This is a genomic window from Flammeovirga pacifica (assembly GCF_000807855.2).
GTDB lineage: Bacteria > Bacteroidota > Bacteroidia > Cytophagales > Flammeovirgaceae > Flammeovirga > Flammeovirga pacifica.
Genome location: NZ_JRYR02000002.1, coordinates 173,014 through 230,684, shown reverse-complemented (window position 1 = coordinate 230,684; position 57,671 = coordinate 173,014). Strand labels below are relative to the sequence as shown.

The 57,671-nt window shown below is 33.6% G+C and carries 40 protein-coding genes (2 of these 40 only partly in view); 21 read left to right on the top strand and 19 right to left on the bottom strand.

Annotated features, from left to right (window positions below; genetic code table 11):
- Positions 1-479 carry the 5' end (the start) of an MG2 domain-containing protein gene (locus NH26_RS20230; protein ID WP_139263210.1) on the bottom strand. The gene continues 2,017 nt to the left of window position 1, outside the view, so 479 of the gene's 2,496 nt are visible here — the first part of the coding sequence; the start codon lies at positions 477-479; its stop codon lies beyond the left edge, outside the window.
- Positions 480-697: 218 nt separating this feature from the next.
- On the opposite strand from NH26_RS20230, the gene NH26_RS20225 reads away from it, so the two are divergent.
- Entirely contained in the window at positions 698-1,189 is a 492-nt protein-coding gene (locus tag NH26_RS20225) for a hypothetical protein (RefSeq protein ID WP_044217884.1), read from the top strand.
- Here the strand turns inward: NH26_RS20225 and NH26_RS20220 are convergent.
- Both NH26_RS20220 and NH26_RS20215 read right to left on the bottom strand, forming a co-directional pair.
- Complete coding sequence (locus NH26_RS20220; RefSeq protein WP_044217883.1) at positions 1,175-1,828, bottom strand: HAD family hydrolase; 654 nt, start codon at positions 1,826-1,828, stop codon at positions 1,175-1,177. The two genes, NH26_RS20225 and NH26_RS20220, sit on opposite strands and share 15 nt — an antisense overlap.
- Positions 1,829-1,997: 169 nt before the next feature.
- Positions 1,998-2,957 (bottom strand): calcium/sodium antiporter, encoded by a 960-nt coding sequence (locus NH26_RS20215; RefSeq protein ID WP_044217879.1) that lies wholly within the window; start codon positions 2,955-2,957, stop codon positions 1,998-2,000.
- Between the two features lie 118 nt (positions 2,958-3,075).
- Between NH26_RS20215 and NH26_RS20210 the strand changes: the two genes are divergently transcribed.
- Positions 3,076-4,785, top strand: coding sequence for a sulfatase family protein (locus NH26_RS20210; protein ID WP_242427361.1), 1,710 nt, complete (start codon positions 3,076-3,078; stop codon positions 4,783-4,785).
- 74 nt (positions 4,786-4,859) lie between these two features.
- Here NH26_RS20210 and NH26_RS20205 read toward each other — a convergent pair whose 3' ends face one another.
- Positions 4,860-5,078, bottom strand: a complete 219-nt coding sequence (locus NH26_RS20205; RefSeq protein WP_044217876.1) for a T9SS type A sorting domain-containing protein — start codon at positions 5,076-5,078, stop codon at positions 4,860-4,862.
- Between the two features lie 85 nt (positions 5,079-5,163).
- On the opposite strand from NH26_RS20205, the gene NH26_RS20200 reads away from it, so the two are divergent.
- From NH26_RS20200 to NH26_RS20175, 6 genes are all read left to right on the top strand, one after another.
- Positions 5,164-6,234 (top strand): alkene reductase, encoded by a 1,071-nt coding sequence (locus tag NH26_RS20200; protein WP_044217874.1) that lies wholly within the window; start codon positions 5,164-5,166, stop codon positions 6,232-6,234.
- Between the two features lie 709 nt (positions 6,235-6,943).
- Entirely contained in the window at positions 6,944-7,981 is a 1,038-nt protein-coding gene (locus NH26_RS20195; RefSeq protein ID WP_044217871.1) for a hypothetical protein, read from the top strand.
- Positions 7,982-8,581: 600 nt separating this feature from the next.
- Positions 8,582-9,673: an efflux RND transporter periplasmic adaptor subunit gene (locus NH26_RS20190; protein ID WP_044217870.1), complete on the top strand. Its 1,092-nt coding sequence runs from the start codon at positions 8,582-8,584 to the stop codon at positions 9,671-9,673.
- Positions 9,674-9,677: 4 nt separating this feature from the next.
- Positions 9,678-12,713 carry an efflux RND transporter permease subunit gene (locus NH26_RS20185; protein ID WP_044217868.1) on the top strand — a complete coding sequence of 1,012 codons (3,036 nt, stop codon included), beginning with the start codon at positions 9,678-9,680 and terminating at the stop codon, positions 12,711-12,713.
- Positions 12,710-14,017 carry a TolC family protein gene (locus NH26_RS20180; protein WP_044217865.1) on the top strand — a complete coding sequence of 436 codons (1,308 nt, stop codon included), beginning with the start codon at positions 12,710-12,712 and terminating at the stop codon, positions 14,015-14,017. Before NH26_RS20185 ends, NH26_RS20180 begins: the two co-directional genes overlap by 4 nt.
- Positions 14,018-14,165: 148 nt before the next feature.
- Positions 14,166-14,903: a hypothetical protein gene (locus NH26_RS20175; protein WP_052431757.1), complete on the top strand. Its 738-nt coding sequence runs from the start codon at positions 14,166-14,168 to the stop codon at positions 14,901-14,903.
- A gap of 87 nt (positions 14,904-14,990) precedes the next feature.
- On the opposite strand, the gene NH26_RS25505 is transcribed toward NH26_RS20175, so the two are convergent.
- From NH26_RS25505 to aqpZ, 4 genes are all read right to left on the bottom strand, one after another.
- Positions 14,991-15,161: a hypothetical protein gene (locus NH26_RS25505; protein WP_158021984.1), complete on the bottom strand. Its 171-nt coding sequence runs from the start codon at positions 15,159-15,161 to the stop codon at positions 14,991-14,993.
- Positions 15,162-15,253: 92 nt separating this feature from the next.
- Positions 15,254-17,737, bottom strand: a complete 2,484-nt coding sequence (locus tag NH26_RS20170) for a TonB-dependent receptor (RefSeq protein ID WP_071397243.1) — start codon at positions 17,735-17,737, stop codon at positions 15,254-15,256.
- 68 nt (positions 17,738-17,805) lie between these two features.
- Positions 17,806-18,327, bottom strand: coding sequence for a hypothetical protein (locus NH26_RS20165; RefSeq protein ID WP_044217860.1), 522 nt, complete (start codon positions 18,325-18,327; stop codon positions 17,806-17,808).
- A 315-nt stretch (positions 18,328-18,642) separates the two neighbouring features.
- Positions 18,643-19,329 carry an aquaporin Z gene (aqpZ, locus tag NH26_RS20160; RefSeq protein ID WP_044217858.1) on the bottom strand — a complete coding sequence of 229 codons (687 nt, stop codon included), beginning with the start codon at positions 19,327-19,329 and terminating at the stop codon, positions 18,643-18,645.
- A 582-nt stretch (positions 19,330-19,911) separates the two neighbouring features.
- On the opposite strand from aqpZ, the gene NH26_RS20155 reads away from it, so the two are divergent.
- From NH26_RS20155 to NH26_RS20130, 6 genes are all read left to right on the top strand, one after another.
- The gene (locus NH26_RS20155; protein WP_071397242.1) at positions 19,912-20,778 is read left to right on the top strand and encodes an endonuclease/exonuclease/phosphatase family protein; all 867 of its coding nucleotides are present in this window, start codon (positions 19,912-19,914) and stop codon (positions 20,776-20,778) included.
- A gap of 19 nt (positions 20,779-20,797) precedes the next feature.
- Positions 20,798-21,844, top strand: coding sequence for an endonuclease/exonuclease/phosphatase family protein (locus tag NH26_RS20150; protein WP_044217854.1), 1,047 nt, complete (start codon positions 20,798-20,800; stop codon positions 21,842-21,844).
- Between the two features lie 2 nt (positions 21,845-21,846).
- Complete coding sequence (locus tag NH26_RS20145; protein WP_052431755.1) at positions 21,847-24,561, top strand: peptidase associated domain and porin domain-containing protein; 2,715 nt, start codon at positions 21,847-21,849, stop codon at positions 24,559-24,561.
- 92 nt (positions 24,562-24,653) lie between these two features.
- Positions 24,654-26,870, top strand: coding sequence for a DUF5689 domain-containing protein (locus NH26_RS20140; protein WP_139263209.1), 2,217 nt, complete (start codon positions 24,654-24,656; stop codon positions 26,868-26,870).
- 130 nt (positions 26,871-27,000) lie between these two features.
- Entirely contained in the window at positions 27,001-28,356 is a 1,356-nt protein-coding gene (locus NH26_RS20135; protein ID WP_139263208.1) for a DUF5689 domain-containing protein, read from the top strand.
- An 85-nt stretch (positions 28,357-28,441) separates the two neighbouring features.
- Positions 28,442-29,899, top strand: a complete 1,458-nt coding sequence (locus tag NH26_RS20130) for an endonuclease (protein ID WP_084812297.1) — start codon at positions 28,442-28,444, stop codon at positions 29,897-29,899.
- 147 nt (positions 29,900-30,046) lie between these two features.
- Here the strand turns inward: NH26_RS20130 and NH26_RS20125 are convergent, their stop codons facing one another.
- The 3 genes from NH26_RS20125 to NH26_RS20115 form a co-directional block, all read right to left on the bottom strand.
- A complete protein-coding gene (locus NH26_RS20125) occupies positions 30,047-33,151 on the bottom strand; it encodes a T9SS type A sorting domain-containing protein (protein WP_199880272.1) in 3,105 nt (1,034 codons plus the stop codon).
- A 186-nt stretch (positions 33,152-33,337) separates the two neighbouring features.
- Positions 33,338-35,068 carry a sulfatase family protein gene (locus tag NH26_RS20120; protein ID WP_044217844.1) on the bottom strand — a complete coding sequence of 577 codons (1,731 nt, stop codon included), beginning with the start codon at positions 35,066-35,068 and terminating at the stop codon, positions 33,338-33,340.
- A 100-nt stretch (positions 35,069-35,168) separates the two neighbouring features.
- Positions 35,169-36,602: a glycoside hydrolase family 30 protein gene (locus NH26_RS20115; protein ID WP_044217842.1), complete on the bottom strand. Its 1,434-nt coding sequence runs from the start codon at positions 36,600-36,602 to the stop codon at positions 35,169-35,171.
- A 385-nt stretch (positions 36,603-36,987) separates the two neighbouring features.
- Here NH26_RS20115 and NH26_RS20110 point away from each other — a divergent pair, with 385 nt between their 5' ends.
- On the top strand, positions 36,988-38,100 hold the full coding sequence (locus NH26_RS20110) for a porin family protein (RefSeq protein ID WP_139263207.1): 1,113 nt from the start codon (positions 36,988-36,990) through the stop codon (positions 38,098-38,100).
- Positions 38,101-38,124: 24 nt separating this feature from the next.
- On the opposite strand, the gene NH26_RS20105 is transcribed toward NH26_RS20110, so the two are convergent.
- From NH26_RS20105 to NH26_RS20085, 5 genes are read right to left on the bottom strand one after another with little or no spacing between them, the layout of a single operon-like run.
- Complete coding sequence (locus NH26_RS20105) at positions 38,125-39,651, bottom strand: sulfatase family protein (RefSeq protein WP_044217837.1); 1,527 nt, start codon at positions 39,649-39,651, stop codon at positions 38,125-38,127.
- Between the two features lie 17 nt (positions 39,652-39,668).
- Entirely contained in the window at positions 39,669-41,936 is a 2,268-nt protein-coding gene (locus tag NH26_RS20100; protein WP_052431752.1) for a GH92 family glycosyl hydrolase, read from the bottom strand.
- Between the two features lie 3 nt (positions 41,937-41,939).
- Positions 41,940-42,875: a DUF4380 domain-containing protein gene (locus NH26_RS20095; RefSeq protein ID WP_084812295.1), complete on the bottom strand. Its 936-nt coding sequence runs from the start codon at positions 42,873-42,875 to the stop codon at positions 41,940-41,942.
- Positions 42,853-44,289, bottom strand: coding sequence for a sulfatase (locus NH26_RS20090; RefSeq protein WP_044217831.1), 1,437 nt, complete (start codon positions 44,287-44,289; stop codon positions 42,853-42,855). The genes NH26_RS20095 and NH26_RS20090 overlap by 23 nt, the downstream gene beginning before the upstream one ends.
- Positions 44,290-44,315: 26 nt before the next feature.
- Positions 44,316-47,540, bottom strand: a complete 3,225-nt coding sequence (locus NH26_RS20085) for a choice-of-anchor D domain-containing protein (protein WP_084812294.1) — start codon at positions 47,538-47,540, stop codon at positions 44,316-44,318.
- A 575-nt stretch (positions 47,541-48,115) separates the two neighbouring features.
- On the opposite strand from NH26_RS20085, the gene NH26_RS20080 reads away from it, so the two are divergent.
- Positions 48,116-49,222, top strand: a complete 1,107-nt coding sequence (locus NH26_RS20080) for a helix-turn-helix domain-containing protein (protein WP_044217827.1) — start codon at positions 48,116-48,118, stop codon at positions 49,220-49,222.
- Between the two features lie 318 nt (positions 49,223-49,540).
- Here the strand turns inward: NH26_RS20080 and NH26_RS20075 are convergent, their stop codons facing one another.
- The gene (locus NH26_RS20075; protein WP_044217824.1) at positions 49,541-50,932 is read right to left on the bottom strand and encodes an FGGY-family carbohydrate kinase; all 1,392 of its coding nucleotides are present in this window, start codon (positions 50,930-50,932) and stop codon (positions 49,541-49,543) included.
- Positions 50,933-50,947: 15 nt separating this feature from the next.
- Positions 50,948-52,225 carry an L-rhamnose isomerase gene (locus tag NH26_RS20070; RefSeq protein WP_044218149.1) on the bottom strand — a complete coding sequence of 426 codons (1,278 nt, stop codon included), beginning with the start codon at positions 52,223-52,225 and terminating at the stop codon, positions 50,948-50,950.
- Between the two features lie 124 nt (positions 52,226-52,349).
- On the opposite strand from NH26_RS20070, the gene NH26_RS20065 reads away from it, so the two are divergent.
- Positions 52,350-53,213 (top strand): AraC family transcriptional regulator, encoded by an 864-nt coding sequence (locus NH26_RS20065; protein ID WP_044217821.1) that lies wholly within the window; start codon positions 52,350-52,352, stop codon positions 53,211-53,213.
- 2 nt (positions 53,214-53,215) lie between these two features.
- On the opposite strand, the gene NH26_RS20060 is transcribed toward NH26_RS20065, so the two are convergent.
- Positions 53,216-54,268 (bottom strand): GntR family transcriptional regulator, encoded by a 1,053-nt coding sequence (locus NH26_RS20060; RefSeq protein WP_044217819.1) that lies wholly within the window; start codon positions 54,266-54,268, stop codon positions 53,216-53,218.
- Positions 54,269-54,808: 540 nt separating this feature from the next.
- Here NH26_RS20060 and NH26_RS20055 point away from each other — a divergent pair.
- The 4 genes in view from NH26_RS20055 to NH26_RS20040 are tightly spaced (at most 12 nt apart) and all read left to right on the top strand, a layout consistent with a single transcriptional unit that may run on beyond the window.
- The gene (locus NH26_RS20055) at positions 54,809-55,585 is read left to right on the top strand and encodes a (Fe-S)-binding protein (RefSeq protein WP_044217816.1); all 777 of its coding nucleotides are present in this window, start codon (positions 54,809-54,811) and stop codon (positions 55,583-55,585) included.
- Positions 55,586-55,597: 12 nt separating this feature from the next.
- Complete coding sequence (locus NH26_RS20050) at positions 55,598-56,974, top strand: LutB/LldF family L-lactate oxidation iron-sulfur protein (RefSeq protein WP_044217812.1); 1,377 nt, start codon at positions 55,598-55,600, stop codon at positions 56,972-56,974.
- Positions 56,967-57,536, top strand: a complete 570-nt coding sequence (locus tag NH26_RS20045; protein ID WP_044217810.1) for a LutC/YkgG family protein — start codon at positions 56,967-56,969, stop codon at positions 57,534-57,536. The genes NH26_RS20050 and NH26_RS20045 overlap by 8 nt, the downstream gene beginning before the upstream one ends.
- Positions 57,529-57,671 carry the beginning of an alpha-L-rhamnosidase-related protein gene (locus NH26_RS20040; RefSeq protein ID WP_044217807.1) on the top strand. Its footprint extends 2,518 nt past the window's final position, so 143 of the gene's 2,661 nt are visible here — the first part of the coding sequence; the start codon lies at positions 57,529-57,531; the stop codon falls past the right edge of the window. Before NH26_RS20045 ends, NH26_RS20040 begins: the two co-directional genes overlap by 8 nt.

The following is a 57,671-nucleotide window of genomic DNA, read 5'->3' as shown; positions in this document are numbered from 1 at the left end:
GTTTTTGATGCCAACTCCTCTCTTCTATTCTCCATATCTATCTGAAATATTTTTATGTCTTGTTCGTAAAAATACTTCATCCCGAAATTTCTCATCCAATTGGTATAAGCCCTTAGTTGGTAAGTACCCTGTTCCAACTCAGTACTCAGTTTAAAATCACCATGATTGTGTTCACCATCCACTCTGATAAGCTTTTTAGAGATGATTTCATTTTTGGGATCTATCAACTCTACATAAACTGTTTTACTTATTTGACGGAGAAAGAAAGTAGAAGCTTCTCTTAAATAAGCTTTATAATATATATTTTCTCCCGCCATATAGTAAGGCTTGTCCGTATGAACGTAAATTAACTCTTTTGAGAAGCTAATTTTTTGATCTTTCATTTTTTGAATCAGTTGGTCGATTGGTTTAACTTCAGAGAAGTTAGTCATCAATAGCGTTCCAACTGAGAAAAAAAGGAGCAGTAATACTTTTTTCATTGAAGTAAGTTAAATTCGAATAGTTGTAATCAACTGGTAGTCACACCAATAAATTTATTTATGTCTTTGTCCGACAATTTACAATTTATCGCAAAATAATTTATCTATTCTAAGAATTTATAGGAATATATTATAGGATTTTAGCACTAATGTAACTTGGTACTTTATTTGTCTAGTCAAAAACAATGAAAGGTCAGATAACTACTAATCGATAATCAATGAAATTAAAACTATTACTTATTATTAGTTGTATTTTAATCGCTTTCTTCTCTTGTGATAATTCATTTCTGATCTCAAATAAGGAAATTGAAAAAGTGAAGGTATTCTCTTATGAGAATCATTTAGGCAGCTTCCAATACACACTATACAACGACGCTTCATTTACACAAGAATTTCTAACGCATACTATTAGTAAAATAGATGGGGTATCTTCCACCTCTTATCAAATATATAAAGGGAATTATTCTGAGGCGGACCAACTGTATACTTTTAATGTTTCTTCTTTAGATTATCATTCATTTCAATTGTTTTCTAACGATTCTAAACCAATTCTTAACCAAGGTTTTTTTGATTTAAAAAATACCTATCAAGAAACATTTAATGAAGATTCTCCTTATCAAAAAAATAATGATTTAGCTTTAGAACAACGTTATAAAACAATTCAAAAATCAAAATCATACCATGAACATCTAACTTTAAATAGTGATTGAGTTGATGATTTGTAACACCTCTTTCATCTGTGAAAAAGTAGGAATTCCTTTTTGCTGAAACTTACTTGCATCATGTCCTTTATCAACATAAGCTAAAACCTGAAAACCACCATTTATAGCTGCTTCAACCCCAGATAAGCTATCTTCAATAACCAAACAATCTTGAGGAGTGAAACCCAATTGTTCAGCTGCATGAATAAATAATTTAGGATTTGGCTTCCATGCTTTTAAGTCATAAGCACTAAACATCCTTCCATCAAAATATTGTATTAAACCTGTTGTTGTAAGGTTTAATTTCATCTTTGTCATTGGTCCGTTAGAGGCAACCGCAAAGGGTACATCTAATTGAGCAAGTACCTCTTTAATACCTTCAATAGGTTGTATTTCTGATTGGAAAGCTGCAAAAGTTCTCTCTCTAAACTGCGTTTCAAAATCTGAAGGTAATGCTACTTTGTATTCGTTTTCTATAGCTTCTAATATCTGATTAAATGCTTTTCCTACAAATTTATCCAATGCTTCCTTATAGGTCATTGTAGCTCCATATTTTTCAAAAAGCTCTATAAATACTTTCATAGTGATAGATTCACTATCTACTAAAACACCATCGCAGTCAAAAATTATAGCTTTCACCCTCTTCATAATAGTAAGTTTGTTTTGTTGATGTAAAGATATACTTTTTTTAAACTAGGCATTATTGATAGCAGAAAGTTTTCGATTTTATCAATTGATATAATTCATGGATATTTGTCAAATTTTAAAATTGATAGTGCTTTTAAAGATGATTCTACTCTAATAAACATAGAATAAATTAAACTTCTTTCATCACCAAGTACACAGTATAAGTGAAGTAAAAACCAAACAAGATAGCCGCTTCCCACCTGTCAATTTTTTTACGTTGACCTGTTAGCATAGAGGTAAATAAAAAGAGGGTTCCTCCAATCAAAATATACATATCTATATTGAATTTTGGATTGTATTCTATAGGATGAATAAAACTACTGATCGATAAGATCAATAAGATGTTGAAGATATTAGAGCCTATTACGTTACCAATAGCAATATCACTGTTCTTTTTTGATGCAGCGACAATTGAAGTAACCAACTCTGGTAATGAAGTTCCTGCAGCGACAATTGTTAATCCAATTACCTTTTTACTTACTCCTAGCATATTGGCCACTTCCACACTATAGGATACCACTAATTGTCCTCCTATTACTAAACCACTTAAACCTAAAGTGATCAAGAAGAATATCTTTTTAAAAGACATCTGATCTTCAATGACAATATCAATTGATTGAGGATCTTGTTTGACTTGATTGAATACGTAAACTAAGAAACAAACAAAAAGGGTAATCAAAATTAAGGCATCCCACCTACTTGAATATGTTGTTCCTTCAAAAACAAAATCGTTAAATAGGAACAATAATAAAATTGTAATACCTAAAGAAATTGGTATTTCTTTCCAAGCAGTTGATGACTGTACCTTTATCGGAAAAATGAAGGCCGATAAACCTAATATAATGAACAAATTGAAGTTATTACTTCCAATAATATTCCCTAAGACAATATCAGAATAGCCATCAGAAGATGCTATACTGTTCACTACTAATTCTGGTGCCGAAGTACCAAAAGCCACAATCGTTAAACCAATCATAAGGTCTGACACATTGTATTTTTTAGCTAGAGCCGACGCTCCATCTACTAAGAAATTTGCTCCAAAAATTAAAGAAACAAACCCCACTATAATTAAAAATATAGGTAGTAACATTGCATTATTATTTAAACTAAAAGGATAAACGAGTACCTATATATTTAGTTTCCTTTTTCTTCTTAATTTAACAGGGATATTGATTATTTCTTTTATTGCTAAGTATTGATCAATAAAAATGCTGTCCTATCATTTCAAAAAATGGATGAATTTCTTCGATTTTGATTGTTTTAGGGGGTATTCTAGATCAATTGAACGCAAGAATACATTTATTGGATTTTTAGCAATGCATTTTAATGGGACATCTAATTTATTTGTGATATATATGTTGAATATCATAAATAATGAAATGAAAAATAACTTAATCTTTTTAAACCTACTTTTATTGATAACTCTTTGGAGTTGTTCTACTCCCAAAAAAGTCGGGCAAGAAACCCCTCAAAAAAAACCTAACATTTTATGGATTTTTGTGGAAGACCTTTCTCCTTATATAGGCAGTTATGGAGATTCTATCAACAAAGACCATACACCCACCATTGATCAAATGGCGTCAAATGGTGTCTTATTTGAAAAAGCTTATGCCACTGCTCCTGTATGTTCAGCCTCAAGATCTGCTATGATCACAGGTAAAATGCAAACAACTATTGGAGCACATCAACATAGAAGTAGTCGAACTACAGACGGAGAAGTTGTACCAGAAGAATTAAGAATCAATTTACCTCAATATATTCAACAAAGTGTTCCTGAAATGATGAGATCAGCAGGCTACTTTACTTTTAATAGTGGTAAAGATGATTACAATTTTCATTACGATAGAAGATCATTTTATAGTGTAGGTAATAAAGCAGATTACCAAACAGGAATGAACGGGTGGCAAGGTAATGCTGCTGAACATCGTTTGTCTTTTACAGAAGATACATGGAATGCTAGAAAAGATAAAGATCAACCTTGGTTTGGACAAATTGAATTAAAAGGTGGCAAAGAGCAAAAAACGAAATTACTGAAGAAAGAAGATATTCTAGGTATAAACGATGTACCTCTACCTCCTTATTTCCCTGAAGTGGAAAGTCAAAAAAAGGCGTGGGTAAAACATTATAATAACATCAGAACAACAGACATTAAAGTGCAACAAATCTTAGATTTATTGGCTAAAGATGGTGAATTAGAAAATACTATTGTCTTTTTCTTTTCTGATCATGGAAGTAATACCTCTTTAAGACATAAGCAATTCTGCTACGAAGAAGGTGTTCATGTACCATTGGTTATTCAAGGAAATCATCCTTATTTAAAAGCAGGTGTTAGAAGAAAAGATTTAGTTTCTTTAATGGATGTTTCGGCGACTACTTTAGCTATGAGTGGCATTGAAATACCTTCTTATTTTGATGGTCAAAACTTATTTGCCAAAGATCATAAAGAAAGAGAATATGTTATTGGAGCAAGAGATCGTTGTGATTTTACGATTGATAGAATTAGAACTGTAAGAACTGACAAATACAGATACATCAAAAACTTTTTCCCTGAACGTACTTTAATGCAGGCTAGTTATAGAGATCGTCAAAAAGTGGTAAAAGACATGCACAAGTTGCATGAACAAGGGAAATTAACTGAGTATCAAGATCAATTTTGGTTTGGAAAAAGACCTCAAGAAGAATTGTATGACTTAGAGAAAGATCCTTTCCAAATTAACAACTTGGCACTTCAAGCTGATTACCAAAAAGAATTAAAAAGACATAGAAACATTCTTAATGATTGGATAAAAGAAACAGATGATCAAGGGCAATATCCAGAAAAGCCAGCGATTTTAAAAGCAACTTATGACCTTTGGAAAGTGAAACCTCAGTTTAAAGATGCAGATGAGGTCAATCCAGAATATAAGCAATTCATGTAATCGAAGATGAATTAAAATATTAGGCTGTTTCAAAGATTTGATATTGTATCAAATTATTTGAAACAGCCTTTTTTTTACTCAATTATTACCTTTTGATTATGTGTCATCAAAGCTCCTTCTTGAATCTCTAATAGATACATTCCTTTAGCATCATTATTTACATCAATGGTGATTAACCCCTCCTGATCATTAGTATCTAGATTGATCACTTTTCCATTTTCAACATTTATCATTTTAAAATGATGATGAAGTTGATAGATATTAGTTAATAAATCTTTAATGGTAAATAACATAGATTTATTAGGTGTTTTTAAAGTAATTAATTAGATTCGTGTCACAATATTTGTTTAAACAATAAAAATACTCTGAATCAAAAAAATGAAACTATTCGAAAATTACTCTCTAGGTAATATCCCTTTAAACAATAAAGTCGTGATGGCACCATTGACACGTTCACGGGCCATCAACAATATTCCTGATGAGCTTATTGCTGAATATTATGAACAAAGAGCATCAGCAGGACTAATTATTACAGAAGGCACCGCCCCCTCTGCCAACGGATGTGGATACCCTCGTATTCCGGGAATCTACAATCAAGCACAAATAGACGGTTGGAAAAAAGTAACAGATGCTGTACATGAAAAAGGAGGTAAAATCTTTATGCAACTAATGCATACCGGAAGAGCTTCTCACCCTGCAAATATGGAAAAAGAAGCAAGAGTTTTAGCCCCTTCAGCAATTCAACTAAGCGGAGAAATGTGGACAGATTCTGAAGGAATGCAACCCTATCCTGTTCCAGAAGTAATGACAACAGAAGATATACAATCTACCATTCAAGAATATGTTGATGCTGCAAAAAATGCCATTAAAAGTGGTATGGATGGTGTAGAACTACACAGCGCAAATGGTTATTTAATGGAACAATTTTTAACACCACATTCGAATCATAGAACAGATGAATATGGTGGATCAATTGAAAATAGAAATAGATTTATTATTGAAATATCTCAAAAAGTTGCAGATGCTATCGGCCCTGAAAAAGTAGGTATTAGGGTATCTCCTTACGGAGTCTTTAACGATCAAGGTCCTTTTGATGAGTTGAATGAACAATACAAAGAGTTAATTAAAGCTTTGAACTCTATCGGACTTACTTACATACATGTTGTAGATCATGAAGGAATGGGCGCTCCTAAGGTTCCTGATAGTATAAAAGAGGATATCCGTTTAGGTTTTAAAAATACTTATATCGCCAGTGGCAATATGACAAAAAGAAAAGGAGAAGTAACTCTAGAAGCTAACGAAGGTGATCTAATTGCCTTTGGTAGACCTTATATTTCCAATCCTGATTTAGTTCATAGATTAAAAAATGACATTGAATTAGCTGCTCCAGACTTCGATACTTTCTACACTCCAGGAGAAAAAGGTTACACTGATTACCCTACAGCTTAAAATGAAACATACATAGGCCATTTTTTCTCTTCTGGGTGAAAAAATGACCCACACTTTTCTAAGTGTTAAGCGACAGCGTCACTTCAAACTTATTTATTGAATAAGTTTACAATTTTTACTAAAGGCAATAAGCAAATACGTAATCCAGAATTTGATGGAGTTTTTACTACTAATTCTATGAAGGAAAAAAACTTAATACTTCTAACAGTGGAGGGACCCATCTTCAATATTCATAAAAAACCCTTACTACAGTTTTAAAATGCAGTAAGGGTTCATTTTTTCGGAATTTATGATTGACTGGCTTGACCTTGTTCTTATTATATGAGTTACATACTCATTCAAATGTAAGTTTGGGGTGACGCTAGCGCTTAATACCCTGAACAGTAGTGGGTAAGTATTAGTAAACACAATACAGATTGTTTCCTACTTGTGGGGTAGATTGGCTTGTTTTGTTGTTATAAGTTACAAACTTATACAATTGGACAGTTCTAAGTAACGCCTACGGCTTAATACTTAAAACAGTGGGGAAAAAATAGATGATCAGCCAATTAATAAAATTGAGGAATTACTGCCAGTGAAGTAGTATTTAGCGGGATGGGCGACTGCTTAAAAATAAAATCAAATATGAACAAAAGTTTGAATAATAAGAATGTAGTTTTTTATTTTTACATTTCAAGATGATAAAAAAGCAACTCTAATCAATCTAACTATGTTAAAACGAACAATACAAATTATTTTAATCTTATCAATAGCGTATTTTTTACAGTCCTTTGTTACGATTAACACAAATGAAATAATTGAAAATAAAGGCAATGATTTGGCAAAAGATCTTTTGAAAGGAAGGGTGAAATCAATGAATAATTATTGTTATGTAGCTGTATATTTAGATGGTAAAATTATAAAAGGAGGAAGATACCGTTATCCTCACTTAGGTTCTGATTATATTACAAAATATAATATAGATGGTAATACAGAAGAATATACATACTATGCTTCCAATGATACTTTAAAGGGGCAGACATGTTGTGAATACAACATTAATGGGAAACTTGTGCAGGTTTTAGATTATGATTCTGAATACCAACTTTTTTCTAAAAAAATATATAAGTACGATGCTCAATCAAACCTGATAGAAGAGAGTTATCTACAGGGTAAGAAATTACTCAAACAAATAAAATACAAATACTCAAAGAGAGGGAAACTAATAGAAGAAGTTTTTAAAGATCAATTTTCTAATGGAAAAACAAAATATGTATATGATGCTAAAACTGATTTGAAAATTGAAGAACATTACTACAATAGAAAAGACAGTTTATATAGTAAAGCAAAATTCACCTATAATGATAATAACATCTTATTAGAAAAAGCAGTCTATCAATATGGCAAACATTATAAAGGAGATGTGTATACATATGATGAAAACGAAAATCTGATAAAACACTTCGATTTTTCTAAAAACTCTACCATCGGATATGAACATACAAACACCTATAAGTATAATGAAAAGAATCAAAAGATAGAAAAAAAGTTAGTGTCTGCTAATGAGCTACGGAATCATATTATTTACGAATATGATGATGCTGGAAATGTAATTAAAGAAGAAATAATTGTTGATAGAGGTTCAAAAGATATTACTAGGAAGACATTAATTTCCTATGATAATCATGGTAATTGGTTAACTAAAACATACTTCGAAAATCAATTACCATATTACATCCTTGAAAGAGAGATTGAATATTACAAGTAGCAAAATTATGAGTAATCTTATTTCAAAAATATCGAATATTTAAACACCAAAATATGAAAACTAAACTTCTATTTCTCTTATTATTCTTTATTTATGTAAAGATATGAGTATTAAGCGACAGCGTCACTTCGAACTTATTTATTGAATAAGTTTACAACCTATAACAACATTTCAACTTTTACAAAAGGCAATAAGCAAATACGTAATCCAGAATTTGATGGAGTTTTTACTACTAATTCAATGAAGGAAAAAACCTGTCTTTGAAATTGTACTATTTTCATTGGTTTTTTCTGATTTTTTGTAATTCCCAATATTTATCAGACAGCCCTAAGCTTTCATCGGTTAAAAAGAAAAACTCGTTTAACAACTTCATTTTTTGAAAAATATACTTGTTAAGCAATTGTTCTTTTAAACTATCTTTTATTTCATTCAATACCTTCTACTTCACATAAATGAATAAGAAGTGATCTAATGCCCTTTTTTTGTGCAAAATAAAATTAATTCAATCGTTCGATTTTATTAACCAATCAAGTACAACCATATAATTATTCAATCGTTCAAATAATTATTAAAAATAACATCATTTATTCTGAATTAATCATGAAAAAGAATTTTATCACCATCTTATTTTCCTCAATGCTGCTCTCTTTCTTTACCCAATGTTCAGCGCCGGAAACTTCAAAAGAAGAAATAGTCCGTCCTGTAAAGTTGATGACAGTAGCCCACGAGGGTTTATTTAATGCAAAAGTATTTCCTGCTAAAACCAAAGAAACCAAAGAATCTACTCTAGCATTTAGAGTTGGAGGACCTTTAGTAAAATTAAATGCAGAAGTTGGCCAAAGAATAAAAAAAGGGCAACTCATCGCAGAAATTGATGATCGTGACTTTTTAGTAGATCTTGAAGCTAAAAAAGCAAAGTTTATTCAGGCAAGAGCTGAAGAACAACGTTTTAAGGGTTTGCTTAAAAAAGAATCTATACCACAGAACGAATACGACCAGAAGTTGGCGGCATTCTTAGTTGCAAAAGCGAGTTATAATGATGCTCAAAATGCTTTGAAAGATACAAAAGTGTTTGCTCCTTTTAGTGCAGTTGTTTCAGAAAAATTAGTCGAAAACTATCAAGAAGTACGTGCAAAACAAGGAATTGTTAGTCTACTAGATTTCTCTAATACAGAGGTGAAATTTAATATTCCAGAGTCGTTTGTAAAATTTATCGACAAAGTAGACTCGTACTCTGTGAGTATCAATGCTTACCCAGGTAAAGTTTTTAAAGCTTCACTAAAAGAAGTAGGAGCACATTCAGAAGATGCTTCTGGATTTCCTATCTACTTGTTTCTTGATGATGCCAAAAAATATAAAAATACCTACCCTATTGGTTCTGGAATGACTTGTAAAGTAGAATTAAAATTAAAGTCTACTATTAATCAAGATGATTTTTATTTAATTCCAATTCATTCAATCGTTCAATCAAAAGGAAGTGATGCAGTCATGATTTATGATGAGGAATCTCATACTGTAAAAAGTCGTCGAATAGTATTAGGAGATCTAAAAGGTCACGATCAAGTACAAGTTCTTTCAGGTATTCAAACAGGAGATCAGATTGTAGAAGTAGGTGGTCATCTATTAACAGATGGACAAGAAGTAAGAGTACTTGATTTCAATCCAACGACATCTGAAATAGCAAAACAATAAGACCATGAGTATATCACAATATGCAATTGAAAATAAAAAAGTAATACACTTTTTTCTAGTGGTATTACTTGTAGCTGGAATTAGCTCTTTCTTCAGCTTAGGTAAACAAGAAGATGCTCCTTTTACTATCAAACAAGTAATTATTACCACTGAATACCCAGGTGCTTCTCAATGGGAAGTGGAGGAATTAGTGACAGAAGTAATTGAAAAAGAACTTCAAAAAGTAGGGCATTTAAAACAAATCAAATCAGAATCAAGAAGAGGTATTTCTCAAATTGATGTAGAGATTGTTCCCAACTATAATCCCAATGAATTACAACAAAAATGGGATGAAATCAGAAGAAGAGTTAGAGATGCTGAAATTAATCTTCCCGAAGGCGTAGGTCCTGTTAACATCAACGACAATTTTGGTGATGTAATGGGCATGTATTATGCATTAACTGCTGAAAAAGGAATTGATGCAACAACGCTAAGAGATTATGCTATCTATATTCAGAAATCGCTAAAACCTATAAAAGGGGTTTCAAAAATAGAGCTGTATGGTGAACAACAACCTGTTATTAATGTTGAGATTGACCAAAGTAAATTAGCCAACCTAGGAATTAGTCCAGAATTGGTATTTGAAACCATCCGTAAGCACAACAAAATTGTAGACGGTGGTACATTTAATATGGGTAGAAGCAATTTAAAAGTAGATGCTACCAATGCTTTTAAATCGTTAGACGATATTAAGAATTTGATTATTGATAGTAATCATCGTCAATTTAAACTAATGGATATTGCGGAAGTTTCTAAAGGCTTTCAAGATCCTGCAGACGTTTTGATGAGAGTAAACGGGAAACCTGCGATTGGTATTGCTATTGCTAACGAGTCTGGACAAAACATTGTCTATACGGGAGAGAGTGTCAACGAAAAATTAGAAAGTTTACAATCTACAATTCCAGTGGGATTAGAACTTGTAGGGTTGTACCATGAAGATGAGGTAGCACAAAATGCCAATATGGACTTTATCGACAACTTAATTATGTCGGTAGTTATAGTCGTGCTTATCCTTGTGTTTGCGATGGGTGTTCGCCCTAGTTTACTAATTGGTAGTAGCTTGGTTTTTGCCATTGTCACCACTCTTGTTTTTATGGAACAAATTGGGTTGACATTAAATCGTACCACTTTAGCGGCAATTATTATTGCTATGGGTATGCTCGTAGATAATGCTATTGTTGTTGCTGACAACGCTATCAATGCCATGAAAAAAGGCATGAGTAAAAAAGAAGCGTTGGTAAAAGGGGCTTCTATCCCACAATGGGGTTTATTTGGAGCCACATTTATTGCCATATTCTCTTTCCTTCCGTTGGCATTAGCTACCGATGATACAGCAGAGACTATCCAACCTTTATTTTATGTTCTTTCTATTTCATTACTATTAAGTTGGGTATTTGCCCTTACTCAAACAGTAGTTTATGGTGATTTCATGTTGAAAAAACCAAAAGAAACATCTGATCCATATAGTAGTAAATTCTTTAAAGCATATAAAGCTTTTATCGAAAAACTAATTGAAAGAAGATGGTGGAGTATGACGGGTGTGATCGGTATTTTTATTGTATTTGTGCTATGGGGAAACAGTGTTAAACAATCGTTTTTCCCATTTGTAGAAAAACCGTTATTCAAAATAGATTATTGGTTACCAAATGATGCTCCTATCAACTTCACATATGAAGATACTAAGCTTTTAGAAGATTGGTTATTGGAACAAGAAGAAGTTAAAACAGTATCCATTACAATAGGAAGTACTCCTCCAAGGTATTATCTGGCATCAGTGTCATGGTCTAATACTCAAAATTTAGCGTCATTCTTAGTTGAAACTCATGAACCTGGACAGGTTGAAGCGGTATTAAATCGAGCTAGAGAATATGCTGCTAATAATTTACCTCAAGCCATGACGGTGTTCCAATTCTTTAAGGCTGCTCCTACTCCAAGAGCAGAATTAGAAGCTTGTTTTATGGGACCTGATCCTAAGGTTTTAAGAGAATTGGCAGAAGAGGCTAAAAGAAGAATGAGAACAGTAGCCACTGCACAAAATGTAAGAGATAACTGGAGAGAAAAAACACCTTATTTACGTCCTGTATACTCGGAAGAAAAATCAAGAAGAGCGGGAGTAGATAAAGCAGATATTGCCACAGCCACTCGTATGATGCGTGAAGGTGTAAATGTGGGAGAGTATCGACAAAGAGATAAAAGAATGCCCATTTTAGTCAAAGATATTGACCGAGCATCTTATGATAATAATAATTTAGGAACTATTCCTGTCATCAATAAAGATGGAAAAACCATTTTGATGGATCAATTAATTGATACCTATGATGTAGGTTTTGAAGAGGCTTGGTTATGGAGATTCAATAGACAAAGAATGATTGCAGCGCAATGTGATGTTGAATTTAGTTTTGAATCACCGGAGGTAGAAGAACAAATAGTGCCTTTAATTGAAGCGATGGAGTTACCAGAAGGATATACTTTATTCTGGGATGGTTTAAAAAGATATCAAACACAATCTAACGAAGCCATTTCTGCTCCTCTACCTATTGCTGGTATATTGATGTTAGCAGTCTTGTTGATTCTTTTCAAAGGATTCAGAAAGCCATTAGTCATCTTAGGAATTCTTCCATTAATCTGGGTAGGAATTATTCTAGGCATGAAAGTCTTTGGACAAACCATTGGATTTATGGCCATCCTAGGTTTACTAGGATTGATAGGTATGGTCATTAAAAATGCGATTGTGCTGGTAGAACAAATAGAAATTGAAATCAATAATGGATTGAGCGAATATGATGCACTCATTATGTCGGCTCTATCAAGAACAATACCTGTTGCCATGGCTGCTGCTACCACTATTTTAGGTATGGCCCCTATCATTACTGATCCATTATTTGGTGGTATGGCTGCAGCAATTATGGGTGGATTATTTGCCGCAACATTAGCCACGCTAATCGTTCTTCCAATTTTATATGCCATTTTCTTCAATTTAAAAAAGCCTCAACTATCATGAAAAAATTAATAATTTCCATGTTGATATTCTTGGGTATTGGTCTTTCGGCCAATGCTCAGGACATCATGAACCTAGACCAGTATAGAGAGAAAGTGTTGAATTATAACCAAGACATTCGATCGGCCAAAATGGGTATTAATGCTGCAGATGAAATGATCAAATCTGCAAAGGCAGATAAGGGTCCTAAAATAGATGCTGGGATTAAATACAATTACACCGGACGTCCATTTGACCCAAGTAATTTAAAGCCAGCAGGTGCCCCTGCCGATGAATGGTTACCGGTTCGACATAATTATAATGCGAATGTGACGATACGCCAGGATATTTTTAATGGTGGTCGTGTAAAATCTCAAATCAAGTATGCTGAGTCTCAAAAAGAAGCACAAATAGCTTTGACAACGCTAACAGGAAATGAATTGGTATTTTATGCAGATCAACAATATTGGGCGGCTGTAGGTCAGAAAGAATATTTAGAACTGACCAAGCAATACAAAACATCTGTTGAAAAATTAGTGAACGTAGCTTCTAATAAATATGAGGCTCAAGTGGTAAGTAAAAACGATGTTTTGATGGCTCAAGTGAAGTTGAATAATGCAGATTTAGAAGTCTTAAAAGCTGAAAATAGATTACAGGTTTCCATTATGTCCCTCAATAGATTAATGGGTATTGAAGTAAAATCCCCAACTATGGTGATGGATTCGATTACTTATTCTGAATTTATTTTTGAAGAAAATGGCATAGTGGATTTAGGTTTGACACAAAGAGCGGAACTTCAACAAGCTGAAGCTGATATCCGTGCTCAAAGTGCCTTAAAAAGTATTACTGCATCTAAATATAAAGGCCGTATGCATGTGTATGCAAAAGGTTTGTACGGAGCCCCTTCTCCTCAATTAGGTCAAAATATGGAGGGCAACTATTATGCTGGTGCCGGTTTTGCCATGCCTATCTATCATGGTGGTAAGAAAAAACGTGAGCTTGCCGCAAGACAAATCGCTACTGAACAAGCCATTCTTCAAAAAGAAAAAATGACTGATCAAGTAGTTTTAGAGGTCAATCAAGCTAAATATTTACTAGAAGAAGCTGCTAAAAGAGTGGAGTTAACTCGTAATTCTTTAGCCAATGCTGATGAAAACCTTCGTTTAATTACAGATCGTTACGAAGATGGACTTTCCCCAATTATTGAAGTAATCAATGCGCAAATAAGTTGGCAACAAGCTTATGCCGATTTCATTGATTCTAAGGTTCAATACAACATCAATCAATCTAATATGTTGAAAGCTGTTGGAGAACTTTACAAAAACTAAAGTAAACACATCCAATTACTCTTAGCCGTTATCTATGTATTTAGATAACGGCATTTTTATTTTCAAATTTTATTTTTCTTACATGCTTTTCCGACAGATTAATATACTCTGTACTCCATTCTACGTGTACACATAAAAAAATATTATTATGAAACATTTATACATTTACTCCTTTCTATTACTCTGCTTATCAGCCTGTAATGAAGAAATATTAGAAAACCCTACTACCGATGTCACTACAATTAGCCAAGTTGGCGATGCGGTAGCCTTTGAGGTAATTATGGATGAAAGAAATTTATTAGATCAAGGGATAACTAGCATTAGACATGGAGGCACCTCCTATTATATTGGATATCAACAAGTAAGTAGTAATAATCAAAACCCTATACTCTCTAGGTATGATAACGGAATTTTAACTTGGTCGAGAACTGATTATGAAACATCTGATGATGATAATAAAGGATATGCCTTAGTCTGGGATACTGAAAATAATTTATATGCAGTATTTAGTTGTACAGGAACACAAGGTGATGCAACTGATGATTTTCGTAGGTTTGCCTCTAATGGATGGCTAAGCAGTTATGGGCAAGGCGGTGGAAAAAAAATTGCAATTGTAGCTAAAATCAACACAATGACAGGAGATATAGAATATGCTACATTTTTACATGCAGAATTAAGCAATGGCGATAGCAATAGTATGAATGTAACTTCTTTAGATTTTGATACAGAAGATAATGTGATTGTGGGGGCAAACTCTTGGTTTTCGCCTAGAAGAATTGATAAGGTAAAAATGGATTGTACCGGCGATTCTGCCTTTGAATATTCAATAACTTTTACATCGAATTTATCTAGCGCTTTATCAGCTACAGCCAATGGGTGCCAATAGTTTGATAAAATTGATTGCGAGGGGGAAACTTTCCCCTCGTTTCAAAAAAATGAATTTTATAATATGAATCGTTGTATACAATAGGGCTTAACCTAATAAATATTTATATCCTTCACTAAATAGCATATATAATGGATTTTGCTCATCTAAAGGAAGAAATACACCACTTCCATAAAGCATAGCAAAAGCTAAGACAAAACTAAAACTAACAAAGGCAATCATTTTTTTAAATGTTCGGAGTAAAATAAAGTCTTTCATGATTAAGTTGATATTTAAATACAGATTATTCTCTATCTAATATCAGATTCATTCAAATGTCACTATACCTCTAACCTCAATTTCTATAAAGTTTAAAAATAAGCTTTTAGCTGTAATTTATAATTTCGACCAGCAGCGTTAATACCTGAGCTATAAGTTCTATAATTCAGATTCAAAATATTATCAATACCACCAAAAACCTGTAAGTAGTTATTGATTCTATAACTACTATTAAAATCTAATGTCCACCAAGATAAACTCCCCTCTTTAGCATATAAGTAACTTTTATTCTGTTCAGAAGGTGCTAGATCGGCAAGTTCAATACTTCCACTAAATGCACTACTTAGGTTTAGCATCAATTTATTTTTTTGATATCCAATTTCTGCTTTACCGAATAATGGTGGTACATGTCGCATAGATGTAGAATTAATCAAATCTCTACCATAAGTGTAGGTAATTGTTGAGCGTACAAATAGTTGTTGATTTATATCCCAATTTAACTTACCTGATACTCCTGCTATTTCTGCTTTCCCCGTATTCTGTAAAGATAAAACGGCATACTTCTCTTGATTGATGATAATAGAGTCTTGGCCATTAAAAGTTCCTTCTTGCCTTACCATTGCATTTTTTAACCTTGAATAAAAACCGACAGCAGACAAGGTTATTCTATTAAAGTACCTTTCAATAGACAGGTCTACAGAATACACATCTGTTGGTTTAAGATCAGGGTTTGGTAACACTAAATCGTCTTTTGATGGGTTGTAAACTTTTGCCACATCATCAATATTGGGTGCTTTAAAACCTTTTGCAAACTGAGTTCTTAACTGCCATTTATCTGTATGATAAGCTAACCCCATACTACCTGTTATACTACCTACATTTTGTGATAATGAGCTATATGGTAAGTTCAAACTTTTTGATACAGAATCAGTGTAATTGGCATGTAAAAAGGTGTGAGAATATCTTACTCCTGCAGTCATTGTTAGATGTTCAGACCATTGTTTTTTGGTTGTAATATAAGCCGCAAGCGTGTGCATTTCACTTCCCCCGCCAGCATACCTTGGTACATCTGCTTCTGTTGTTCCATTTTCGATGTTGGTGGATTGAGCTTTAGAGGCTACAAAGTTCATAGTACCTTCCCCTCCATAGAAAACAGACCAATCATTCTTCATCTTTTTATTGGCATCAATATTCAAATGCAATAGATCTAAGTTTACTTTATCTTCCTGCTTATTGATATTACCAAACTTACGTTGATAACGGTTTTCTTTTATCTTTTGATGTCCTGTTATAATAGATAATCCATCTGCAAACTTCCCTACTTTATTCCATTTCATTCTGACATTGTTCATCATCCAATATTGTGGGCCATAGTACCATTCTGCAAATTTTGGAGTGGTTGATCCAGAAGAAGTAAGAAGTTCATTATTTTGAATGGATAGAATATCTTGCATCGTCACATTAACTTCATTTCCATTTTGGTCTTGAATACTATTGAGTTCGGTTAAACGATCATACATAGGAATATTAGAAGAATTAGAAAATGAAAAAGTATACATTAATTCTAAATGCTTTTTAGGTCGGTAAGCTATTTTTTGTAAAGTATTTACTTGATGATATCCCGAAGGAGATTGTATATGTACATCAGGATTTTCTAGAATGATATCGGTATTGTTTACCCTATCAATTTTAAAAGGTTTCCATCCAAATTCATAAGATGTATTCGGAGCAAACTGACCTGATTTCAAATCATCGAAACTACTTACAGAGAAACTCCCCCAATATGCCCACTTATTTTTGGCGACATTAAGTTGTACATGTGCAGTTTTTTCCGAAGCTGCTGAATTAATTCCCAATTTCGCTTCACCAAAAATTAAAGCATTAGAATCTTCCGCATATTGAGGTGCTATAGTATGAAAATCCATCACCCCACCTAAAGCATCACTACCATACATTACAGATGCAGGACCAAATAAAACTTCTGCATCTTTTATTGTATGAGGATCTATTGTAATAATATTTTGAAGGTTTCCATTTCTATAAATGGCATTATTCATTCTGACTCCATCAATTACTAATAATACTTGATTGGCTGCAAATCCACGAATCATTGGGCTTCCCCCTCCCATCTGACTTTTCTGTACAAACACTTCTCCTGAGGAAGATATGATATCTGCCGTAGTCATTGGTTGCTGTAATTCGATGTCTTTTTTTTCGAACTCCACAATTTGTTGAGGGACTTCCTTTTTATTTTCTTCCCATTTATTCGCACCTATCACTACCTCTTCCAAGGCATTAACTTTTTCTTCTAGAATTATTTTAGACGGCAGATCTTTACGTGCAATTTTTTTTGTTTCATAGTTGATATGAGACAATGTGTAATAAGGAGACTCATCTTGTAAGTTGACAACTCCTAACGCATTTGATAAATAATTATGTCCTTGGTTACTCGATACATAAACACCAAAAATACCTTCACCTTGCGAATTTAAAAACGTTATTTTTTGAGCAGATAAGACGAGAGGGCATAATAGTAAAAGTAAAAATAGGATTGATAGTAAGGGTAGGTCTTTCATGTGATTTAAAAAAAGCATTAAACGATATTTCGCTTAATGCTTATAAATATACAATTTTTGATTCTTTTTTAAAAGGAATAACCTGCACCTATATTAATGCCAGATACAGAAGATCCTCCTAATTGTATTGTAAAACCACTATGGTCTACATACATTAAATCTACTGCTCCACCCCATTCACCGACTACATCTCCTTTGTATTTATTTGTTCCATCATCTAGAATATTAAACTTTCTAGAATAGGTACCTTGAGGGACAATATAAATCCCATAAAATTCTTTGTTAAATAAAGGGATTGCAGGACCTAAGTTGTACTGAGTAATTCCATATTTCCCTTTATCTTGAATAGATGCTCCACCTGTGAGATCAGCATTAGTATAATTCCCATCCGTTGAAGCAAAATTCGAACTAAAAGAAAAATAGACATAATGAGAGAAAACTCCTACTTTAAACTGAGATTCATCTCCCACATAAGCACCTAAAGTCATCCCTGTAGGTTGCTTTGCATAGTTAAATCTTTTTGTAGTTTGAGCACTAATTGTCGTGTAGAATGAAATCAAAAAAATGACTGAAAATAATAACTTCTTCATGTTGTATAGATTATCGGATCGTTCATCAAAACTAATTATTAGTATAGTTGCTAATTATTAAAGCTAGTTGTATCAATGAATCTAAGTTAAGAGGAAATCAATCCGAAATTGATAATAAAAAAATGTAATTAGGTACTTTTCAATATTCATTCCAAAACAATATTTTTTCTTTAAAAAGATCAATTTTTAAATCATTGCGTTCCACCCTTCTTTTCTATGCTAACCCCAAAAAAAGCACCATCAAAAATTAATTTAATGGTGCTTCAACTTAGTCACCTGAGTTCTATGAATTCAGGTTAGTATGTAAAAAAGATGTTACTCTTCTTCAGGGGATATAAATTTATACACAAAACCGGCACAGACAGCACCCAATATTGGTGCTACCCAAAACATCCATAACTGAGCTATTGCCCAACCTCCTACAAAAATAGCTTGTGAGGTAGATCTTGCAGGATTGACCGATGTATTTGTTATAGGAATACTAACCAAATGTATTAACGTTAAGCCTAAACCAATGGCTACGCCTGCTAAATATTTTGGTGCTTTTGAATGAGTTGATCCAAGAATTATAATTAAGAACATAAATGTCATTACAAATTCAGCAATGAACCCAGCCACCATACTATAACCTTCTGGGGAATGTTCACCATAACCGTTTGCAGCAAAGCCACCAATATCACTACTCTTTCCAGTAAAAATCAGATATAAAATCCCTGCTCCAAAAATAGCACCTAAAACTTGTGCCCCTATATAAGGTAAAAGTTCTTTAGCAGAGAATCGTCCTCCTGCCCATAATCCAAAAGACACAGCCGGATTCAAATGACAACCCGATATATGACCTATAGCGTAAGCCATAGATAAAACGGTTAAACCAAAAGCGAGAGAAACGCCAACAAAACCAATACCTACGTCGGGAACTCCTGCGGCAAAGATGGCAGATCCACAACCTCCAATGACTAACCATGAGGTACCAATGAACTCTGCAATTAATTTCTTTTGCATAAGACTATAATTAATGATAGAAATAGTTAATGTATTATTAATTTATACATTAAAGTACAGTTTGCAAAATATTAAGTAATACATATTCAGATATTTAGTGTATTGAAATTAGGTCTTATGATATACTGCAAAATTTTCTACTTATTGTCCATTTAAAAAAACTAAGGATTAGAATTTTTTATCATAATTATTATCTATAACTACGCTTTAGATGTTAAAAATTCGACTCTATTTTAATTCAACTTTAACAGGTTGCTAAAATTGATACATATTAACATTATTAACAATGAATTAATATACAAATTAATCTTCGTCACATAACACCAAATACTTTATATAAATTTTGAGTTTTTATTTATTCACTTCAATAACATTACTCCTTTAGATTTATTAAGTATTATTTCAAATGTTAATTTAAAAACAACTATCTAAACGACTGTTAATCTTCTTGCATTTAGATCATTTCCCTCACACATTTGTAATGTCCTCTACAAAAAATGTGTAGCTAAATTTTACTAAACTTATTTAATTATCAAACTTCTAAATAATATAATATCCTCTGTATCAGTAGGTGTAATAATGATGGGATGTACCACACCAATGGACTTCCCTACAACACCCGCTGAATATGACGATGTACTAGTAGATTGTTTAACTGTTCCTGCAGCAGATAATACTCTAGAAGTACTCACTTGGAATATAGAGCATTTTCCAAAACATCCAGAAACCTCTGGAATTGTAAATGCAACTATTGCAGAAAGTGATTATGATGTTTGGGGAGTTCAAGAAATTGAAAACATTGGTACATTTAAGCAGATATCACAAATTAATTCTAACTATTCTGTAATTGTTGATAATGATATTGCTAATGGTGTCAATCGAAATTATCATTTAGCCTATGTCTACAATAATCAACGTTTAGAGATACAAGAACAGAAGATTCTTTCCTCTGGAGACTTCGAGCAACACTTCTTTCCTAGAAGACCCTTATTTGTTAAGTTCCTAAATAAAATCAATAATCAATCTTTTATACTGATCAATCTTCATTTAAAGTGCTGTGGTGGTTCTTCTAACGAATACCGTAGACAAGAAGCAAGTGCAAGATTAAAGAAATACATAGATACATCTTATCCTAATGATAAGGTTATAGTTGTAGGAGATTATAATGGCGAGATTTACCCCTCATCATCTTCTCAATTTAATAACTTCATTTACGATAGTAGAAACTATGCTTTTTCTGATATGGATCAAGCTAAAAGTTCAGACCGATTGGATAAATCATATCCGAAATGGCAACCCAACGGTAGTCATATTGATCATATTTTGATAACAAATGAATTGTTCAATCAATATCAAAAATCATATACATTATCATTAGATCGCTGCTCTGATGATTACGACCCTAAGGTAAGTGATCATCGACCAGTGTTGACTGTTTTTAGGAATTGATTCCGCTAAGCAAAAAATTATGAAACGACTTTCCATCCTCTTAATTACATTCATTCTTCCATTTGCTTTAGAAGCACAAACAAATAACTACAAAGTGTTTGGGGTAGCTTTCTATAATATGGAAAACTTATTTGACACACTCCACGACGCCGGTAAAAATGATTACGACTTTTTACCTGAAGGTTCTTATAAATGGACTGGAAAAAGGTATTGGGAGAAACAAAACAACATGGCGAACATTATTGCCAAGTTAGGTAAAGAAGTAACTAAACAAGCACCTATTGTAGTGGGTTTATCAGAAATCGAAAACAGAAATGTGTTAGAAGATTTGATTGAAATGCCTGCCTTAAAAGATCTGAATTATGGCATTTGTCATATTGAAGGTCCCGATAGTCGTGGTGTAGATGTGGCACTACTTTATAGAAAAGATTTGGTTGATATTAAAAAAGTATCGGCTAGAGATCTTAAAATTCAAAAGACCTATGCCGGTGATAATTGGGAATTCAAGTCTAGAAACCAATTAATTGTTGAATCTAAAATTGAGGGCGAAGATGTGGCTTTCTTAGTAAACCACTGGCCTTCAAGAAGAGCCGAATCTAGATATAGAGAAGAAGCTGGAAAGTTAAATCGCTCTATTATGGACTCTTTAAGAACGGAACATCCCAATATGAAATGTATTACGATGGGAGACTTAAATGATGATCCAACCAACAAATCACTCACAAAAGGACTTGCCGCTGTAGGTGATGCATCAAAATTATCAGAAAAAAATTATCTCTATAATCCATTTTATAAAATGTATAAAAGAGGTTTAGGAACATTAGCCTACAGAGATAGCTGGAATTTATTTGATCAGATCATCGTATCAAAAGAGTTTAAAAAGAAAGACCAAAATCTATTTTTCTGGAAAGCTGAAATCTGTAATTATCCAGAGCTTAAAAATACTGAAGGGCGTTATAAAGGATATCCTTATAGAACTTATGCTGGTGGTAATTATGCCGGTGGATATTCTGATCACTTCCCTGTAATCATCTATTTATTGAAACAAGATAACTCCTCTAAATAATAATGAAACGTTTTTATACTTTACTACTAATGTGCTTTTCTGTAGTTGCAATGGCTCAGGAAGGTTTCATTAAAGGAACAGTACTTTCTGCAGACAATCAACAGCCGTTGGTGGGTATTCAAGTAGAAGTAAATGGTAATAAATTTATTACAAATGAAAAAGGTATTTTTTCTGTTCCAACAGAATTAGCCACTCAAGGATCTCAAATTCATATACTTTTGGATGGTTTCATTCAATTTGATGCTCCTTTATCTGACAACATGATCGTTAGGTTAAATTCGGAAACTGATGAAGCAAGCACAATCGCTCTATCATTAACAGATTTAGATATGGAAGATGGAGATACACAATCCACTCCTGGTCTACTGTTTTCTTCTGGAGATGCGTATAGTTCGATTGCTGGTTTTGCATGGGGACCTTATTGGTTTAGACAAAGAGGTTACGGATCGAATTATATGAACATTTACTTTGATGGAATCAATATGGCGTCTCCAGAAAGAGGATATGCTTCTTGGTCTCTTTGGGGTGGTTTGAACGATGTGACTAGAAACAAAGAGGTAAGTACTTCTTTACAACCTGTAGATTTTAATTTTGGTAATATCGGAGGTTCTACTAACATTATTTCTGATCCTTCTAATCAAAGACCTGGTTTTAAAGCTACCTACTCTTTGGGTAACTCTAGTTATACTAACCGTATTATGCTATCATATAGTACTGGTCTTATGGATAACGGTTGGGCAATCACTGCTTCTGCTTCAAGAAGATGGGCACAAGAAGGTTTTGTAGAAGGTACTACTTATGACGCTTGGGCTGGATTCTTCTCTGCTGAAAAACGTTTTAACCCTAATCACAAAATGGTATTCACAGCATTTGCTGCTCCTTCAACAAGAGGTCAACAAATGGCAACTGTAAAAGAGGCTTACGAATTAAAAAACAACAACTACTATAATCCTAACTGGGGATGGCAAGACGGTAAAAAACGTAATGCTAGAGAGAAAACAACCATCACTCCTCAATTTATAGTAAAAGATACTTGGGATATCAACGATAAGTTAACATTAAAAACTTCTGTTGGTTATACTCTTGGTAAAGAAACTAGAACGGCGTTAAACTGGTACGATGCTCCAGACCCTCGCCCTGATTACTATAGATATTTACCTTCTTTCCAATACGATCAAGGTAATATTGCTGCCGGTGATTACGTAAAAGAACAATGGGAAAACGGTAACTTTGGACAAGTAAATTGGGATCAAATTTACAATGTAAATAGAAGCAACCCTGAAACTGTTCCTGTACATTGGACAGACCCAACGGGAGACCAATACACGGGTAATAGATCACATTATATTGTAGAAGGTAGACATTTAGATTATCATAGAATTGATGTTAACCCTACTTTAATTTACAGTTTAAATGACTCTTGGAACTTAACAACAGGTATTCAATATCAATATTATCAAGGCAATAACTACAATACAGTTGTAGACTTATTAGGTGGTGATTATTGGTTAGATATTGACAATTTTGCTGATAGAGATTTTGTTGAGGTTGAAAAATCAATCAACAACTTAAATGACTCTACTTGGATTAGAGGTGAAGGTGATAGAATCGGTCACGATTACACTGCTCATATACAAACTTCTAATTGGTGGGGGCATGTAAAGAAATCATTCTCTAAAGGTTCTGTTTACGTTGGAGCAAATATTACTCATACTTCAATGTTTAGAGACAGTGACCGTAAAAAAGGTCTTTTCCCTGATACATCTTATGGAAAATCTGAAGTTTTAGACTTCCTTGATTATGGTATTAAATTAGGTGGTGAATACTTCCTTAATGGTAGAAACGTATTTACAGCCAACACTACCATGTATACTCAGGCACCATACTTCATGGACTCATTCAAATCACTAAGAACTAGAAATGAAACAGTAGATGGCTTAAGTTCTTCTTCTGTATTCTCAGGTGATGTGAACTACTATTACAGAGGGGAAAGATTAAAAGTGAGAGCTTCTGCATTCTACACACAAATCTCTGATTTAACGAAAGTCATTTCTTATTGGGATGATGGACAAAACGCCTTTATGAACTACGCTTTAACGGGCATGGGACAAGAACATACTGGTGTTGAACTTGGATTATCTTACAATATTACTCCTGAACTTCGTTTTAGAGCTGCAGGTACTTATGCTTCTTATTTATACAATACCAATCCTTATGCTTCTGCTACTGTAGATAATAACTCTGAGGTATTATTAGAAAACGAAAAAGTATTCTTTAATGGTCGTCACGTTGGTGGATCTCCTGAAGTAGCAGGTACAGTAGGTTTAGAATATTGGTCTAGAAATTACTGGAATGTAGGTTTCCAAGTTAACTTCTTAGGTGATCGTTATGTGACTCTTAACCCAGTAAGATATACAGATAGAGCAGTAAACGGTGTCGAAGTTGGATCAGAACAATACAACGAGATTTTACATCAAGAGAAAGTAGATGATGCTTTTACTGTAGATGTTTTTGCAGGAAAGAGTTGGAAAATCAATGACATGTTTTTACGTCTAAACTTGAATGTGAATAATGTTTTGAACAATCAAAATATTGTCACTACTGGTTTCCAACAATACCGTTATGACTTCAATGATAAAAATGCAGAGAAGTTTCCAAACAAGTATTACTACGCACAAGGTTTAAGAGCATTTATGAACTTAAGCTTGAGCTTCTAATGAATAATCTGGGACGATTCGTCGTCCCATTTATATATACTCTTATCATTTTAACATTTAATCTTTTAGCATTTCATTAAACATTTACCATGATGAAAACGCAAACATTCAACAAATTTTTACAATTACTATTGATTGGTGGTTTGTTAACTTCAGCTTTCTTTAGCTGTACAAAAGATAACGAACCTGACGGACCTGGTGAAAATCCAGAAAATCCAGGTGACATCACTGTCAACGCTACTATTGAGGATGTTATCAATATGTACGAAAGTAACAAAGAAAGTGATGATGATTTCTTCCAAATTACTGAAGAAATGACATTTGTAGGTACTGTTATCTCTTCTGATGAAACAGGTAATGTTTATAAATACATCACTGTTCAAGATGAAAAAGGACACGGTATTCAAGTGAAATTAAATGCTAGTGACCTTTATACTTCATTTCCTCAAGGACGTAAGGTAGCTATCAAAACAGAAGACATGTACATTGGTAACTACGGTGGACTTGTACAATTAGGTGGTCTTTACAACGATGCTTTAGGTAGTTTAGAAGAAGACATGATTTCAAGTCATGTATTCTTAGTTGAAGGTGAAGCAGCAATGCCAACTCCAACTACTTTAGATTTAGATAACTTACCAGAAAATATCAGTGCCCTTTACAATACAATGGTTACTGTTACTGGTGTTCAGTTTGCACAAGAAGGTGTTACTTACGCTGATCAAGAAAACAATGCAACAAACTTAGATTTAGTAAATAAGAATAACTTAAGTATCATCTTAAGAACTTCAAAATATTCTTCTTTTGCTGATGACGTTGTTCCTTCTAAAAGTGGTTCTATTACTGCTATTTTAACAGCATTCAATAGTGATTTACAATTAACTTTAGTGTCTACTGAAGATGTGAAATTTAATGACGATCGTTTTGAAATCGAAATTAATTTAGACGGTGAAGGTACATTAGAAAGCCCTTACTCTATTGCTGATGTTAAAAAATTAGGTACTGGTGAAGGTGTTTGGGTTAAAGGTTATATAGTAGGTTCTATTGATGGTGCTTCTATTGAGTCTGGATTCATCCCTGGTGCAACTGATAAATCATCATTCTCTAACCTAGTTTTAGCTGATGTAGCTAACATCACTGATGGTACTTTAGGTATTCCTGTTCAATTGTCTAGTGGTACTGATGTTCGTGATGCATTAAACTTAAACGACAATCCTGAAAACGCTCAAAAAGAAGTTTGGATTTTTGGTAACATCGAAGATTACTTCAGAGTTCCTGGTCTTAAAGAAACTACTAAATTCTCTTGGGATGGTGAAAGTGAAGAAGAAGTTCCTGAGCCAGATCCCGATCATGATGGTATTGGTGAAGATATTACAAGTTCTGAATTAACTAATACATCTGTAGACTTCTCTACTTTTACAGTTAATAGTTTCACAGGCTGGTCTGCTGATGGTGGAAAAGCATTTATCAATGCTTATGGTAAAGGTAAAACTGAAGCTTGGATGATTTCAAAAGAAAAGTTTACATTAGAAGGTACTTCTTTAAATAATCCTAGATTGGTAATTTTAGAAGAATTAAACTATTTCTCAAAATTTGATGATGTTCAAGTTTTAGTATCATCAGATTATGATGGAATGGGTGACCCTACTACAGCTACATGGACTGTATTAACTTCTGAAAATGATCGTTCTCAATTTGGAGAACAGACATTAAACTATACATTTACTGGTTCTCAATATGTAGCTTTCAAATATTCTGCAGAAAATGGTACTTCTGATGGATCAAGCTATTGGTCTGTATCTACTGTAAAAGTAGATGAAAAATATGAAGAAGAACTTCCTCCAGAAGTAACTCCTGGTGAAAACATTTTATTAAATGGTGATTTTGAAAACTGGACAGACGACAAACCTGACTATTGGACAATTGAATCAGAAACTGGTCTAGAAACTACTATTGTTCAAAACGGTGACAACGCTCTAAAAGTAACTGCAACAACTGGTACTAGAAAAATTAAGAATTCTGCTGCTGTTAAGCCAAATACTTCTTACAAATTAACTGTATGGTATCATGTGTTGACTAGCAAAGACAATGCGAATACATCATTCAGAATGTGGTCTTCGATCAAAAATGGTTCAGGAGAAACTGTTGATACTATCCAAGAATACTTTAATGATGAAACTAAAGATCAATGGATTCAATATGAGCATTCTTTCGAAACTGGTGCAGATGCTGAAACATTCTTATTTGAAGTTAGAACTTATAAGGAAGGAACAGTCATTTATGACAACATCGAATTAAAAGAAGTGATCTAATATAATCAATTCTTAACACTCCTCCCCCCAAAGGCTCGCAACCTTTGGAGGGAGCAAATTCCTTGGCAGAAAATCGAGCGTTACAAAAGACGGACTGCCACAAACTTTGTCCTCTAAATATTTTCATCAAATGAAAAAGTTCATTTCATTCAATATTTTAACAACACTTCTTCTTAGCATTTTCATGATAGGATGCGTTGATACTAATTACAACGATCCTAAAAATGAAGGTATATCACCTATACCAGAAGGAACTGCAACAATTTCTATTGCAGAATTAAAAGCATTGCACTCTGGAAGAGATAATGACACAACATCTATTTCAGAAAATACCATCATAGTTGGTCAAATCATTTCGAATGATCAACCAGGTAATATTTACAAAGAGCTTTATATACAAGATAACACTGGCGGTATTCTTATTCGATTGGATATTGCCCCTATTTATCCTCAATTTAGCTTAGGGCAGGAAGTTGCTATTATTTGCGATGACCTTGTATTAGGTTCTTATGGAGGAAATGTTCAATTGGGTATCCCAAGTTTATACAATGGTACTCCTGCGGCCGGCCGTATTCCTGGTCCACTAGTAGATCAATATTTAATTGTAGGTGATACTACTTCAAATATTACGACAATTGATGCCACAGTTAACGACTTATTTACAAACCCTACCGACTATATTGGTAGAAGAGTAAGAATAAAAAATATCAGATCTGCAGATGGAAATGTATCTTTTGCGGTCAAAGATCAAACTACGAATAGAAACTTTATGGATAATTCTAGTAGTCAACGAATTATCATGAGAAATAGTGGTTACTCAGATTTTGCTGAAGAACTTATTCCACAAGGAGACGGAACAATTACAGCTATTGTTTCAGTATTTAACAATAGTCCTCAGTTATATATCAATAGCCCTGCACAAGATTTTACTGATTTTGATGGTACTATCACTCCTCCTAATCAAGAAGGTGTACCTCCTACAACAGAACAATCAATTGACGAAAACTTTGATAGTTTTAATAAATACGACGATATCATTATTGAAGGCTGGAACAACATTATTGAAGAAGGTTCTAGTAAGTGGTTTGTCAATGAATTTAGTAACAACGGATACGCTAACCTGTCAGTATTTAGATCTGGTGAAAGAAGAAAAGTATGGTTAATTACTCCTATTCTTGATGTTGAAAATGCTGCAAACAAAACGTTATCATTCGATACAAGAGAAGAATTTTCTACTGGTGCTTCATTTAAGGTGATGGTATCAAGTAATTATGATGGGTCTAAAGCTCCTTCAGAATTTACATGGACTGAATTAACTGGGTTAACTATCAGTAACGATGGTCAAAATGGCTACGGTACTTGGACAAGTACTGGTGATATTGATATGTCTTCTTACGGTAATGTAGTTGTTGCGTTTGTTTTCGATGGTGAAGAAAACATAAAAGACGGTGGTTATTCTATCGATAATATCAGATTCAATCAATAAAAATTAAATAAAAGGTGATCTTTTATAAAAAAAATAAGAGATCACCTTAACGCTAAACAAACTAAATAACAGCTTCGGCATTTTTATGAAAAAGAATTACATTCAACTCCTATTAATGTTTTCTATCCTTACTGTAGGTTTCTACAGTTGTGATAAGAATGATACTATTGTGGCAGACGATAACACTGATCACGATAGTACAATGGTTGCCAAATTAGAAGAAAAATTCTTTGGTACTAAATATAGAGAAGTAGAGATCTCTGGTTGGACACATGTTAAAGTTGAAGGCCGTGGTGGATTTCAATACAATTCTCATTGGACTAGTGATTCTTATGCAAACATCACTGTATTTAAAGCTGGTGAAGAACGTAAAACTTGGTTGATTTCTCCAAAATTGAATGTTACTAGAGCAGAAGATAAAACCATTTCATTCGATTCTAGACAGGAATTCGATAAAGGTGTACTTTTTAAAGTTTTTGTTTCTGCGGATTATAATGGTGAATTTGCTCCTGAACAATATACTTGGACTGAATTAGATGTTACTCTTAGTAAAGATGGTTCTTCTGATTATGGTTCTTGGGTAAACACAGGTAAAATTGATTTATCAGAATACGGTAACGTAAGCGTAGGTTTCTATTTTGAAGGTGATGAAAGAGATCCTCAAAGAGAAGGTGGTTATTCTATTGACAACTTCAAATTCAACGAAGACGGTACAGATTATGAAACTGGACCTGAGGAAGAAGACGAATATTACAAAAGTGCTGAAGGAAAAGAAGGTTATGAACTTAAGTCTACTTTATCAAGTATTACAAAAAGAGGACATGAGTGGATAAGCTATGGCGACCTTTGGGTACTTTACAAAACATCTGATGATAAATACCAAAGAAGCGAGATTATTTGGGATATGTATAGCGATATTCCTGATCCAAATGATCCAACGGTTCCTGACGGTGCTCAGCCTGGCGAATACGAATATGCTATGTCTACCGATCAGTGCGGTAATTCAGGTAGTGGAGAAGGGTTTTGTTACAATAGAGAGCATGTGGTTCCTCAAAGTTATTTTGAAAAAGCAATGCCTATGGTTTCTGACGCACACCATATTGTTCCAGTAGATGCTTATGTAAATACTATGCGTTCTAATCATCCTTATGGTATTGTTGAAACTGCAACTTGGACATCTATCAACAAAAGTAAGAGAGGAAATGGTACTACAGCTTCAGGCTATACAGGTACAGTATTCGAACCTATCGATGAATATAAAGGTGACTTTGCGAGAATGTATTTATATATGGCCGTTCGTTATGAAGATGAGATTGGTTCATGGGTACAAAATAGTACACAAGCTGCTGCAATTTTAGATGGATCAAAAGATAAAGTATTCAAAGATTGGTACTTAAAAATCATGTTAGATTGGCATAACTCTGATCCTGTTTCTGATAAAGAAATAGACAGAAACGAACAAGTTTACCTATTCCAAGGAAACAGAAATCCATTTATTGATCACCCAGAATTTGCCAATGAAATTTGGGGAGATGTTCAATAAAACTCCTATCAATCGATAAAAAATTAAAATTATATAGAGGACTATATTTAGAGGCTTATTCTTTTTGGATAAGTCTCTTTTTTATGATCTCAAATAAGGACAAAAAATAAAGCCTATCTTAATTCAATAAGATAGGCTTTATTTGTATTACTTAATTATTTTCATATGATGTTGATCCACCACCAATATATATTGTCCTTTTGCTAAATGGTTTAAATCTATTGTACTTCCTTCAGTATAGGCTTCTTGATACACCTTCTGACCAAATAAATTAAAGATAGTTACTGTAGTATTTCCACTACCTTTTATTCTGATTTCAGATTGAAAAGGATTCGGATACACCTTAATATTCAATGTGTTATCATCAATGGATGTTGGAATTTCTTCTTCCTCTTCCTCACCTTCTTCATCGTCCTTATTTTCATCATCAGGGTTTTCTTCCTCCTCCGGATTCTCTTCCTCTTCATCAGGGTTTTCTTCTTCTTTTACCGTTGCTTTTTGATGCACACTAATGATCAATTGTTTACAGCCTACTATTTTAATTTCGGCATTTCTTTCTTCTTCAGTAGCATTAGCAGCAACTTCAATAGTTAATTCTTGCCCTTCTCTTGTTACTTCCAGCCAATCTTGATTCACTTCAAAATTCCATTCTTCATCACTTTCTACATTAATAGTTTGAGTCCCGCCTTCTTCAGTAAACTCCAATGATTGTTTATCTACTTTTAAAGAACAACTAGAAAATTCGTCCACTTCCATTTGTCTCCTCCAAGACCCTGTAGATCCTAAAGCCACATAAAAATAAGGGACGTCATTTTCAATTTTGATTCTAGCTTGTAGTGCTGTAGGATTCTCAATATCCCTATCGTTTGCAGGTGCTCTCGTCCAATCTTCCCAAACTATTGATCCGTCTGATTGAATACTCCCCAAATAGGTACCCAAACCTCTTTTGTGTGTACTTACATCTGATGATACTACTATTTTATTACCAAAAGCAGCCAATCCTCTAAAGTTCACATTCTGATTATCTCTCCAGAAATGTGGGCGTAATTCTAAAGATTTATTGACATCAAGTCCTGTAAACTCCCAAGCATCTACAGAATTCCATTGATCACCTTGTGGGTTTTTCTGGATAAAAATTCCTTTTTTACCATTTACATTGGCAGCTGCAACTAAATACGTATCTCCTTGGAAATCCCAAGCATATAAATCCAATGCTCCACTAATATCATTACCTGTATCTGTCCAAACATAACTTCCGTCAGCTTGTCTCTCCCCTCTATATAAATAAGCACTATTGCCATCAGAACGAGCATAAACATATTTATTATTGTTGGGGTCTACCCAAATATCTCTAAAGTCTTTGTAATCCATGGCAGATGTTGAGATCTTTCTCCAAACATCAGTGCCATTAAAAACACCCAAAATATCATCGGTAACATAAATACCTCCTTTTATATTTTGGCCTCCATAATTCTTACCTCTCATGGTGACATAAACCCTTTTCACCAAACTTGGGTCGTAGGTCATCGCTCTGTAGTTTCTTGAAGGTAAACCATTGGTTGTTTGTGTTTGATTTGGAACACCTCCACCAATAAGTTTCCAATCTCCAGGCCATCCAATTTTCTTTGTATTAATCTCTTTGGCAAACAATCCTCCTGCGCTATGGCTTGGAATACCATACCCTTTTCTAGCATCAATTAGTACTAATGCTGGAGTAGTTGGTACTGTTAAAACAGACATGGCATTGGTTACACCACTTGGTCCTCTATGTGATGTCCAAGAATATCCATGATCTAAACTTTGTAGAATACCATGGTCAGCATTACCCTGAATCATGTAGTTTTCATAGCTATCTACATCATAAGCATAAGTAGATGTAAACCCTCTTTCGTGTGACATTGCTAAGCCTTCATGATGAGAAATCACTTCACCATAAATCTCTCTCCAACTTTTACATGGAAATTCTGGAGAGTCTACATCAGAAATAAAGATATTCTGTCCTCCCATTGCGGCTAACTGATGCTTCTCCCAAGATAATGGCGAATAATCAGCCGAGCGTACAATTAAATCTCTATTCTCCCAACTTGGTTCAAAATCAAAACATCTTCCACTTTTGGGTAAATTCAATACCACTTCCCAACTATGTGATAAGAAATCTCCATTATCATCAAAATTAACCGTAGCTTCCCATAAACCGATTCTTGTATTGTTACTACTCCAAACCGTACTCATGGCAATTTTGTGCTCTTTTTCTGTTGATCTAGGATCTACTTTAGGATCATACCACTCTGCATTTTCAGGGGCATCATCCATAATTTTTATCCAATCGCCTTCAATACCATTTGCTGATGTTTTTGCAACAAAAATTGCCCATCGTTTACTATTATAATTTGAATTAGCCACCGTTTGATATACCGCATAGATATATTTACCATCCGGCGATAAGCCAATACCTCTACTACCTCCGTCGGGTCTTTTATTGGTTGCTGTTGAAGATCCAGCTGGTCCAAGTGCTTCTTCCGGTTCTTGAATATACTGAAATGAATCTCCGTTATCTGATGATACAAAGACCCCTGCCGAACCACCTATATATAGGTTATCATTTTCTGGGTGAATTGCCACACCAAAAACATGTCTATAACCATTGTCTTGTGCATATTTTACCTTAGACCAAGTTGTACCTCTATCTTTTGATAAATAAATGATTCGCTCCCCGTTTAACTTATCTGATCCTAACCCTTGACTTGGAGAACATATAGCTGCTTGTCCTTTTTGAGGATCTTTATTTTGCCACCCTGGCGCTAAAACTACGGTCTGAAAATCGGTAGAAACAGCAATAGATGCAATGGCATCTCCTTTAGTAATATCAATAAACTTCCAAGAAACATCGTCTGGATTGGTTGCGTTAGGATTGACACCAATAGAGGCACCATATAATCCACCTTGATAAAGCTTTTCTCCTCCTACTTCTTGTTCGATACAAAAAGCCATACCATGTATTAAATCATTAGAGACATATTTCCAGCTATTACCATAATCATCCGATCGGTAGATACCTTCCATATCACTAGAAAACCATAACCTTCCTTCCACATTTTTATCGAAGTAAATATCTTGTACTTGTCCACCTGCTCCGGGATTTAAACTCTCCCATCGATCGATAGCTCCCCAATTTTCTTCTTGTCCAAAAATGGTAAAAGACAATAAACTCATCCATAGAAGGAGAAAGTATTTAAAAGTAATTTGATGCATGTTCATTTCAATTAAAAAATACAATGAAGTTACCTAGACCAAATAAATAGGCCTAAGGCATTGATTAGTTAAATCTACCACCATTTCTTTCCTACAATTATTCTATTTTGAAAATTAGGAGTTATATAAATGAAAAAAAACTCCCACATATAATGTGAGAGTTTTAGAATTATTATTGTCTGTTTTTCATTCAACTATTTGTTGAAATGATATGGGATTACTGTCAAGGTACCCATATCTTACTGCTTTAGTTTTTACAGAATTAATAGTAATATTTTCTAGAGGCTGAGTATAAATATGCCACCTTTTATCTTCGTTCAATTGATAGGCAATACTTGCTCCTTCAGTAGCACAAGTAATCGTATATTTTCCTTCACTAAATTTGATAACAGGGTCTGCAGTAGTAGGTTGATTTCCTCCAGGCCACATTTGTTCTGCTTGATCAAATTCATTTAATTGATACCTATCACTTGTTCTTTCTTGCCAATTGGTTAACCCTTCTCTTAATCGGACTAAAATTCCTTTGTACTTTGGATCCGAAGCCAAGTTATTTAACTCATATGGATCATTTTCTGTATCGTAAAGTTCTTCTTCTCCATTTTTAGGATGATACAACCAATACGATTGCTCTTTGGTCAATTCCTTATTATCATCTTTTTCTAATAAGTGATGCATCAAAGGCATTTGATTTAAGAAAGTTATTTGTTGACTGTAATTTACTTCTGGTTGGAAGTTTCTTACGTATCTATATCTTTTATCTCGAATAGTTCTTCTTACATCATATCTATTGTCCATTCTATCCCTAGCTCCAAAAACGTAATCTCTCGGTTCTTCTATCAATGACGAAACCATTGAACGACCTTGTATCCAAGAAGGAACTTCTACATTTGCTAATTCTAAAACTGTAGGTGCAAAATCAATAAAACTTACTAAATCATTATTTCTTGTACCCGGTTGGAAATGCTCGTTTTGGTATTTTTCTGGCATGTACAACACTAATGGACATTTTGTTCCACTATCATAAATCCAACGTTTTGCTCTTGGCAAACAATCACCATGATCTGACGTCACCATAATAATCGTATTCTCTTCCAAACCGTCCTCTTTTAACTGCTGAAGAATCTTACCAATTTGTACATCCATACGACTTACGTTATCATATAATCTAGCAATATGACTTCTAGAAACTTCATCATCTGGATAATAAGGAGGTACGACAACATCTTTAGGATCTACCTTTTTCGATTCATCATAAGGAGGTCTTTTTTGAACATCTGGCGCCAATGTACTTACATCAATTTTAAAATCTTTGAAGAAACGCTCCTTAGTACTGTCCGGCCAAATGTTGATTTCATGAGTAATTTCGAACGTATAATAAATAAAGAATGGTCTATCTTTATCCTCCTCAGAACGATCTCTCCATGAAGGGTAGTCAACCACTTCATCCCAAATAGTAAAAGGTGCTCCAAACTGATAATCTAATTTTCTATAACTAGCTGTCCAATAACCTGCTGCTCTAAGTAATTCTGGGAAAGCTTTCACTTGTGTTGGGGGTACGGCATTATAGTTTGGAAAACCAGGCATTGGAATCACACTCTTACTTTGTCTCATATGTTGTGTCCCAATTGTTGTGGGATACATTCCTGTAATGATGGAAGATCTACTTGGGGCACAAACTCCCGCTACCGAAAAGGCATTATCGTAAACCACTCCACCATTTGCTAATTTATTGATATTAGGTGTATAGGCTAATGAGTCACCATAACAAGCCCACCTCTGCGATAAATCTTCTGCCACCAACCATATAATGTTTGGTCTATCTTGCGTATTATTTGCTGACGATGTTTTATCATTCTTTAATGTATTACAACTTAAAATTGTAAAAAATAGAATGGATAGATAAAAAAGTTTTTTCATGTGAAGTATTATTAATTACTGATGTAATTTGTACTATTTAAAGTTGAAAAGACTTCTAATTGATAAACTAGAATAAAAACAGAAGTAAAAAACCTTCAAATCATTCATTAATCGCCATAATAAAGGTATGGAAGGAATCTGGAGCTAATTCTAATTTTACCGATTTCCCATCGACTACAAACTCTTTTACTTGTTTTTTAGTGCTATTATTATGATAAAATACGACATATTGCTTTTCACACTTAAATGCCAAACAATTTTCGTCAGACGTTTTTAAATACTTTGAATTCTTTTCTACAAATGCACTAAAATGTTTCATCAAATAAAACTCCGGATTATATACCACCGATTTTGAATCAGAGTTTACTGTGATCATCGAATTCTGTTTCCAACCCCAATGACTTTTACCCGTTTCGTCTAAAACCATGTTCCAATACATATAACTATTGGCTCCATTTTTAAAATAGTGTTTAATAAGGTCGAAGGTATGTTTAGCAGCAGCCCAATCGTTTGAGCCGTTCCCACATTCAGATTCTGTTTGCATTAATTCTAAGTTAGGATATTTGGTATTCACATAGGGTATTGCCCCTTTACCTGCCCATTGAAATCCTACACCTTTAATATATTTTTGTGCTTTATGATCTAAAAGTATATCGTCTACTCTATCTTCTTGTTTTCTTTCGACGGTTCCTAGCCAAATTTCGGTCTTCAATTTTTTATTTATGAACTCAGGCCCTAAATAATCACCAATAAAAGTGGCCATGTCTTTAGGATGCCAAATACATGATGGAAAATTCTGACAAGAAGAGTTTAATTCATTTTGTACATGAACAGCATAAATATCAATTCCTTCTTTTTTGTATGCCTCCACAAATTTTGAAAAATACAGTGCATATGACTTTAGGTACTTTTCTTCCATTCTAAATTGTGTATGCATTTCCTCTCCTCTTCCTTCTTCGGTTAAATCATTGACAACATCTGGCTTACAAGCATAATGATTATTAGTTTTCATCCAAGAAGGTGGACACCACGGAGATCCCCAAATTTTAATATCAGGATTGATTTGTTTCGCCCAATTAATATAAGGTATCAGTCGTTCTTTATCTCTGTTGATTGAGAATTGATTCATTTCAAAATCGTCCTTTGTTTCGTTATGACTATACCAATTTACAGCATAATCGTTCGCTCCAATAGGCATTCTACAAATGGTAAAATTACATCCTTCTTTCTGATCAAAAAGATCATGGATTATCCTTTTACGTGCATCTTCAGAAAGGATGTTTAATGCTTCATAACCTAACTCGTTAAAGCAGCCTCCAAACCCTTTTACCGTCTGTAAAGGTTGGTCAGTAAATATTTTCACTTTCCCTTCTTCTAATTCCGACGGTTTTTGTAAATAAAGTACCTTTTCTTCCCATTGTTTTTTTATGGTACTCTCCACCCATTTCACTTTAATTTCGTGGTTAGAAGAGGTGCACCCCATCAATAGTATCGAAAATAAAAAGTAAGTTGTTTGTTTTAAATATAATTTCATTTCTAATCCATTTATTCATTTTTAGATACCTCTAAATAAATGGATTGTTGTTTAAAACTTCTTTTGATTTCTCTAATTAAAGAAAATGAAGGAGCCATACCTTACTACTCCTTATTGTAATCAATTACAAATCATTTACTTATACTTATCTGTAAGTTCTTTGGTCTATTTTTCATAATGTTATGTGATGTAGTTCTCTGATATTTATAAAGGTGAATTGATTCCATTTTTCCTTTAGAAATGTGCCTAATTCTTTACAAAATTTACTATTGACGATTTTTGACAACAGCTTAAAGATTTCTTACAACTCCTTTCCTCTAGAAAAGAGGACATTTATGGTATCATCAATCTAATTAGTTTTATCAATACTTATTCAATAATACTTATGAAAAATCTTTTAAGCTGTTTTCTCGTTTTCTTGAGTTTTTATGTAAGTGCTTCTGAAGATCCTCAACAGAAGAAATCAAATGATCCTCTTTTAGGTGCTTGGAAAAACTTCCAACAAAGTCTGAAATTTTCTTTGGATAGTCGACTTGATTTTCAACGTACGAATTATCATGAAACTACGGATGTTTTTGCTACAGATCAGAGGTTTTTATTTTCCAATTTTAGGATTGGTCTGGATGGTATGTTCAATGAAAATTTTGGGTTTCAATTTCTCTATTCTCCAAACGATGCTAGAGTTGGCATGAACAACTTAAATCAAAATATATTAAGTGCCAATGTTCACTATACATCAAAAAATAACAGATGGCACCTAAAAGCTGGACGTAGTTTTTTGAATATTGGTACGATAGAACAAACTTACAACCCCAACGATGTATATACCTACTCTATCATAGGGAATAAATTCGGGATATTTAAAACAGGTATTACTACAGAATATCGTACTAAAAAAGGGCAACGCTTAGGATTACAAATCGTAAATGCTCAAGAGGATTCATTAGGACATCAGGTAGATTTACAATACAATGTCTATTGGTACGGGCATTTACTTGAAGATAAAATTAAGACCTATGCCAGTTATACCGCTATCAATGATAAAGGGCACATTTTTAATGCACCTGCTTATGCAATTCATCTTGGTATACAATGGAATTTGGGTAAATGGCAGTTAGATACAGATTATGCTTATGTTCAAAACATGCCTAATTTTAAAGAGAATGCGTCCTATCAATCATTACCTATTAGACTAATGTATAAGGGAGAAAAATTTAGACCATCAGTTAAATACATTTATGATCAAGTTTATTTCAATGATCCCTCATTTAGCGGGTTAGAAGTCTCTGATGCTATTGATAATACAAGTATTCATACTCTAGAAGTGGCTTTACAATACTATCCGTTTCCTGATAAGAACTTTAGATTCCACATTGTGGGAGCTTATGCTTCAGATTCTTTTCAGTATAGTTCAATAGAGGAAAGTCATTACTTTAATTCAAGATGGAAATTTAATGTAGGTGTAAGAATTGGTTTTGATGTAATAAAAGGTTGGTGATTTTAAAACCACCAACCTTATCAATTAATTGATTACTTGACTTTTACGTATATCATCTAAAATCAATTGTAACTCATCTGCTTTATCCTTATCCTCTACAATTCTATTATCGAATTCTGAAGGATCCTGATTTAAATTATACAACTGTTTATTAGGAAACTTTGGTTCTGATTCTACAAACCTTGGTTTTGAAAATCCACCAGAGCCTAAATTTTCTATTAGTTTCCAATCTCCATTTTGTATCGCAAACACCCCCACTTGAGAATGATAGACGGCAGTTGTTCTAGGTGAAAAAGACGATTCATCTCCTTGTAGTACTGGAGCAAAACTATGACTATCTTCTGCTTGTCCCTCAGGCACCTCAACACCAGAAATATCAGCTATAGTAGCCAATAAATCAGTCAATACAATCAAATGATCTGAAGACTGATTAGGTCGAATTCCTTGTTTCCACTTTACGATAAGCGGTATATGATGTCCTCCCTCGTATAAATCACCTTTTTGTCCTCTAAAATGTCCGTTTGCTTGGTGACCATTTCCCCCAAATTTTTGAATATTCTTCAGCGGAGCACCATTGTCCGAACTAAAAATGATGATCGTATTTTCATCAACCCCATTCTCTTTCAAAGCTTTTTCTACTTGTTTTACAACATCATCCACCATGCATAGGAAATCGCCGTATTTACCGGCATTAGACATTCCTTTGTATTTCTCAGAAGGTAACCATGGAGAGTGAGGAGCAGTTAATGGCATATAAATGAAGAAAGGATTGTCTTTGTTCTCTCTTATAAATGATGTGGTTTTCTTTACGATATCAGGAAGCACATTATTATGATCGAAGTCTTTAGAAGCAGGACCACCTCTCCACATATCAACGTTATAGTCTAAACTGTAATCTGAATCTTCAATTCTTTGATCTAAAGGAGCGGTTATTTGCCCGTTTTCTACCATCACATAAGGAGGCATATCCAAAGAAGCACTCGTACCATAAAAGTAATCGAAACCAATTTTATTATGCCATTTTTGATCTGCAAAAGGGGCGTCTAAAACTACATCTTTTTCTTTGGCTAATACCTGAAAGAATATTTTCTCTTTTGTTCTTTGCTTATAATTTGAGCCTTCTGATAATTGCCATGGTAGTCCCAAATGCCATTTACCTATAGAGGCCGTTGCATAGCCTTTTTGCTTGAATAATTGCCCTATGGTAAATTCATTATTTATTAAAGGCTGATCGTATCCAAACAAAACACCACTCTTTAATTTTGATCGCCAAGAATACCTACCCGTTAGAAGAGAATACCTTGATGGAGTACATACAGATGATGCCGCATGTGCATTAGAAAAAGTGATACCTGATTGTACCAATTTATCCAAGGCAGGTGTTTTTATCTTTGGATTAGATTGATGAGCAGAGATGTCTCCGTAACCCATATCATCTGCCAAAATAATAATAACATTAGGTGGCGTTTCTTTTACCTTATCCTTTTCTGTTTTAGCATAGATTAAACTCACTACGAAAATGGATAGGAATACAATATTTCTTTTCTTCATTGCTCTGTAAATTACAATTATTCTTTCACTTCAGACAATCGTTCACTTACTGTATTGAATACCAACTCATTGGTAGATACAAGTTCTTGATGTGATAATTGGTACACCTCTTCTCTTACTTTTCCATCAATAGTAAACTGATTAAAGTAACGATCATTCTCTCCTGTTTTAATGATTTCAATAGTCTGACCATTGTAAACATAGTCGTCTAAATGAATAGTCGCTTTTTCAAACTTTGGAGTAGTTAACTGATATGTTGGAATACCAGGTGCATCTGGAAAAAATCCTAATTGAGAAAATACTAACCATGCACTTAATGTACCTGCATCATCATTTCCTGGAATACCCGATGGTGTATTTGTAAAGTGTAAGTCACCTTTTTCCCTTACCAATTGCTGTGTCTTTTTTTCATGTCCTTTCACATAATTGAAAAGATAAGGATAAGTAATGTCCGGTTCATTGGTTAAATCATATTCTCCATTAGAAAATAAGTCATTTAACTTACTTAAAAATACTTCCTCTCCCATTAACGATTTTAAATCATTCATTGCATGAGGAACGAAGAAATTATATTGCCAAGCATTTCCTTCTACAAAACCTTTACCTCCACTTCCTTCCCAACGAATATCAAAAAATCTATCGGTAGGATTAAAGCTTTCCATCCAATTTCCATTCTTTAATTTAGGTCTAAAGAAAGTGGTTTTAGGATCATATAGTTTTTTATAAGAATCACTTCTTCTATAATATTCCTTCGCTAATTCATTCTTACCTAAAACGTTGGCTAACTGAGCAATATTATAATCGGCTAAATTATATTCTAATGTCGTAGAAACTGGTCCCCATACGATTCCATTAGTCCAAGAAAATTTTTGAGGGTCTCCACCTCTATCATCAATTGGAATATACCCATGTTCAATATATTGACTTATTCCTGGTCGAGTAGGGTTTTTCTTTGTGTTAGCAGCAGTTGCTAACATGGCTTCAATGGCTAGTTCTGTATCGAAATCTGTAATCCCTTTTAAATAAGTATCAGAAATTACCGGTACTGCTGGATCGCCGACCATTACAAATGTATCGTACCCAAACAATTCCCACTTAGGTAGCCACCCCCATTCTTTGTACATTTCCAACATGGTTACTACCATATCTCTTTGCTCTTTTGGATACAATAATGCTAACAAAGGATGTAAAGTTCTGTAGGTATCCCAAAGTGAATAAGTACTGTATCTTGTGTAATCATCAGCCACTAAAACTTTATCAATTTCTCTTGAGTAATATTCCCCATTTACATCACTAATAACATGCGGTAATAATAAAGAATGATACAAAGCAGTATAAAAGATTTGTTCATCGTCGTTAGAAGACGTTTCAATGTCTACCTTTTGTAATTGCTTGTTCCACTCTGCAATAGCTTTCTGATGGATGCCTTCAAAAGATAAATCACCTTGTTCTTTTCTTAGATTATCCAAAGCATTTTTTTCTGAGACAAACGAAATTCCTACTCTTACTTCTAATTTACCTTGATCTAATTGATCCAAAGTCCAAACTACTCCTGCTTTGTCTCCTTTTACCTCTCTCTTATCAGTCACTTTTTGATTTTCATATATCTTTACTTGTGGGTTTGGCTGATTAATCTCCAAAGCAAAGTAAATATTGGTCGATTTTTGAAAACCACAAAAAGCACCATCCAACTGTGATCCAGTGATTAATTGAGGAGAAACTACTTTAAGACTTCCACCTTTTCTATGAGAAGTATTCGCTCCTAAATCTAAAAATAGATTAATGGGCTGTTTATCATCATTCTGAGGGGTGAAATTATAAATAGTAGATCTTGTTGTGGCAGTCATCTCGGCTACTAATTGATGCTTTTCTAAGGTAACTTTATAGTAACCTGCATAGGCTTCTTCGTCTTTATAAGTAGAGGCAAAGTTTTCTATGTCCCAATCAAATTTCCCTGTAGATAATTTTAAAGGTACTGCTCCTGCTACAGGACAACCTAAACCCGATAAATTGACATTGCCAAAACCATAAATTTTTTCATCTCCGAAATTATAATAGGCTGGCCCATTGGCTTTTTCTCTAAAATCTTTTGTATGAGGTAATGCCGAAGCCATACCCCAAGGTAAAGTGGCTCCAGGGTGTGTATTTCCGTCATTTATTGTACCTATAAAAGGATTTACTTTTGTAGAATAATCCTCTTGTAGGTTTGTTTGCTTTTCTGTAGGAGTTGGTTGACAGCTAAATAAACAATAGCAACCTAACATCCAAAATACTATTTTTTTCATGGTCTAATTAATTGCTTTAAAGTCTTTGATCTTCCCTTCTATCCATTCCAATACATTTGCTTTGTCTTCTTCTGAAATTTGATACATCAACCAGTCTACTTTCCAAGTTGAGGTTTCTTTTGGTTTTACTTTTTGATAAGCGGAATGCTCTTCGATTTCTACCATTGGTAAAATTGGAGAGACATAGATTTCCACTTCACCTTGAGATGGTGTTATTTTTTTAATATTTTCGTTCTTGATTATCTTGATAAAAACGGTAGTATCTTTTACATAAGCTACCCACCCTTCGCTATCTACAAACAGCTTGTTTTTGTTTTTATAAGGTAACTCTAGGTCCGATTCTTTTACATAAAAATCTATTGCCTTCATTTCTTTAGAATAGATTTTATCAAAAGAGCTGTGATCAAAATAGAGGTATTTATCATTCGCTAATGGAATATTATCATCAAATCGACTTTCCACTTTTACGATCACTCGACCTTCTTTTGGTACTCTAGAAACCTCCCAGTGTCCGAACTCTACACTTTTATCACTTACATTCTTAGCATGATATTTTACTTGAAAATGATGCTCAGTAATAAGTTGATATTCTTTAGTGAGTTGTAATCCTAAAGCGCTGCATTCCTTACTTTCTACCACCACTTTAGAAGGTGTCTTTTCTTTTAAATGATAGGCTTCGATATCCAATTCTTTAGGAGGCGGCCATCCCCATAACGTCTGAGGTGCAGGCCACCAAACTGAACCTGCTAACTCTTCATGTCCATCAAAAATCAAAGGATGATCACCAAAAAATAATTGATGTACTCTACCTCCTTTATTTACATCGATGACTACTTTAGACGAACCACTTTGTATCGTTTCTTGTGCTAAGAGAACTACCTGAGGCATCATTAAAAAGATAAAAAAGGCTATAATTTTATTTATTGGCTTTCTTTCCATGTTTATCAGGATGTACACCCCATTCTTCTCTCTTTTCAGGATTGAAATTTGGGTTGTCTGTAGGTAAATCAGCTTTCATTTTTTTAAGATGATGATCTAATGATTTCAACATCTTCTTCGTTTGCTTACTTTCTTTAGAAGATAGATTGACTGTCTCTCCTAAGTCCTCTGTCAAATTATACAATTCTACCTCTTCGGTAACATAATTTTTGATCAATTTATAATCACCTTGTCTCATCGAAGAAGTAGGATCTCCATGATGAAAAACAGGGTAATGCCAATAAAGAGCCCTAGTTACAAAAGTGTTTTCTCCTTTGAAAGTTTCTACTAAACTTAGACCATCTAAAGGTCTTTTACCTTGATCCACACCTGCTAACTCTAGGAAAGTAGGGAATAAATCAATACCATTTACTGGTGCATCAGATACTATATTTTGAGGAATTTTACCAGGCCATCTCGCAATCATAGGTACACGAACGCCTCCCTCAAATAAGTTTCCTTTCTCCCCTCTTAAAGGAGCGTTTGAAGTAACAGGCATGTTCCCACAATATTGTAAATACTTAAGATCGTAAGGTTGATGTAAACCTCCATTATCACTATAAAAAACAACAAAAGTATTGTCTGATAACCCAAGTTCATCCAATTTATCTAAAACCACTTTGATATTACTATCCAAAGATTTGATCATACCTCCATACAAAGGGTTGTTCACTTCTTCTGTCTTTGGTTTTTCTTCAAAATGCTTTACAATACTATCGGGTGCTTGTAACGGAATATGAACGGCAAAGTGAGAAATTACTAAAAGGAATTGCTCGTCTTTGTTTCTTTCTAAAAAGTCACAAGAATATTGGGTAAGAGCATCCGTTAAGTATACTTCATCATCAATTTCTTGTTTAGGGTAGAACTTATCCGACAATTGATAATGTCTTCCACCTCCTTGGTACATTACTACTTGATCAAACCCTTGTTTATCCACAAAATGTTCTTGGTCATCTCCCAAGTGCCATTTCCCATAGTAACCCGTTGTATAACCTGCATCTCTTAATGCTTCTCCAAAGGTTTCAATCTCCAACGGAAGGTATTGTGTACGATTAATTACTGCTAACTTTTTCTCATAAGGACGCCAATGTCCTGGCATCCAATCAGTAATTCCTAATTTAGCAGGATACATTCCAGAGAATACTCCAGCTCGAGCTGGTGAACAAACAGGTGCAGGTGCGTACGCATTGGTATAACGAATACCCTGTTTCGCAAAAGCATCTAATGCAGGACTTTCATGGTACGTATTGCCATAACATCCTAAGTCAGACCACCCTAAATCATCTGCATAAATAAAGACAATGTTAGGCTTTTCTTTTTGTGCAAAGACAATACTCGAAAGGAATACTGAAAAGACAATCAGTAAGTTTTTCATAATTGTAATGTTATTTTTTTGGTTTATCACTGTTTGATAATTCTTTTAGCTATGTGAGATACTCCCGATTGTACTTTGATGATGTACAATCCGTTAGGTAGTTTATAAGATATATTTTCTACAGCTTTTTGAACAGTTTTAATATCTCCTTGAATATTTAAAACTTCTTCACCGATGACTGATAATAATGATACACCAATCTTTTCAGTAGGTACTTTAAATTGTAGCGTACTACCTGATTTCCATACTGTTGGATATACATCTATTTTATTTAATTGATTATCAATAGACGTTACTTGATCGTAAGTACCCTTTATCTTAATTCTTTTTGGTGTAGAAGATTGGTTTGTATAAATGCTTACTTCCGCTTCCGCTTCTTGGGCAACAGGAGTAAATGTTATATCAAACTCTGTTTCTTCTGAGGCCGCAATAACAGACCTTAATTGATCCGTATTTAACTCAAAATCATCGCTATCTCCATCAGTAAATTCGACCTTTTCGATTTCGACATCTACAAATCCATTGTTATGAATCGTAAAAGTTCTTACTGCTGCTGCAGCAGCATACTCACCAAAATCGTAGGTATTACCAACAACCTCGTCATCAACTAGTAATTCGTATTGCGGATTTTTATTGATGACTTGTGCTGTAAGATTGATGACCATGGTGCTGTTTTCATCAGCATTAGAAACCACTGTTAATTTTGCATCATAATCACCATAACTTAATGGCCTAAATCTTACCATCAATATCTTCTTACTTCCAGGTTCAATCTCCGTAGGTAAAATTTGAATATTGTATAATGCTCCTTCAATTTTACTTTGATTTTGATCAATTACAATTGGAGCATTTCCTTTACTCGCCAATTCAATAGAAACCATCTTTTCATTTCCATTATAATCAAACTCACCCAAATCTATTGTGGCTGAATTTTCAAGCACCGTAGAGTTATACTTGTATTCTACTACATATGTGTATTCAATATCTGTTTTAGCTGCAGTAAAAGACAGCTGAACTGGATCGGCTTCATTTTCATTAAACACGACATCCAATTGAGTGGCTAAATCTCCTGATTCATTTGGATTATATAGTAATTCGATATAATCCGTCATTCCGATATTTATTTTTTCAGGGACATTCCCAATAGTAAAATCGGTATCTCCAGTTAATATGACGTTTCTTTTATCAATGGTCAAGATTTCATTTCCTGTGTTTTTGATCGCAATTGATCTTTTTATCGCAGTACTCTCATTTGTGAAATCACCTAAATCTATGGTTGAAGCATTTGATGTACTAGAACCATTCACCATTAAATCATAACCATACTCTACATCACCAATAAATGCTTTAAGTATAAAATTAATAGTGGAGGCATTGATAGAATTTGATAGAATTTCGAAACCATAATTCTTATCCCCTTCTACAAGCGGATCAATTGTGATTGCAAAAGTTTTCGTCTCTCCTGCACCAATCACTTTTGTCAATTGATCTAAATTTAAACTAATTTCATTATCAGTATCCTGAGTAATATTCACAAGAGCATCATCTAAAATAAGATCTTCTTGACCGTTATTACTGACACTTACATCAATGGTTTTTTGTGTAGATAAAGTAAGATTACCTATTTCAATAATTGAATTATTATTGATTTTTTTACCCTCAATTTGAATTTCGATAGTAGCAGATACATTATCAGGAGCTGTTTCTGCAATTAAAATACTAAATGCAGGCATAGCAACAGCACCATCTATTTGTCCGTTAGCCAATGTAGGCTCTGAAGTACTTCCTAATGAATTACTTGAGGCAATCTGATAATTTCTACCTACAAGGTCTGCAATTTGATCTATTTGTAACGTTTGCTCACTACCAGAGTAATTGATAAATAAATACTTTTCTGTTTTTTGAGGATTATTTGAGAACTTCCAACCATGAACGGAAGCAATACCATCTGCAATGTCATTGGCTCCATCTAAAGTAAGTCTTGCTGCCTCGGTACAGAATCTAGAAGCCCATGAATACATGGCGTAAGCTCTACCAAAACCTGTTAATCTACCATTACTTCCTCCATCTGCAAACTGATGAAAGGCTAACAAACCAAGGTTGCCGTTCTTCATCCAGTTATTCGCTTGAAATAAAGTTGCTAAACCAAGTCCCCAACTTCCTTCACCATCATCAGATTTATTACTAGAAGCATCATATTCTGTAAACCAATACTCAATATTTTCAGGCATTTTAGATCTTAAGCTATCATATACCCAAGCTTCTTCAAGAGATTTTAAAGCTTTAGCAAGGTCAGCACCACTTCCATTTACTTCTCCTTCATGAACACCTCCATAAATATGAAAAGAAACAGCATCTACTACCTCCCTATCTAATTTTGAAATCACTTTTTCATTCCAATCATTTCTTCTAGAAGGGTTATCAGAATTGGCATCAGAACCTGTGGCAGCTAATCTAATATTAGGATATTTTACTTTTAGCTTTTTAGACCAGTTGTTTACAGCGCTTGCATAACTAACTCCATCACCAGGAAATGCTCCTCTTAATGAACGGTCGCTAGATGAACCTGCAGAATAAGGTTCTACTGCTGCTCCACCAGAATGACCTGATCCTGATGGACCCATTCCAAAGAAATATTCATTACCAAATTCTACATATTTCACAGGGATACCATTGGCTTCTGCCTTCTCCAAGATAGCCATAGCATTGGCAAACCTATCGTCCATCATTGCCCACCAATCTGCGCTTTCTGGATTTTGATTAATTTCTCTCCCCCAAAGCTTCTCATAATAATCGGCACCGGGTGTAATCATATTTAAAACAAACATTACGTTTGTCTCTCCATTCATTTCATCATACAAAAGTTTCAAATCTGTCATAGGATTAGACCCTCTACTAAAAGTAGTCACCCAATTAATGACATGTTTCCTTTGTACAAATGGCCTTAAGTTATCATCAGAAATATCAATTTCATTATCATTGGGCATTCCAAAAAGCCTTTCGTTTCTATGGTCCCAATAAGAACTTACCGTTCCACCAGGAAAACGTATTAGTGGGGAGCTACTTTCTACCCAAGTATTTCTTCTTCCTTGATTACTCCATGGGTCTACTAAATTAGTAGTATTGTTATTATACCCTGCCATATCAGGTAGAATAGTCACTTTATTTTTCTCTCCAGTAATATCAATTTGTGCCCATAGAGACAACGAAAAAAATTGGAAAATTAATAAGTATAAAAAAGTATATTTCATGGTTATTTCATTTCATTAATATTGATGACTTTGCTAGAATAGTTTGATCACATCACAAATAAAATAAACAGAAAATTAGGTTGTATTCTATTTTATAAATCAGAACAAGATTGATTTTAATAAAGAATAAAATTTCATCGAATTTCGAAAATAGGAGAAAAAATTAAATAGATAATCAAAACTTCGGATTTCCAAAAAAAACTGATCAAACACCCAAATAACCTTCAATAACAACGCAGAAACGAAGATTCCAACACTACACAGTTATTGACACATCACTGATCACCTACTCGACAAAATGCATTTCACTCCTTTTTATTGTCATTGACAAATCCACACTACTTTGATTACTATTGGATTATCCCTACCTTTATAAATGTAAAGAGAACGTTTATTCAGTTTCCAATTACACTTTGATACAACTATTAATTATTATTTGTCTAACTTTTTATTTTTTTCTTCACTAAACGCTTTAATTATGAAATGAATTTTACAAACTACATCTGTCCTTTTGCTTACTAACTAAGCAATACTAACTGTTTTTTTAATGAACTTTAATTACAATCTTAATACATATGGCTCTTATACTCTTTTTATGGTCTTTTGTCCAAAGTACTCTAACAGCTATTGCAATCAGTTTTGTCAAAAAAAGTCGTATTAACTATATACTGTCTGCAGTCTTTTTAACTCTTGGAGTAAATACATTACTTCAATATTTAAATAGATTCACAAACTTAAAACACAGCATGCCTGAGTTTATGTTTCTATCAGACGTTTTAGACTTTTTATTGCCAGGTTTAATATTCTGGTATATTTCAGAACTATTTGGTAATTCACTTACTAAAAAGAAAGCTTGGATATTTGTACCCGCAGCACTTGCACTAATTACTTCTATTACATATATCGCCTCTTTCCAACCATTTACTTTTAGTCATTTTATTGGATCTGCTTTTCATCTTACCTTATTATTTGGGATTGTGATATGGAAAGGATTTATCTTTGTAAAAATTCATAAGCAATTAAAATTGATTAAAGCTTCTGCTAATAATAAGCAAAAAGAAGACTTATTATGGCCTAACATTTTGAAGATGTTTATTGGTCTTAGCTTATGGGTTGCTTTATTACTTCTAAGTTACCATACTATGGTAATGCCGCTTTCTGAAAATCCTACTCAAGAAATTATCAGAAAAATGATTGAGTTTAACTACATCATTTTTAACAGTAGCATTATCTTAGTGACTATGTTTTTTGTGATGAAATATCCTAAAGCATTTTCTGGTAACACTATCGAAATTAAACTTGAAGAGAAACAAGAAGAAAATTCTATCTATAAATATTACGTAGAACGTTTGAATCACTTAATTGAAGTAGATCAAGTGCATTTAGAAACTGAGTTGAATGAAAAAGGTCTAGCAGAAAAATTAGAAATACAATCTTACCTTCTTTCTAAACTCTTAAATGATCATTTAGGAAAATCATTTAGTGAATACATTAACGAAAAAAGAGTTCAGCACGCTAAATCTCTAATTGCTGAAGATACTGAAAAGAAAATGACCAACTTCGCTATTGCGGTGGATAGTGGTTTTAGATCAGAATCTGTTTTTTATGTTAATTTCAAAAAACATGCAGGCATGACTCCTAGACAATATCGTTCTCAATTAAAAGAGAAAATGGCGTCTTAATCTCTAGATTATTATCAGGATTGACACTTCATCGTGTCAACATCAAAATATAACTCTAAAAATGAAAGGTTACTTTATTCGTAAAGTAGCCTTTTGTTTTTGGTGATGATAGATAGTTTCACTTCCAATACTTGCTTGTTGTATTCAGATTCCCATATTGATTCTATAGTAGACATCAGAATAAGATCAATAGATTAAATCGTGGTTTAAAGGATCTCATTAAAGATTAAAAAAAAGCTGTAGCTCTTTATTTTGACAAAAAAAAACAACCCTACACTAACATGTAAGGTTGTATACTAAATATGAAATGAATTATACCTACACGGTATTAACTGTATCTATTTTAAAGCCTTTTATATCATGTTCTTCACAGTTAAGTTGCTTGTCCCAATGATCTGGAAGGATCATTAATGCAGCTCCTAATGCTGAAGTGTTTTCTAATGATAAGGTACTTACTTTAATATCATTAAAATAGGTAGCAATTGTTTTACAGAAGATTTTATTCCTTGTAAAGCCACCACTGATATATATTTTTTCATAAGTGATAGCATCTTCCATGATTTCTTTCACTTGCTCAATTTCTATTAATGTCAACTCTAACATCATTTGATGATAAATAGAGTCAATAGTATCGTTAGCTGAAAAATGAATAACCGCTTCTTCTTCAGAATAGGCTTTATAATTCTGGATGATGCGCTCTCCATTATCCACTTTTCGCCAAGCTTCTTTAGTTAATTCCTCATCGAAATGAATATATTTAAAGAAACCTTCTTTTACGTTGAAATGCTTTCTTATGCTCTCACAATACACATCATGTACACGACCTAACATAAATCTTGAAGATAAAATCTTACTTCCATCAGTATTGATATTAGAAAGACAATCATTTTCCAATTGATTTAATGTTAGTTCACCTTTAAAAGAAGGGTTCATATTAATGGCCCATGTACCTGTTGAAATCAAAATAAATGGTTTACCTTGACTTAGGTGCATATAAGGTTGTATAGAAGATGTACTATCATGTATACCAATACCAACCTTAAGTGATTGTTGAGAAATCTCTGGCTCAACATCTTCAACATGATAATTACTTGTCATAGGAGGAAAAGATAATTCTTCTTTACCTACCCAATCATGATAATCATCTTTCTGAAAATCCCATAACGAAGTATGACATCCTACAGATGTAATATCTGTCGCTAAATTCCTAGTAAATTTATAATGTAAATATTGAGGAAAGTGTAAGGTAGTATTTATCTGTTCCCAAATATTTTTCCTATGATGCTTTAACCAATACAATTGCAGTCCTGAGTTCAAAAATTGAAGTACAGGAGAAGCTGTCTTTTCAGAAAATAAATCGACACCTCCGTACTGATTATATAACTGATGATAGAATTCTGGGCTAGTATTTTTTAAGTAATTATAAAAAGAACCTACCCTATTTCCTTGTTTATCTAAATGTACTATGCTTGCGCCATAGCAAGAAAAATTCAAAGCAATAATCTTGTAATCAGGTGATTGCAACTTCTCTACTAAAGAAGACACCATCCAAATAACTAATAAGTCAAGATCCTCAGTAGGAAAACCGTCTTCGTCAGCTATTTCTCTTAGATTAATTTCTTTGTGATCTATCAATTGAAGTTGTTGGTCGTAAACCAACAACTTCTTATTTGTTTTACCGATATCAAATACCGCAATTGCTTCTTTCATCTTTACTAAGAATGTTTATACTAAAACTTCACCTCTGTGTAAAAGATGTGTTTTTTCGTAATCCTGTACTACTTCAATTACATCACTATCAAGAGACGTAGATTGTTTTAAACAATAGTAATCCCACACTGCACCCCAAGGAAGTGCTTTAGCTTGCTCTAATAAGAACATTCTCTCAAAGTTTTCGCCTTTATCTTCGTAAGATTTAAGTAATTCTGTTGGCTCTAATAAGGCAAACAAAAATGCTTTTCTTGCAGAACGACAACCAGAAATATAGGCACCAATTCTATTGATAGAAGCATCAAAGAAGTCTAATCCTACATATGTTTTATCCATTGCTCCTGAACGAACAATTTCTTGTGCAATAAGAAGAGATTCATCATTTAGCGTTACTACGTGATCAGAATCCCAACGTACACCTCTTGTCATGTGTAATAAGATCTCATCAACAAATTGTAATACTGATGAAATTTTATCACCTACTTGCTCTGTTGGATGGAAGTGACCATTATCCAAACAAATAAGTGTATTATTTTTGATCGCATAACCAAGGTAGAAATCATAAGAACCTACTACCATTGACTCACTACCAATACCAAATAATTTACTTTCTACAGCATCTTTCATATTTGCTGTATCATATTTGGTCTCTAAGATTTCGTCTAAAGCTTCTTTTAACAATACACGATGACCTAGACGATCAACACAAGTATCTTTAGAACCATCAGGAATCCAAGTGTTATGGATACATGGTTCACCAAGTTGTTTACCAATTTCGTTAGAAATTTCTCTACATCTTTTTACATGCTCAATCCAGAAGTTTCTAATTTTAGGATCTTTACTAGATAAAGTAAATCCATCTTCAGCATAAGGATGAGAAAAACAAGAAGCATTAAAATCAATACCTACATTGTTCTTTTTAGCCCAGTCGATCCAACCTTGGAAGTGTTTAACCTCGATTTGATCTCTATCTACCATCTCTCCGTTAAATTCGCCATAAATAGCATGAAGATTTAGTTTGTGCTTACCAGGAAGAAGTGATAATACTTTCTCTAAGTCAGCTCTCATTTCTTCGATACTGTTGGCTTTGCCTGGATAGTTACCTGTCACTTGAATACCACCACCCATAGATGTGGCTTTCGTTTCAAAACCTCCTACATCATCTGTTTGCCAGCAGTGTAAAGAGATTGAAAGATTATTCAATTGTTCTAGTACTTTGTCTGTGTCTACACCTAATTTAGCATAGGCAGATTTCGCTAGATTATACGATTCTAAAATTGTCTGATTGCTCATGTCTACTTTAATTTGTCTTTTACAAAGGAAATAAATGTACATAATACAATAAATACACAAATTGAGAATTGATTTGCACAAAATGATATTTGAAATATTAGTTATATACTTATATATTTGATATATGGACAATTTTAATAACTATTTGATACCAAGTGAGGAGGATATAGACTGGGGTTTATATATTCATGTGATCGGTAAAGCGCAAACTTATCCTAACGCTACCTATCCTGATCCTCAACACCCTACAGGGTATTTTTTTAAATGGGAAAAGGGGCGTGTGCTGCATGAATATCAGTTACTTTATATTGTGGAAGGAGAAGGGATTCTTGAGACGAAAGAAGATCAATATGAGATAAAAAAAGGAAGTCTTATTTTTCTTAGACCAAATGAGTGGCATAGATACCAACCTTCTACTAAAACAGGTTGGACCGAATATTATATTGGCTTTAATGGTCATTGGATGGAAACAGTACAACAACAAGAAGCTTTTGATCAAACTAAAGGTATCTTATTAGGGGCATCTTCTAAAATTACTCAACTGTATCATCAACTTTTTGAGAGTGTGCAGAAGCAAGAAATTGGTTTTCAAAAAATTGGAGCGGGCATCATCTTACAAATCATTGGATATATCATTCAGTTTACAAAAAAAAGAAACGATTTAGGCCAAGGCGAAAAAATCGTAGAGCTCGCCAAACAAAAGATGCAAGAAGAACTCTATGTTGAAATAGACTTCAAGCAATTTTGCATGGAAAATAATGTTTCTTATTCCTACTTCCGAAAAACATTTAAGGAATATACCGGGTTGGCTCCTTTACAATATCATCTAAACTTAAAAATCTTAAAGTCCAAAGAACTATTAGCTGGTCAACAGAAAAAAGTAAAAGAAGTGGCTTTTGAAATGGGGTTTAACTCTATCTATTATTTCTCTAGGCTCTTTAAACAAAAAACCGGTGTCACTCCCACTAAGTTTCAGGAAAGCTTTTAAGGTTATTCTACTCCAACAAATGATGCTCGCTGTATCATTTTAAAATCTACTTTATGATTAGCCAATTTTTTATGTAGTATTTGTTGAGCAGCGGTCTTCCCCATATTTTCAAAAGAGGTTGTGATCACAGTAATACCCTCTTCTAAAATCGCTTTTAAGGGAGTATCATTATAAGAAATTAGCCCTATTTGTTCTCCTATCCTTAATTTTTTTGATCTACAATCAGAAATAATGGTGGCTAAATCTTGATCATCTACTAAAATATAAGCTGTATTTTCATGTAATTCCTCATTTTGATATACACTTGACACTTTAAAAGTGATATCATAATGCAAACAACACCTCACAAATCCCGATCTAATTTGATTAAAGATTCTATTTTCCCCTTTAGGTGCTATCAACTCCAATTGATTATACTTAAAGAGTTTGACAATATTCTTAGATAATACTTGATAGATATCTTCAGAAAAATCTTCATAAACACTCTGGAATTTGGGTAAGGTCGGTAGTTTCTTATTTAATAATAAAGTTTTTGATGCTGGTAATCTTTCAATCACTTTTTTAGTTTCCTCCTCATTTGCATCTTTAAAAATAGGGATAATAACGAAGTAGTTATAGTTATTTTCTTGTTCATCGATAATTCTCTCTAAGCTTTTCACACTGTAATTATGCAAAAGAAGATCCACCTGCAAATGCTCTCCAGATGTTTGTAAAAAGGCTTTGAATATTTTTTCTTTTGATGCACTCATTTTATTAAAAATCAAAAGTACCTTGGGCACATTGATGTCAAAACCGTGGTTCACAAAAGTACCTTTGCCTCTTTGTGTAAGGATATAACTTTCTCTCTTTAAAATTGAATATGATTTCTCTACGGTGTCTTTAGACAACTCTAGTTCCATCACCAAATCATTAATTGATGGCATTTTAGCATGTGCCTGTAGATGCCCCAAATTAATCAGGTTTTTAAAAGACTTTGCAATCTGTATATATTTCGGATGATGCTGACATTTGACATCTCCTAATTGCTTGTGAAGTTGACCTATAAGATTTTCCATACTCAAATTATTTAATTCGATAATAGATATTCTACAGGTAGAAATGAAAGGATAACAGCCTTAAAACCTTCGGAATTATTAATTTGAAGTAAAATGAGTAGAAGTAGGAAATCAAGAGAAAACCTACTTCACTTCTCATTTTTAATTAGAGGAAGTTTGTTGTTAATAGTAACAGTACTATTAATCACATTATTAACTATGAATAAATGAGCTTTTACTGTGTTAATGAAAGATGTCTATCGTCAGATAAAACATTTTTTATTTTCTTATCATTATAAATAGCTACACATCACTTTTACGATTTGATGTTGCATTTTACTCCATTTTTAAAAGTTAAATGACCCGTAATATCATGTATCTTTTTGCATGACATTACATGACACCCACCTGATTCTTAATCTGTACATTTAATAATAATAATAACAGTTCGCTTATTGATTTATCAAAGTAGACATTTCTTATTCATTAGAAATGTAAAACTATCTACTTATTGAATACTTACGACTTCACTTTTTTTACTACTGACTAAATACTTACGAAATGAAAATTGGATTATTTATTCCCTGCTACATTAATCAGTTGTATCCACAGGTGGGTATTTCTACGTTTCAACTTTTACAACAATATGGTGAGGTGGAATACCCTATTTCTCAAACTTGTTGTGGTCAACCTATGGCCAATTCTGGATGTGAAAATGACAGTATTGGCGCCATAAAAGTTTTTAAGAAAGCTTTTGAAAAATACGACATTGTAATCGGCCCTTCTGCAAGTTGTGTTCTCCATTTAAGAGAACATGGTGTTAACATTTTTCCTTCTGCTAAAGAAGTGATTGACAAAACATACGATCTTACAGAATTTCTATTCGATATTATAAAAATAAAGCATATTAATGCCACTTTCCCACATAAAGTAGCATTGCATAAAAGCTGCCACGGACTGAGAGGAATGCGTTTAGAAAGCTGCTCTGAAAGAGTAAAAAGAGCTCCAGATAAACAAAAAAAGTTATTAAAATTGGTTGATAAAATTAAACTTGTTTCTCCCAGTAGAGCCGATGAGTGTTGTGGTTTCGGCGGGACATTTAGTGTGACTGAAAAAGACGTTTCGGTACAAATGGGAAATGATAGATTAGCCGATTATATACATAATGGAGCGGAATATATTACTTCCGGAGATATGAGCTGCTTAATGCATCTAGAAGGACTTATCAAAAGACAAAAGCTAAATATTAAAGTGATACATATGGCTGAAATATTAGCTTCTAATAAAGTGATGGTTCCTGAGGAAAAAGAAATTTTAGAAACTTCCAATATTCATTAAATACGATAAAAAATGGAGAAGGGAAACAGTACTCATCCTGTTGGAGCAGAAGCTTTCAATAAGGATAAAAAAAGAGTAGCATGGCACGACAAAGCGTTATGGTTTGTAAGAGAAAAAAGAGATAAAGCAGCACATCAAATACCTGAATGGGAACAACTAAGAGAGTTGGCAGCTCAAATTAAAGCGCATACGCTCTCTCAATTGGATTTGTATTTAGAACAATTTGAAAAAAATGCGCTCAAAAATGGTATTCATATTCATTGGGCAAAAGATGCAGAAGAACACAATACTATTATCGCTGATATCTTAGAGAATCATCAAGCTAAAAAGGTAGTCAAAAGTAAATCGATGTTGACAGAAGAATGTGGTTTAAATCCATTTCTAGAACAACGAAATATCGAAGTAATTGATACCGACCTTGGTGAAAGAATTGTACAATTAGCTGATGAGAAACCAAGCCATATTGTGTTACCTGCTATCCATAAAAAGAAAGAAGAAGTTGGAGCACTTTTTCATCAACATTTACATACACAAAAGGGTGCTTCAGACCCTGCTTATCTTACTCAAGAAGCTAGAAAACATTTAAGGACAAAATTCTTGAATGCAGATGCGGCTATTACCGGGGTAAATTTCGCGGTGGCAAATACAGGTGGTTTTGTAGTGTGTACTAATGAAGGAAATGTGGATATGGGAGCGAATCTAGCCAAAGTACATATTGCTTGTATGGGTATTGAAAAGTTAGTCCCTAGTCAAGAACATCTAGGCGTTTTTTTAAGATTACTAGCAAGAAGTGCGACAGGTCAGCCGATAACAACTTATAGCTCACATTTTCATCGCCCAAAAAAAGGTAGAGAGATACATATTATTTTAGTTGATAATGGTAGAACAAATCAATTAGCTAAACCTGATTTTAAATCTTCTTTAAACTGTATTCGTTGTGGTGCCTGTATGAATACATGCCCTGTATACAGACGAAGTGGGGGGCATAGTTATAATTATAGTATTCCAGGTCCTATAGGAGCTATATTATCCCCTGGGAAAGACCTTAAAAAATACAGTTCATTGCCGTTTGCCTCTACTTTGTGTGGATCTTGTACTGATGTTTGTCCTGTGAAAATTGATATTCATACGCAGCTATATAAATGGCGTCAAATTATTGGTAAAGAAGGGCATTTACCAAAAGGGAAAAAGACCGTCATGCAATTGACCGGCAAAGTGATGGGACAATCAAAGACTTTCTCAATGATGAGTGCCATCGGTAAGAAAATCTTGGGAGGTCCTAAAGTCTTAGCCTATAATGCATTGAACCCTTGGACAGAAGATAGAGATCTACCGTCTCCAAATTTCACTTTTAAAGATTGGTATAAAAAGAATAAAAATAATGAGTAGTAAATCATCCATTATTGATGCGATAAGAAATATTGAAAAGGAAGAGGTGCATCTTCCTAGAATCCCTTATTTTGAAGGGCTTTCCTATGATAGTACTGCTTTCTTTTTGGATATGCTTCAGCGTTTGGGTGTAGAAGTTATTCAAGGAAATTCCATAGAAGATATTCCATATTATCTTCAGGAACGTGAATTTGATTCAAAAAAAATATTCACCCAATTTTCTGAATTGCCTTACCGAAAAACATTAAAACATGGGCAATTAGAAAGTATACAACTCTCCATATTAAATGGGAAAGTGGCCGTTGCCGAAAATGGTGCTATTTGGGTAACTGATGAACGACTTAGTAATAGAGCTTTAACTGTAATTGGCGAACATCTTTTAATTGCCATTTCTAAGAGAAATTTAGTGTGGAATATGCATGAGGCATACGCTAATATATCTATTCATGAACATGGATATGGCATGTTTATTTCAGGCCCTTCTAAAACAGCAGACATCGAACAATCTTTAGTAAAAGGGGCACATGGTTCAAAATCATTAATCGTATTTATATATGAATAAAGTATCTCTATTCGTCGTTTTAGGATTGTTCCTTTTTGGATGTCAGCATAGTTCTGAAACTTTGTATAGTAATTCTCAATTTGAAGTTAAACCTGATCAAATCATTCAAGGAGATTACTCTACCTCTTTAATAAA

Excerpts from the sequence above, each read along its gene's own strand:
- NH26_RS20180 (WP_044217865.1), top strand. The coding sequence starts at position 12,710 with ATGAAAAAATTAATAATTTCCATGTTGATATTCTTGGGTATTGGTCTT.
- NH26_RS20170 (WP_071397243.1), bottom strand. The coding sequence starts at position 17,737 with ATGAAAGACCTACCCTTACTATCAATCCTATTTTTACTTTTACTATTA.
- NH26_RS20130 (WP_084812297.1), top strand. The coding sequence starts at position 28,442 with ATGAAAAAGAATTACATTCAACTCCTATTAATGTTTTCTATCCTTACT.
- NH26_RS20225 (WP_044217884.1), top strand. The coding sequence starts at position 698 with ATGAAATTAAAACTATTACTTATTATTAGTTGTATTTTAATCGCTTTC.
- NH26_RS20210 (WP_242427361.1), top strand. The coding sequence starts at position 3,076 with ATGCTGTCCTATCATTTCAAAAAATGGATGAATTTCTTCGATTTTGAT.
- NH26_RS20090 (WP_044217831.1), bottom strand. The coding sequence starts at position 44,289 with ATGAAAAACTTACTGATTGTCTTTTCAGTATTCCTTTCGAGTATTGTC.
- NH26_RS20095 (WP_084812295.1), bottom strand. The coding sequence starts at position 42,875 with ATGGAAAGAAAGCCAATAAATAAAATTATAGCCTTTTTTATCTTTTTA.
- NH26_RS20065 (WP_044217821.1), top strand. The coding sequence starts at position 52,350 with ATGGACAATTTTAATAACTATTTGATACCAAGTGAGGAGGATATAGAC.
- NH26_RS20115 (WP_044217842.1), bottom strand. The coding sequence starts at position 36,602 with ATGAAATTATATTTAAAACAAACAACTTACTTTTTATTTTCGATACTA.
- NH26_RS20055 (WP_044217816.1), top strand. The coding sequence starts at position 54,809 with ATGAAAATTGGATTATTTATTCCCTGCTACATTAATCAGTTGTATCCA.
- NH26_RS20205 (WP_044217876.1), bottom strand. The coding sequence starts at position 5,078 with ATGTTATTTACCATTAAAGATTTATTAACTAATATCTATCAACTTCAT.
- NH26_RS20085 (WP_084812294.1), bottom strand. The coding sequence starts at position 47,540 with ATGAAATATACTTTTTTATACTTATTAATTTTCCAATTTTTTTCGTTG.
- NH26_RS20080 (WP_044217827.1), top strand. The coding sequence starts at position 48,116 with ATGGCTCTTATACTCTTTTTATGGTCTTTTGTCCAAAGTACTCTAACA.
- NH26_RS20135 (WP_139263208.1), top strand. The coding sequence starts at position 27,001 with ATGAAAAAGTTCATTTCATTCAATATTTTAACAACACTTCTTCTTAGC.
- NH26_RS20215 (WP_044217879.1), bottom strand. The coding sequence starts at position 2,957 with ATGTTACTACCTATATTTTTAATTATAGTGGGGTTTGTTTCTTTAATT.
- NH26_RS20075 (WP_044217824.1), bottom strand. The coding sequence starts at position 50,932 with ATGAAAGAAGCAATTGCGGTATTTGATATCGGTAAAACAAATAAGAAG.
- NH26_RS20070 (WP_044218149.1), bottom strand. The coding sequence starts at position 52,225 with ATGAGCAATCAGACAATTTTAGAATCGTATAATCTAGCGAAATCTGCC.
- NH26_RS20220 (WP_044217883.1), bottom strand. The coding sequence starts at position 1,828 with ATGAAGAGGGTGAAAGCTATAATTTTTGACTGCGATGGTGTTTTAGTA.
- NH26_RS20150 (WP_044217854.1), top strand. The coding sequence starts at position 20,798 with ATGAAACGACTTTCCATCCTCTTAATTACATTCATTCTTCCATTTGCT.
- aqpZ (WP_044217858.1), bottom strand. The coding sequence starts at position 19,329 with ATGCAAAAGAAATTAATTGCAGAGTTCATTGGTACCTCATGGTTAGTC.
- NH26_RS20200 (WP_044217874.1), top strand. The coding sequence starts at position 5,164 with ATGAAACTATTCGAAAATTACTCTCTAGGTAATATCCCTTTAAACAAT.
- NH26_RS20045 (WP_044217810.1), top strand. The coding sequence starts at position 56,967 with ATGAGTAGTAAATCATCCATTATTGATGCGATAAGAAATATTGAAAAG.
- NH26_RS20155 (WP_071397242.1), top strand. The coding sequence starts at position 19,912 with ATGGGATGTACCACACCAATGGACTTCCCTACAACACCCGCTGAATAT.
- NH26_RS20100 (WP_052431752.1), bottom strand. The coding sequence starts at position 41,936 with ATGAAAAAAATAGTATTTTGGATGTTAGGTTGCTATTGTTTATTTAGC.
- NH26_RS25505 (WP_158021984.1), bottom strand. The coding sequence starts at position 15,161 with ATGAAAGACTTTATTTTACTCCGAACATTTAAAAAAATGATTGCCTTT.
- NH26_RS20140 (WP_139263209.1), top strand. The coding sequence starts at position 24,654 with ATGAAAACGCAAACATTCAACAAATTTTTACAATTACTATTGATTGGT.
- NH26_RS20110 (WP_139263207.1), top strand. The coding sequence starts at position 36,988 with ATGAAAAATCTTTTAAGCTGTTTTCTCGTTTTCTTGAGTTTTTATGTA.
- NH26_RS20060 (WP_044217819.1), bottom strand. The coding sequence starts at position 54,268 with ATGGAAAATCTTATAGGTCAACTTCACAAGCAATTAGGAGATGTCAAA.
- NH26_RS20050 (WP_044217812.1), top strand. The coding sequence starts at position 55,598 with ATGGAGAAGGGAAACAGTACTCATCCTGTTGGAGCAGAAGCTTTCAAT.
- NH26_RS20190 (WP_044217870.1), top strand. The coding sequence starts at position 8,582 with ATGAAAAAGAATTTTATCACCATCTTATTTTCCTCAATGCTGCTCTCT.
- NH26_RS20175 (WP_052431757.1), top strand. The coding sequence starts at position 14,166 with ATGAAACATTTATACATTTACTCCTTTCTATTACTCTGCTTATCAGCC.
- NH26_RS20195 (WP_044217871.1), top strand. The coding sequence starts at position 6,944 with ATGTTAAAACGAACAATACAAATTATTTTAATCTTATCAATAGCGTAT.
- NH26_RS20125 (WP_199880272.1), bottom strand. The coding sequence starts at position 33,151 with ATGCATCAAATTACTTTTAAATACTTTCTCCTTCTATGGATGAGTTTA.
- NH26_RS20145 (WP_052431755.1), top strand. The coding sequence starts at position 21,847 with ATGAAACGTTTTTATACTTTACTACTAATGTGCTTTTCTGTAGTTGCA.
- NH26_RS20105 (WP_044217837.1), bottom strand. The coding sequence starts at position 39,651 with ATGAAGAAAAGAAATATTGTATTCCTATCCATTTTCGTAGTGAGTTTA.
- NH26_RS20165 (WP_044217860.1), bottom strand. The coding sequence starts at position 18,327 with ATGAAGAAGTTATTATTTTCAGTCATTTTTTTGATTTCATTCTACACG.
- NH26_RS20185 (WP_044217868.1), top strand. The coding sequence starts at position 9,678 with ATGAGTATATCACAATATGCAATTGAAAATAAAAAAGTAATACACTTT.
- NH26_RS20120 (WP_044217844.1), bottom strand. The coding sequence starts at position 35,068 with ATGAAAAAACTTTTTTATCTATCCATTCTATTTTTTACAATTTTAAGT.